Genomic DNA, 57130 nt, shown 5'->3' with positions numbered 1-57130 from the left:
ACCTGCTCGGCGCCGACCACCACGGCTACATCAACCGGCTCAAGGCCATCGCCGCCGCGGCTGGAGACGATCCCGAGAAAAACATTGAGGTGCTGATCGGCCAGCTGGTGTCCGTCAACGGGGCCAAGCTCTCCAAGCGCGCCGGCAACATCATCGAGCTCAAGGACCTGATTGACTGGCTGGGTAAGGACGCCGTCCGCTACTCGCTGGCCCGTTTCCCGGCCGACTCCCCCCTGACACTGGACCCGGAGCTGCTGAAGAAGCACAGCAACGAAAACCCCGTGTTCTACGTCCAGTACGCGCACGCCCGTTCGCGTGGGGCAGCCCGCAATGCCGTTGATGCGGGAGTGGAACGCCGTGTGGACGGCAAAGACAGCTTCGACGCCTCCCTCCTGGACCACGCCACGGAGAACGAGCTGCTCTCGTACCTGGGCAGCTACCCTTCAATCGTGGCCAAGGCCGCAGAACTGCGTGAACCACACCGCGTGGCCCGGCACCTGGAACTGATCGCCGGCGCCTACCACCGCTGGTACGACGCCTGCCGCATTGCTCCCATGGGCGACGAGCCAGTGACCGACATCAACCGCACCAGGCTGTGGCTCAACGATGCCACCAGCCAGGTGCTGGCCAACGGCCTTGACCTGCTTGGCGTTTCCGCGCCGGAACGGATGTGAGCACCATGCCAGTAACTGCCAACACTGCCGCATCCCCGCTGGCGCCCGAATGGCTGTCCGTCCCCGCAGACCTCAATGCGCTCCAGGAACCGCTGTGGGCAGGCAACGTGGAACGCGACGACGCCGGCTCCCTCGCCGTTGGCGGCCTCACCGTCCAGGCACTGAAAGAGCAGTTCGGCACGCCCCTCTTCGTCATGGACGAGGCGGACTTCCGTGCACGAGCGCGCGCCTTCAAAGATTCCTTTGACGCCGCTTTTGCTGACATTTGCGGCGGCGTGGACGTCTACTACGCCGGAAAATCCTTCCTCTGCACTGCCGTTGTGAAGTGGGTGGAGGAGGAAGGGCTGCGCCTGGATACCGCCTCCGGCGGAGAGCTGGCCGTGGCCGCGCGCGCCGGCATCGCGGGGGAGCGGGTGGCGCTTCACGGCAACAACAAGTCCGACGGCGAGATCATCCGTGCGCTGGACATGGGCCTGGGACGCATCGTTGTGGACAGCCTGGACGAGCTGGTCCGCGTGGGAGATATCGCGCAGGCGCGCGGCAGGCAGGCCAGGGTCATGCTGCGGCTCACCCCTGGCGTTCATGCCCACACCCATGAGTTCATCGCCACCGCCCATGAGGACCAGAAGTTCGGCTTGTCCATGGCGGCGGACACTACCGACCAGGCGGGCCTCTCCGCCGCGGAGGAGGCAGTGGCCGCAGCTTCGGCCCACCCCGGCATCGAACTCCTGGGCCTGCACTGCCACATCGGCTCGCAAATCTTCGAACCCGACGGCTTTGCCATGGCCGCCGAGAAACTGCTGCGGTTCCTCGCCGCCATGCAGGAAAAGTACTCCATCACCATGCCGGAGCTGGATCTCGGCGGCGGTTACGGCATCGCCTACACGCCGGTAGATACCCCCCGCCCCGCAGCCGAGATCGCGACGGCAATGGCCGCCGTCGTGCGTTCCACCTGCGCCGAACTGGGTATCGAGTCGCCGCGCATCTCCATCGAACCCGGCCGCGCCATCGTGGGCAGCACCACCTTTACCCTGTATGAAGTGGGCACGCTCAAGACGGTGCGTGTCGACGCTCCTGCCGCTTCCGGTGCAGGTGAGGACGGTAACAACGTTACGTATCCGCGCCGCTATGTGTCGGTGGACGGCGGCATGAGCGACAACGCCCGTCCGGTGCTCTATGACGCCGATTACTCGGCGATTCTGGCATCGCGTACCTCCGCAGCGGCACCGCAACTGTCCCGCGTAGTGGGCAAACATTGCGAGAGCGGCGACATAGTTGTTAGAGATGTATATCTGCCCGAGGACGTGGCAGCCGGTGATCTGCTTGCTGTACCGGGAACCGGCGCCTACTGCTGGGCCCTTTCAAGCAACTACAACTATCTGGCCCGGCCGGGCGTTGTCGCGGTGCGCGACGGATCTGCCCGGCTGATTGTCCGCGGGGAAACCGAAGAAGATCTGCTGAACCGCGACATGGGAGCCTGAAGTGACGGAATTGCGAACCCTGAAAGTGGCCCTGCTGGGCTGTGGCAACGTTGGGGCCCAGGTTGCGCGGATCCTTCTTGAGGACGCCGATGCCCTTGCCGCCCGCACCGGAGCCCGCCTGCAGCTCAGCGGCATCGCCGTGCGCAATCTGGACAGCAAGCGGGATGTTGAGCTGCCGCAGGACCTGTTCACCACGGACGCCGAAACCCTGGTCAAGGGTGCCGACCTGGTGATCGAGCTGATGGGCGGGATCGAACCTGCCCGGACGCTCATCCTGTCCGCGCTGAGCAACGGCGCCTGCGTTGTCACCGGCAACAAGGCCCTGCTGGCCCAGGACGGCCCCACCCTGTATGAGGAGGCGGACAAGGCCGGCGTCCAGCTCTCCTACGAGGCCGCCGTTGCCGGCGCCATCCCCATCCTGCGGCCCATCCGCGACAGCCTGTCCGGTGACCGGATCACCCGGGTGCTCGGCATCGTCAACGGCACCACGAACTTCATCCTGGACCAGATGGATTCAACGGGCGCCCAGTTCGCCGACGCCCTCGCTGAAGCCCAGCGCCTGGGCTACGCCGAAGCGGACCCCACCGCCGACGTAGAAGGCCACGACGCCGCCGCAAAGGCCGCCATCCTGGCCACGCTGTCCTTCCACACCCGGTTCGCCCTGGAAAACGTCCACTGCGAAGGCATCACCAAAGTCAGTGCCGCGGACATCGCCGCGGCCAAGGACGCCGGCTTCGTGATCAAGCTCCTCGCCATCGCCGAGAAACTGACTGATGCCGACGGCGGCGAGGGAGTGTCCGTCCGCGTCCACCCCACGCTCCTGCCGCGCGAACACCCGCTCGCCGCGGTCCGGGGCGCCTTCAATGCCGTCTTCATCGAGGCCGAAAACGCCGGCGAGCTGATGTTCTACGGCCAGGGCGCGGGCGGCACCCCGACGGCGTCTGCCGTGCTTGGCGACCTCGTCTCCGCAGCGCGGCGCCTGGTCCTCGGCGGACCCCAGCGCACCGAGACCACCACCGGCCACGTGCCGGCGCTGCCCATCGAGGCAGCGGTCACCAGCTACTACATTGGCCTCGACGTTGCCGACCAGCCCGGCGTCCTGGCCAGGATCGCGCAGTTGTTTGCCGAAAACGGTGTGTCGATCGAAATCATGCGGCAGACCATCCACCGCGACACGGAATCCAACGTGGAATCCGCCGAGCTCCGGATCGTCACCCACCGCGCGTCCGAGGCCGCCCTTGCGGCCACCGTCGAGGCCGTGAAAGGCCTGGACGTGATTAATTCAGTTACATCCGTTCTGCGGGTAGAAGGAGTCTAAGTGGCTCACCAATGGCGCGGCGTTATCCGCGAATACGCTGACCGTTTGCCCGTGACGGAATCCACCCGGGTCATCACCCTGGGCGAGGGCGGCACCCCGCTGGTGCACGCACAGAAGCTGTCCGAACTCACCGGTTGCGAGGTCTACCTCAAGGTGGAGGGCATGAACCCCACCGGCTCCTTCAAGGACCGCGGCATGACCATGGCCATGACGGCAGCGGTAGAGGCCGGAGCAAAAGCAGTTGTGTGCGCTTCCACCGGCAACACCTCCGCCTCCGCGGCTGCTTACGCCACTGCGGCCGGCCTGAGATGCGCCGTCCTGGTGCCCGAAGGCAAGATCTCCATGGGCAAGCTCAGCCAGGCCATCGCCCACGGCGCCACGCTGCTGCAGGTGGACGGCAACTTCGACAACTGCCTGGACATCGCCCGCAAGCTCGGCGAAGCCTACCCGGTGTTCCTGGTGAACTCGGTCAACCCCGCCCGTATCCAGGGCCAAAAGACGGGTGCCTTCGAAATCGTTGATGCGCTGGGCGATGCCCCGGACATCCACGTGCTGCCTGTGGGGAACGCCGGCAACATCACCGCGTACTGGAAGGGCTACAAGGAGTACTCGGCTCCGTTCGAGTCGGCCACCGCCGGCACGCTTCCCGCCGTCGCCACCAGGACCCCCATGATGTGGGGCTTCCAGGCAGCAGGCGCTGCGCCGTTCGTTGCGGGCCACCCCATCACCGAGCCGGACACCATCGCTACTGCCATCCGGATCGGCAACCCCGCCTCCTGGGACGGTGCCATCGGCGCCCGTGACGAGTCCGGCGGGCTCATCGGTTCTGTCACCGACGAGGAAATCCTGAACGCCCACCGCTGGCTGTCCTCCCGCGAAGGCGTGTTCGTGGAGCCCGGCTCCGCTGCCGGCGTCGCAGGCCTGCTGAAGAAGCACGCCGCGGGCGAGGTGCCCGCGGGGAAGACCATCGTCATCACCGTCACCGGCCACGGCCTCAAGGACCCGCAGTGGGCCCTGCGCACCGAAGACGGAAGCGACGTACAGCCCGTCAAGGTGCCCAACGACGTCGTGACCGTTGCTGCTGAACTGGGACTGGAAGAAAAATAACCTTGGACACCACCTCGCAGGCCGCCGTCGGACTGCAACTCATCGAGGCCGGCCAGCGCGTCACCGTCCGGGTTCCGGCCACCACGGCCAACCTTGGTCCCGGTTACGACAGCCTGGGCCTGGCCCTGGCGCTGCACGATACCCTGACCGTGGAAAGCCTCGACACGGACGAACTCCTGTTCGACCTCCGCGGCGAAGGTGCTGGAACACTGCCCCGCGATGCCAGCCACCTGGTAATCAGGGCAATGGACGCGGCCTTCGAACGGCTGGGGTTCCGCCACGGCGGCCTCAAGGTGACCGCCGAAAACGTCAATCCGCACGGGCGGGGCCTCGGTTCGTCCGCGTCCGCCGTGGTTGCCGCCGTGTCTGCGGCCAACGCCATGGTCCCTGCCGAAAGCCGGCGCGGACAGGACTGGATCCTCCAGCTCACCAGCGAGATGGAAGGGCATCCGGACAACGTCGCACCCGCTATATTCGGCGGACTGGCGCTCTCATGGCAGGACAGTGACCAGTACAGCAGCACCAGTGCCACCGTTGCCGGATCGGTGATCCCCATCGTGGCCGTTCCGGACTTCGAACTCTCCACCGAGGCGGCCCGGGCGTTGCTCCCGGCATCCGTAGGACACCACGCCGCAGCCATGAACTCCGGCCGCGCGGCGCTGCTGATCCACGCCCTGACGCAAAAGCCGGAATTCCTGCTGGCAGGGACCGAAGACTACCTGCACCAGAGCTACCGGGCGGAGGCCATGCGGCCCAGCGCCGCATTGATCGCAGCCCTGCGCGCCGCCGGCCACGCTGCGGTGGTATCCGGTGCCGGGCCCACAGTCCTGGTCCTTGCAAACGGTGAAGCCGAAGCCGCCGAGGCGCTCGGGTTCATCGAGGCATTTACGGCCGCCAACACGCCGGACGTAGCCTGGCGGGTGCTGAAGCTGGCAGTGGACGTTGAAGGTGCTAAGGTGGACTTGCACCGGCGGTAATTCCGCCTATCTGATCTGCTCCTGCATTCAGTTGCTATTTGATCTCCTACTGCGAATGCATTCCGGTGCCGCCTGCTTGGTCTGACGCAGGAACCTGCAGCATCCAACTGCCCCTGAAAGCGTCAGCCCGGCGTTTCTCCTTGGGCGGAGCGCAAGGCGAATCAGTATCCGGCCCTGCTGGCCGAAATCCAACCGGCAAGGCCGAAACCCCGGCTGCAGATCTGAACTGCAGCCCAGATCAAATCATCGCGTCCAGCTCCCAGTCTGGACGCCGTCGAGGGGGAAGGATCCTTCGTGACCGAAACCACTGAGCTGTCACCAGCTGTGGAACTATCTTCAGCCGCCGAATCACCGGCAGCACCCGCCAAGAGCAGCGGCCTGGCCGGCCTGAAGCTCGCCCAGTTGCAGGCGCTTGCCAGCCAGTTGGGGATTTCCGGCGGTTCCCGCATGCGCAAGGGAGACCTGGTTTCGGCCATCTCCGCCCATCGCGCCGGCACCCCCACCACCAAGGCCCCGGCCAAGACAGCCGAAAAGGCTGTCGAGAGCGTGGTGGCTCCCGCAGCTTCCGCTCCTGCGGCCGCGCCGGAGGCTGCCGAAGCACCTGCCGCCGAGGGAACCCGTGCCCGCCGCGGCCGCAGCCGCCGCGCCGTCAGCGATGGCGTTGTTGCCCCGGCCGCGCCCGAAGCCACTGCTGAGGCTCCTGCAGCCCCTGCCGTGGCCGAAGCGGCTGCCGCACCGGAAGCAGAAGAAGCACCTGAGCGCCGCCAGCCGCGCACCCGCAACCGCCGCCGCGGCGAAGCAGCCGCTACGGTGCAGGAAGCCCCTGCCGAGGCTCCTGCCGAGCAGCCCGCTCCGGATCAGGCAGCCGCTGAACAGCGCTCCACTGAACAGCGCTCCACTGAACAGCGCTCCACTGAACAGCGCTCTGAGGCGCCTGCCGCTGACACCGCCGAGGCCGGGCAGCGCACGGACCGCCGCGAAGGCCGCACCCGCGGTGGCCGGGATACCGCAGGACGCGACTCGGACAGCGGCCGCGACAACGCCGGCAGCCGCGAGGCCGGCCAGCGCGAAGGTGCACGCGACAACCGCCGCGACGACAGCGACGACTCTGACGGCGGCAGCCGCAGGAACCGCCGCAACCGCCGCGACCGGAACGACCGCACTGACCGCTCCGGACAGGACCGTGACGGCAATTCCCGCAACGAGCGCTTCCGCGACCGCAACGACCGCCGCCGCGGACGCGCCCAGGGACCGGACGTCGACGACGTCGAGGTCACCGAGGATGACGTCCTGCTGCCGGTCGCCGGCATCCTGGACGTCCTGGAGAACTACGCCTTCATCCGCACCTCCGGCTACTTGCCGGGCCCCAACGACGTCTACGTCTCCCTGGCTCAGGTCAAGAAGTACAACCTCCGCAAGGGCGACGCCGTCGTCGGTGCCATCCGCGCACCCCGTGACGGTGAAGACCGCAGCCAGCAGTCCAACCGCCAGAAGTTCAACGCCCTGGTCCGCGTCACCTCCGTCAACGGCAAAACCTCCGAGGAACTCAAGGACCGCGTCGAGTTCGCCAAGCTGGTACCGCTGTACCCGTCCGAGCGCCTCCGCCTCGAGACCGACCCCAAGAAGATCGGCCCCCGCGTCATCGACCTGGTTGCCCCGATCGGCAAGGGCCAGCGCGGCCTGATCGTCTCCCCGCCGAAGGCCGGCAAGACGCTCATCCTGCAGTCCATCGCCAACGCCATCACCACCAACAACCCTGAGGTGCACCTCATGATGGTGCTCGTTGACGAACGCCCCGAAGAAGTCACGGACATGCAGCGCACCGTCAAGGGCGAGGTCATCGCCTCCACCTTTGACCGTCCCGCCGACGACCACACCACCGTGGCCGAACTCTCCATCGAACGCGCCAAGCGCCTGGTGGAAATGGGTATGGACGTGGTGGTCCTTCTGGACTCGATGACCCGCCTGGGCCGCGCCTACAACCTGGCAGCACCGGCCTCCGGCCGCATCCTGTCCGGTGGTGTGGACTCCGCAGCCCTGTACCCGCCCAAGCGCTTCTTCGGCGCCGCCCGCAACATCGAAAACGGCGGCTCGCTCACAATCCTGGCGACTGCACTCGTGGAGACCGGGTCCAAGATGGACGAGGTCATCTTCGAAGAGTTCAAGGGCACGGGCAACATGGAACTCCGCCTGTCCCGCCAGTTGGCCGACAAGCGCATCTTCCCCGCTGTGGACGTCAACGCGTCCGGCACCCGCCGCGAGGAGAACCTGCTCTCGGCCGAGGAAGTCAAGATCATGTGGAAGCTGCGCCGCGTCCTTTCCGGACTCGAGACGCAGCAGAGCCTTGAACTGCTCACCAACAAGATCCGGGAAACCCAAAGCAACGTTGAGTTCCTGATGCAGGTCCAGAAGACGACGCTTGGCGCAAAGTCGGATAACGACAAGTAGCTGAGTTCAGGGGCGGGGTGCGGATGCCTCGCGTGGTTCGCCGCGCGGGTTTTCCGCCCCCGCCCCTTCGCGTGGTGGCCATGTCCTGACGGACTTGGCCACCACGCTTCGGCAGGCCCGATGCCACTCCCGGGGCGGAGAACCCGCGCGTCGGGCGCCCGGCTTACCTTGTGCCCTGCTGGCTTGGGAAGGATTTCCCGTGCCTGACTAAACTTGGTGCAGAACGAAAGGTTTTGAAGAATGTTTGAGTCCGTACAGGGCCTGCTTGATGAGCATGATTCCATCCAGGCGCAGCTGGGGGATCCTGCTGTTTATGCTGACCAGCGGCTTGCCCGTAAGCTGGGGCGGCGGTCGGCTCAGCTCAATGGCATTGTCGAGGCCTACCACCGTTGGGAGGCGATCCGGGATGATCTGGCTGCTGCCAAGGAAATGGCTTCCGAGGATCCCGAGTTCGCTGCCGAGGTGCCCGAACTGGAGGCTTCGCTGGAGGCGGCGGCCGCGAATCTTCGCCGGCTGCTCATTCCGCGGGATCCCGACGATGCCCGCAACGTAATCCTCGAGGTCAAGGGCGGTGAAGGCGGCGATGAGGCCGCATTGTTCGCCGGCGACCTCCTGCGCATGTACACCCGCTACGCCGAGTCCCGCGGCTGGAAGACTGAAATCATCTCGGCAACTGAGTCGGACCTCGGCGGGTACAAGGACGTCCAGGTGGCCGTCAAGGGCAACTCGAACGACCCCGCCGAAGGCGTGTATGCCCGGCTCAAGTTCGAAGGCGGCGTGCACCGGGTGCAGCGTGTTCCCGTGACCGAATCACAGGGACGCATCCACACCTCCGCCGCCGGTGTCCTGGTCCTGCCGGAAGTCGATGAGCCCGAAGAGCTCGAAATCAACCAGAACGACCTCAAGATCGACGTGTACCGCTCGTCCGGTCCCGGCGGGCAGTCGGTCAACACCACGGACTCTGCTGTCCGCATCACCCACCTGCCCACGGGCATTGTGGTGGCCATGCAGAACGAAAAGTCGCAGCTGCAGAACCGTGAAGCCGGCATGCGTGTCCTCCGCGCCCGCATCCTGGCCCACCAGCAGGAACAGATCGACGCCGCCAACTCCGAGCAGCGGAAGTCCCAGATCCGCACCATGGACCGCTCGGAGCGCATCCGCACCTACAACTATCCGGAAAACCGCATCGCGGACCACCGGACGGGCTACAAGGCCTACAACCTGGACCAGGTCATGAACGGCGACCTTGAGCCCGTCATCCAATCCGCCATCGAGATGGACGAACAGGCGCGCCTGGACGCCCTGAACGACTAGTTCCTGCCAGCATGACCATTGGGCCGGGCCAGTCCCTCGCGGCAGCAGTCAGCGAGGCAACTGCCATCCTTCGCGACGCCGGCGTCCCCAGCCCCCGCGTTGATGCCGAACTGCTGGCTGACCACCTCCTGAAGGTGGGCCTGGGCCGGCTGCGCGCAATGATGCTGGGCGACGCGCCGGCTCCGGACGGGTACGCCGAACTGGTGGAGGAGCGGGCCGGCCGGGTCCCGCTGCAGCACATCACCGGCGTTGCGCATTTCCGTTACCTTGAACTTGCGGTGGGGCCCGGCGTGTTCATTCCCCGGCCCGAAACGGAGTCTGTGGTCCAGCTGGTCATCGACCGTGTCCACGGGATGTCGTCGCCCCGAATCGTCGACCTCGGGACGGGGTCCGGTGCCATCGCCGGTTCGATCGCCCATGAGGTTCCCACCGCAGAGGTGCATGCGGTCGAATTCAGCGCGCTTGCACATGCCTGGGCGGCAAAGAATTTGGCGCCCCTGGGCGTCCACCTTGTGCAGGGGGACCTGCGTACTGCACTGCCGGAACTTAACGGAACGTTCGACGTCGTGGTTTCCAACCCGCCATACATCCCCGCTGAGGCCATTCCCAACGAGCCCGAAGTGGCGCTTCACGACCCGCCTGAGGCGCTGTACGGCGGGGGAGCGGACGGCATGGAACTTCCGACGGCGGCAGCGGCCTCGGCCGCCCGGCTGCTGCGGCCCGGCGGCTACTTCGTCATGGAGCACGCGGAGGTCCAGGCCGGCTGGATTGCCGCCATGATGGGCCGCGCGGGCAAATGGCGTGGGATCACCACCCACCATGACCTGAACAACAAGGAGCGCGCCACCAGCGCCGTGCTCGCGGACCCGGACCATTCGGAATGAAAGAATAGGCCAGTGACCACAACCTATGACTGCACCGTTGACGATCAGCGCGCCCAGGGGCTCGAACATGCCCAGCGCGCCATCGGCGAAAAAAAGTGCGTGGTGCTTCCCACGGACACTGTGTACGGCATCGCGGCCGATGCCTTCTCGCCGCAGGCCGTCACCATGCTGCTGGTATCCAAGGGGCGCAGCCGCACCATGCCGCCGCCCGTGCTGATCCCGCGGATCAATGCCCTGGACGGGCTGGCAACCGACGTTTCCGCGGACGCCCGGAAGCTTGCCGAGGCTTTCTGGCCCGGCGGCCTCACCCTGATCCTGCATGCCCAGCCGTCCCTGGATTGGGACCTCGGTGAAACCAAGGGGACCGTTGCGTTGCGGATGCCGGCCGACGACATCGCCCAGGAACTGCTGACCCTCACCGGGCCGCTGGCCGTCTCCTCCGCCAACCGCACCGGCCATGCTCCGGCCCAGACTGCGGCCGCTGCCCGGGAACAACTGGCCGACTCCGTCGAGGTCTACCTGGAAGGCGGCTTCCGTCCGGCCGAGGGTGAAGCGGCAGTTGCCTCGACCATTGTGGACGCCACCGGACCGAGGCTCCGTGTGGTCCGCAACGGCGCCATCAGCCTGGACCAGCTCCGGGAACACGTCCCCGGCGTGCTGGGACTGGGAGAGATTCCCATGGCGGAGGAGGAACCGGCGGCAGAGGAACCCGCCGTGGACCTGCCCGTCCAGAACCTGCCCGTCCAGGACCTGCCTGCTCCCGCCGGCTCCTCTGCCGTAGCACCTGCCGGTGGCGCTTCCCAGCCCCAGGGCCCGGCCGCCTCGGACCAGAGCCCGCAGCCTTGATGACGCTGGAACGCCAGCAGATCCCCTTCCTGGAGGTTGATGCAACCCCGCTGCGGGTCCCCGAGCTGGTGGAGGAGCTGAGCCGTTACATCCAGGACGGATCCACGCGGACCGTCCTTGGCCACAACCTGCACAGCGTCACCCTGACGCTGTCCGACGACGGCTTCCGGGCCCTGTACAAGCGCAGCGACGTGGTGCTCCTGGACGGCGCCCCGGTGCTGTGGCTGTGGGGGAGGACCGGCAACGCAGAGGGCCCGGTCATGGACTACCGCCTGGGTTCCACCGACTGGCTCCCCGCGCTGGACCAGGTGCGGGGACTGGAACGGATTGCCGTCGTGGGAGCCGGCGCGGAAGCAAACGCCGGCGCGGCAGCGAAACTTCGGTCGATCGTTCCCGGCGCGCACGTGGCGGGTTTTCCGGGGGAGAACTGGAACCCGGGCCTTGAAGACGCTGCGGTCGAATGGCTGCACCGTGAACAGCCGCAGCTGGTCCTGTTGGGCCTCGGCATGCCCTTGCAGGAGGAAGTCCTGCAGCGTCGGCTGGATTCCCTGCCTCCCGCTGTCTACTGTGCGGTGGGCGGCGCCATCGAGCAGCTTGCCGGAGTCCAGAAGCTCGCCCCCCGCTGGCTTGGCCGCCTGGGCCTGGAATGGGCCTGGCGCCTGCTCCTGCACCCGCGCCGCGTGGCCTACCGTGTCTTCGGCGAACCGTGGGTCCTGCTCTGGCTCCTGGCAGGCAGGCGCCTGCGGGGCCGGAAGTAGGCCCTTCCAGGCGGAACGTCCGGGGTTAGAACTTCTGGTCCTCCAGCGGGGCGAAACCCTTGCCCCGAAGGCCTTTGCTGAACGATGAGGCCCAGCCCAGGAACCCTGCGAGGTCCCGCCGCTGGAGGAAGTAACCCGCGTAGCCGCCTACGTCCGCCACCAGGGAGCGGACACGGAAGTAGCGGCGGATCAGGTAACCGCGGTTCCGGTAGTAGTAGTACCGCTTGAAAGCCGTCTCGGGAACGATGACGTGCCAGCGGGCGCCATAGACATGCTGGGTTTCGGAGAAAGCGTGCGGATGCGTAATCGCCGTAGTTGTCACGGTCCCGAACCGGATTCCGGCTTTCCGCAGGCGGATGGTGAAATCGACCTCGTCGCCGCGGATGAACAGGCGTATGTCCGGCAGGCCCACCTTGAAGAAGACATCGGAACGGATCAGCGCGCCGTTGAAGAAGTGCCCGTCGTTGGGCAGGAACCCCAGCTTCTCAACCTCGGCCCTGCTGTGGGTGACTTTTCCGTCCAGGCGGAAGAAGAAGGACAGCCGGTCCGGGTGGCCGGGCGCTGTCACCAGCGGGACCACCGCCTCAAGGTCGCGTGCCTCTGCCTCCCGCAGCAGGGTGGCGAGGCACGCCGGATCGGCCGGCTCGGCGTCGTCGTCCATCATCCAGATCCATTTCGCGCCGCTGGCCACAGCCTTGAGCGCCGCCAGCGCGAAACCTCCCGCTCCGCCCAGGTTGGCCTCGGACCTGACGTAGTCCACATTGCCGTGCCGGGCGGCAACCTCACGGGCCGGCTCTGTTCCGCTGTCAACCAGGCAGATTGTGTCCACCGCCGCAGTCTGGGCGTTGATCGAATCCAGCAGCACCGCCAGTTCCTTCGGGCGGTTGAAGGTGACTGCGGCAACTGCGATGCGGGGGGTCATGAAGGGTCCTTTCAGCATGGCTGTCAGGGATTTCCCCGCTCGTAATGCGCCCGTGTGGCGCGAAGCCATGAAGCCGGTGGCGCTAGTATCTTTGACTAGAGTCCACTGTAATACAGCCCTGTAAGGCACTGCGTATAAGGCAATACGTACTGCCTGCTGCGCGCTCGGCGACGGAGAAGTTTCATTTATCGAAGAACAGATTCCCTGCCAGTGAGCCCACCCGCCGGGGTCCAGCTGCCAAAGCTGCCCTGCTGCATCCCCTCCACAGTTGAAACGGCCGATACCCCATGATCATGTACCTGCTCATGGGCCTCACGGCTGCCATCGTGTCCTACTGCGCCACCTGGGGCGCCCGGGTGGTGGGCCACCGCCTGGAACTGCACCTGCCCATCCGCAGCCGCGACATGCATTCAACACCCGTCTCGCGGCTGGGGGGAGTTGCCATCTTCCTCGGCGTGATGGTGGCGCTGATTGTTGCGAGCCAGTCCTTCTTCGTCAAGGACATCTACCGGAACAACTTCTCGCCTTGGGGCGTCCTTGCCGGCGCCGCAGTGATCGTCCTGGTGGGCGTGGCCGACGACCTGCTGGACATCCGGTGGTGGGTCAAACTGATCGGCCAGAGCGCCGCCGCCCTGACTGTCGCCGTCTGGGGTGTCCAGATGACCATCGTGCCCTGGGTGCCGGACCCCATCTACCTGGAAAACGAAACAATCCGCGTGGTGCTGACAGCCGGGCTGATCGTCACAACGATGAACGCTTTCAACTTCATCGACGGCCTGGACGGACTGGCCGCCGGCGTGGCCATCATCGGCGGCACGGCGTTCTTCTTCACGGCGTACTGGGTCCACCGGAACGCCATACTCCTGGACTACTCGGACCTTGCGACCCTGATCACCGCAGTCCTGGTGGGAAGCTGCCTGGGCTTCCTGCCGCACAACTGGTTTCCATCGAAAATCTTCATGGGGGACTCCGGAGCCATGCTGATCGGGCTGCTCATGGCCTCGGCGGGTGTGGTCTCAACCGGCCAGATCACCAGCGGTCTCTATGACCGGGCCAACGGTATCTCCACCGTGATTCCCATCCTGCTGCCGTTCGCCGTCCTGTTCCTTCCGCTGCTGGACCTGGGCCTGGCGGTGGTCCGCAGGACCGCCCGCGGCCGGTCGCCGTGGTCGGCAGACCGGGGCCACTTGCACCACAAGCTTCTGGACATCGGCTACTCGCACCGCACGGCAGTGATCCTGATGTACCTCTGGACCGGCGTCCTGTCCTTCGGGGGACTGGCCTTTGCCATCTTCCCGTGGCAAATCGTCCTTGCTGTGGACCTCTTCGCGACGCTGGTCATGGGCCTCGTCACCGCGTGGCCGTACCTCGCGCGCCGTAACGAGGAGACTCCGGCGTAACGCGGGTGCGGAAACATTTCTATCTCATGTAGAATTTAGGGGCAGCCAAAGCTGCCCCTCCACCCCGCCTTTTGGTTTACTGCCTCTTGGTACCGACGATTGGGATCGCATGACCTCCAACGCCGAGTCCGGACCTGCGTCCGGCAAAGGACACGTTGGTGCTTCGGGTCCCACCCGGTCCCTCTGGCTTCATCTCCTGAAGCTCGGTTCCGCCGCCGCGGCAGCAGGACTGGTGCTGTGCGCCGGGGCCGCTGCGCTGCTGGACGGCACCAACGGTGCTGTTTCCGGCGTGCTGGGCGGACTGCTGGTGATGCTGTTCTTTGGAATCAGCCTCCTGGTGGGCCATTTCGTGGGACGCAGCAATCCTTCCGGAGCCATCGGCGTGTTCGTGGCAACGTACTTCATCAAGGTGGTGGGCTTCGCCGCCGTCCTGTTTGTGGTCGGCGCCCCGCAATGGCTGCATGGCCGCTGGTTCGTCGCAGGTGCTGTGACAGCCGTCGTTCTCTGGCAGGCTGCCGAAATCCATGGTTTCAGCAGAGCCCGGCTGCAGATCTACAACGATCCAGAACCTAAGGAGGCCTCCGATGCGTGACCCGAAGAAGTCCGGAAAAACCTCCCGCGTTAACCCCGCATCCGGCGGTTCCGCCCCCGGTGTATCGGGCGACAACTCCGACGGCGGATACAACGCCGGAATGGCCGTCTTTAGCTACATCATTGGCGGAATCATCGTCTGGAGTTTGATAGGGTGGGGACTGGATTATCTGTGGGGAACGCGCTGGATTGTGCTCGCAGGCGCTCTGCTTGGAGCCGTCGGAGGTTTTTACCTTTCCCACATGCATGGCCTCACCAGTTCTCGCAAAAATGCTGGGGAGCGTCCTGCTGCCAGCGGGCCGTCCACGGACGGCGACACTAATGCCAAATAATTTCACAGGGGGAACAGCAGGCCGTCAGGCTGCCGGTCCCCGCCCAACGCCCAATGATGGACACTGCAGAGAGGAAACGCGTTGATCGCGCTTGCGCTCCCGGCCCAAGATTCAGGAGAGTTCGCTCCTCCTGGTATTAACGAAATGCATTTGCCGGCAATCCTGCCGTGGGGTGCCGCAGAAGGATTCTCCAAGCAGATGCTGCTGGTCCTCCTCTCTGTCGCCATTATCGCCACCTTCTTCGTGCTGGCCGCACGCAAGCAGCAGCTGGTACCCGGCAAGCTCCAGTTCGCCGGCGAAGCCGCCTACGGCTTTGTCCGCAACGGAATCGCCAAGGACATCATCGGCGGCAGGGACTTCATCAAGTACGTCCCGCTGCTGTTCAGCCTCTTCTTCTTCATCCTGGTGAACAACATCTACGGCGCCATCCCGCTGATCCAGCTCCCCACGTTCTCGCACGTCGGCGGCGCTTACGTGCTGGCCGGCCTCGTCTACTTCACCTGGATCGCCATCGGCGTCAAGAAGAACGGCCTGCGCTACTTCAAGCTGGCCACCGTGCCGTCCGGCGTTCCGTGGTTCATCCTTCCGATCGTGATCCCGATCGAGATCATCTCCAACTTCCTGGTCCGGCCCGTCACGCACAGCCTCCGTCTGTTCGCCACGATGCTCGCAGGACACCTCATCGTGATGATTGCCGGCTCCGGCATCGAATACCTGGTCATGCAGGAGAACATCCTGCTCAAGGGAACCTCGGTCCTGGTCCTGGCAGGCGCGATCGCCATGTACATGCTCGAGGCCCTGATCATGGTCCTGCAGGCCTACGTCTTTACCCTGCTGACCGCGATCTACATCGAAGGCGCGCTGCACGCCGACAGCCACTAGGCACTGCCGCCGGCCCAACGCCGGCAGGCACACACAGACTTCCCCTTCGCGGGGATGAAGCAACCCAAACAACCTGCCACAGAGTGGCATCTTGAAAGGAAGAAAAATGGAAGGCAATCTCAACCTCGTAGGTTACGGTCTGTCCGCAATCGGCGGTGGTATCGGTGTGGGCCTCGTATTCGCTGCTTACATCAATGGCGTTGCTCGCCAGCCGGAAGCACAGCGCGTGCTGCAGCCGATCGCATTCCTCGGCCTTGCGCTGACCGAAGCCCTCGCCATCCTCGGCCTGGTCTTCGCCTTCGTTCTCTAGTCCTGGAACGAAGCGAACTTACAGAACCGAGTAGAAAAGGACGGGTGAAAAATGAATCAGCTGATCATCTCAGCCGCCACTGAGGGCGAAGTCAACCCCCTGGTTCCCAACGTCTGGGAAATGGGCGTTGTCCTCGTGGGCTTTGCCATCCTCATGTTCATCGTGGTCAAGTTCGTTGTCCCGATGTTCGAAAAGACCTTCGCCGAGCGTGCCGAGGCCATCGAAGGCGGCATTGCAAAGGCTGAAAAGGCCCAGGCTGAGGCGTCTGCTGCACTCGAAGAGTACAAGCAGCAGCTGACCGACGCCCGCGCCGAAGCCAACCGCATCCGTGAGGAAGCCCGCGCAGAAGGTGCCCAGATCCTCGCGGATCTCAAGGAGAAGGCAGCTGCAGAGTCTGCCCGCATCACCGCGCAGGCCCACGCACAGATCGAATCCGAGCGCCAGGCGGCTGTTGTGTCGCTGCGCTCTGAGGTGGGCACCCTGGCCACCACCCTTGCCGGCCGCATCGTTGGCGAATCGCTCAACGACGATGAGCGCGCAGCACGGGTCGTGGACCGTTTCCTGGCAGATCTGGAGACCCAGAACGCAGGTGCAGCTAAGTAATGGCAGGCGTATCGAGCGAATCGCTGGCAACAGCCCTGGCCGCGTTGGAAGCCAAGCTTCCCACCGCGTCGCTGCAGCTGGCAACGGAACTCTTCGGAATCCTGGGAATGGTGGACAGCTCGGCTGGCTTGCGCCGCGCCCTGACTGACCCGTCCCGCTCCGGTGACGAAAAGTCGGCGCTGGTCAGGCAGCTGGTTGGCGGAAAAGTCTCCGCTGATGCTGCAGAGATCGCGGGCGAATTGGCCAGTTCACGCTGGGCATCGGCGCGCGACATCGGCGATGCACTCGAGACTCTTGCCGCAACGGTGGTCATCTCCGTTGCTGAAAACAAGTCGGCCGTTTCTGCCTCCGGAATCACTGGCCTGGAAGAACTGGAGAACGATCTGTTCTCCTTCAACCAGGCTGTTGCCTCCAGCCACGAGGTACAACGTGCTCTGTCCGAACCACAGGCCAGTGCAGCCGCCAAGGCTGCCCTTGCCGCGAAGCTGGTCCCCGGCGCCAGTGAGGAAGCAAAAGTCCTCATTACGCAGGCCGTCTCCCAGCCCCGCGGCATCAAGCCCACCCGGCTTGTGGAACGGTTCGCCGAGCTGGCGGCCAAACGGCAGCAGCGCTGGATTGCAACGGTCAGCGTGACCCGTCCTTTGACGCAGACGCAGCTGGAACGCCTTCGGGCGGGCCTGAATGCCCTGTATGGGCGGGAACTGAAGATCAACGTCAATGTTGATCCAGCACTCATTGGCGGAATCCGCGTCCAGGTGGGTGACGAAGTGCTCGACGCTTCGGTCATCACCAGGCTGGGCGAGCTGCAACGCCAGCTGGCCGGCTAGCCGGACAAGCACAACCAAACTGATAGAAACCCCGGTCACCTTACGGTGATCACAAAACAGGAGAGCAGGGACTGCAGATGGCCGAATTGACCATCAACGCCGACGACGTCCGTATTGCGCTGAACGAGTTCGCGGCGTCCTACGAACCCGGAAACGCAGAGCGCGTAGAGGTCGGCCGCGTAACCACCGCTAGTGACGGCATCGCCCGTGTTGAGGGCCTCCCCTCGGTCATGGCGAATGAGCTGCTGCGCTTCGAGGACGGGACCCTGGGCCTCGCCCAGAACCTCGACGTCCGTGAGATCGGCGTCATCGTCCTCGGCGACTTCACCGGCATCGAAGAAGGCCAGGAAGTCCACCGCACCGGACAGGTTCTGTCCGTGCCCGTGGGCGACGCCTTCCTCGGCCGCGTAGTGGACCCGCTGGGCGTGCCCATCGATGACCTCGGCGAGATCAAGGCCGAGACCACCCGTGCCCTGGAGCTCCAGGCTCCCGGTGTCACCCAGCGCAAGTCGGTGCACGAGCCGATGCAGACCGGACTCAAGGCAATCGACGCCATGATTCCGATCGGCCGCGGCCAGCGCCAGCTGATCATTGGTGACCGCCAGACCGGCAAGTCCGCCATCGCGATCGACACCATCATCAACCAGAAGGCGAACTGGGCTTCCGGCGATGTGACGAAGCAGGTTCGCTGCATCTACGTGGCAATCGGCCAGAAGGCGTCCACCATCGCCGCCATCCGCCAGACCCTTGAGGACAACGGCGCGCTGGAGTACACCACCATCGTGGCGTCCCCTGCTTCCGACCCCGCAGGCTTCAAGTACCTGGCACCGTACGCCGGCTCGGCCATCGGCCAGCACTGGATGTACGGCGGCAAGCACGTCCTCATCGTGTTCGATGACCTGTCCAAGCAGGCCGAGGCCTACCGTGCAGTGTCACTGCTGCTGCGCCGCCCGCCGGGACGCGAAGCCTACCCGGGCGACGTCTTCTACCTGCACTCCCGCCTGCTGGAACGCTGCGCGAAGCTGTCCGACGAACTGGGTGCCGGCTCCATGACGGGCCTGCCGCTGATCGAGACCAAGGCGAACGACGTTTCCGCCTACATCCCGACCAACGTCATCTCCATCACCGACGGCCAGATCTTCCTCCAGTCTGACCTCTTCAACGCCAACCAGCGTCCCGCTGTTGACGTGGGTGTCTCCGTGTCCCGCGTGGGCGGTGCCGCACAGGTCAAGTCGATGAAGAAGGTCTCCGGCACCTTGAAGCTGGACCTGGCCCAGTACCGCGACATGCAGGCATTCGCCATGTTCGCCTCGGACCTGGACGCCGCATCCCGCCAGCAGCTGACCCGTGGTGCCCGCCTGATGGAACTGCTCAAGCAGGGCCAGTACTCGCCGTTCCCGGTCGAGAACCAGGTTGTCTCCATCTGGGCCGGAACCAACGGTTACCTGGATGACGTTCCGGTTGAGGACATCAGCCGCTTCGAACGCGACTTCCTGGACCACCTGGGCCGAAAGTCCTCGATCCTCACCACGCTGGCCCAGACCAACGTGCTGGACGACGACACCGTTGCAGCTCTGAAGTCCGCAATTGTGGACTTCAAGAAGGGCTTCTTCGGTGAAGGCGACAACCACCTGGTGGGCGCCGGCCACGAGGAACACGACGCCATCTCCGAGGGCGACGTTGACCAGGAAAAGATCGTCAAGCAGAAGCGCTAGTTCCGCTCACCGAGTGTGCCGGGCCTCAGGGTCCGGCACACCCGGTTTACGGAATGTTAGGAAAGGATAAGTATGGGAGCCCAGATCCGGGTCTACCGCCAGAAGATCAGCTCGACCACGTCGATGCGCAAGATCTTCAAGGCGATGGAACTGATCGCTACCTCGCGCATCGGTAAGGCCCGGGCGCGCGTAGCAGCTTCACTGCCTTACGCGAACGCGATCACGCGCGCCGTTTCTGCTGTCGCAAGCCAAAGCGAAATCGACCACCCGCTGACCACCGAGCCGGAGCAGATCCGCCGTGCCGCAGTCCTGGTAATTACCTCGGACCGTGGCCTTGCAGGATCCTACTCCGCCAGTGTCCTCAAGCAGGCGGAAGGTCTCAACGAGCTTCTCCACGCTGAAGGCAAGGAAGTCAAAACCTACCTCGTGGGCCGGAAGGCACAGGCCTACTTCGACTTCAGGAACCGCCAGTACGCGCGGGTCTGGACCGGAGGAACCGACGCGCCCGAGTTCGGCACCGCCCGTGAAATCGGCGACGCGCTGCTGGCCGATTTCGCCGCAGACTTCGAGGACGGTGGCGTGGACGAGATCCACGTCGTCTACACGCGCTTCAAGTCGATGGTGAGCCAGGAACCCACGGTCATCCGGCTGCTGCCCCTGGAGGTAGTGGAAGAGGAAGCCGCCTCCGAGTCGGACCTGCTGCCGCTGTACGAATTTGAGCCGGAGACGGAGCGGGTTCTTGACGCACTGTTGCCGCGTTACATCGAATCGCGCCTGTTCGCAGCCATGCTGCAGGCCGCGGCGTCCGAACTGGCTGCCCGCCAGCGCGCGATGAAGTCGGCAGGGGACAACGCCACGGACCTGATCAAGAAGTACACGCGTCTGCGCAACACGGCCCGCCAGGCCGAGATTACGCAGGAGCTCTCCGAGATTGTTGCCGGCGCCGACGCCCTTGCGTCGTAACCCGGCCACGGTTCCGCTGAACCTGCACCACCACAGATAAACTTAACCCCACGCCATCTACTGAGTGAAGTGAGAGAGATGACTGCCACTGCTACCGAAAACGTAGCCGCAACGACCGGTGCCACCGGCCGCATTGCGCGCGTCATCGGCCCGGTTGTCGACGTCGAATTCCCGGCTGACGCAATCCCGTCGATCTATAACGCACTCACCACCGAGATTACTCTCAACGGTGAGACCAAGACCATCACGTTCGAGACGTCCCAGCACCTGGGTGACAACCTCGTCCGCGCCATCTCCCTGCAGGCAACCGACGGCCTGGTCCGCGGCACGTCCGTGGTGGACAGCGGCGCACCGATCTCCGTGCCCGTCGGCGACGGCGTCAAGGGCCACATCTTCAACGTCCTGGGCCAGCCCCTGGATGTTGCCGAGTCGGAATTGGAAATCAGCGAACGCTGGCCCATCCACCGCAAGGCTCCTTCCTTCGCCTCGCTTGAAGGCCAGACCGAAATGCTGGAAACCGGCATCAAGGTGATTGACCTTCTCACCCCGTACATCAAGGGTGGAAAGATCGGCCTCTTCGGCGGCGCCGGCGTGGGCAAGACCGTCCTGATCCAGGAAATGATCACCCGTGTTGCCCGCAACTTCGGTGGTACCTCGGTATTCGCCGGTGTTGGTGAGCGTACCCGTGAAGGTAACGACCTCTGGGTCGAAATGGAAGAGGCCGGCGTTCTGAAGGACACCGCCCTTGTGTTCGGCCAGATGGACGAGCCGCCGGGAACGCGTCTGCGCGTGGCCCTGTCCGCCCTGACCATGGCGGAATACTTCCGCGATGTCCAGAAGCAGGACGTGCTGCTCTTCATCGACAATATCTTCCGCTTCACCCAGGCCGGCTCCGAGGTTTCCACGCTTCTGGGCCGTATGCCGTCCGCCGTGGGCTACCAGCCCAACCTGGCTGATGAGATGGGCCTCCTGCAGGAGCGCATTACCTCCACCAAGGGCCACTCCATCACCTCGATGCAGGCCATCTACGTTCCCGCAGATGACTACACCGACCCGGCGCCGGCAACCACCTTCGCCCACCTCGACGCGACCACGGAACTTTCCCGTGAAATCGCATCCCGTGGTCTTTACCCGGCTGTTGACCCGCTGACGTCCACTTCCCGAATCCTGGATCCCCAGTACATCGGCCAGGACCACTACAACACGGCTGTCCGTGTCAAGCAGATCCTGCAGAAGAACAAGGAACTCCAGGACATCATCGCCATCCTCGGCGTTGACGAACTGTCGGAAGAGGACAAGATCGTCGTGTCCCGTGCACGCCGCATCCAGCAGTTCCTGTCACAGAACACCTACACCGCCAAGCAGTTCACCGGCGTCGAGGGCTCCACGGTTTCCATCAAGGACACTGTTGAAGGCTTCGCAGCCATCTGCGACGGCGAGCTCGACCACATCGCAGAGCAGGCGTTCTTCAACGTCGGCGGCCTCGATGACGTTGAGCGCCAGTGGGCCAAGATCCAGGAACAGACCAAGTAACATGGCTGAGCTACAGGTTGAGATTGTCGCAGCGGACCACTTCGTGTGGTCCGGAGCGGCCAAGATGGTCAAGGCCCGCACCAGCGATGGTGAAATCGGAATCCTGCCCGGCCACTCGCCCCTGCTGGCGATCCTGGCCGAAGGTGAGCTGGCCATCCAGCCGGTGTCCGGTGACCGTATCGCAGTAGCTGTCGACGGCGGGTTCTTCTCCGTGGACAACAACCGCGTGGTTATTGTTGCTGACAACGCCCACCTGGGTGAGTCGGCTACCGCTGGGATTCGCTAGCATCACCTTGATGGACGCATCTAGTCTTCCGTTCATCGCACTGGCAACCGCTTTTGGATTGCTGATCTTTGCACTGTGCCTTTCGGGGGTACGCCGCTTCAACCTGCGGCGTGCCCTCGGCACGGTGGACGCCTCCATCTGCATGGCTGGAAACAGCTGGCAGATGGGGGTTTGTCGTTATCAGGACAACGACCTTGAGTGGTTTCGGCTGCTCTCGCTTAGCGTCCGGCCCAAACACAAGTTCAAGCGGCACTCGCTTGAACTCCTGGGCCGCCGCAACCCGACCGAAGCCGAGGCCGTCAAGGTCCAGCCCGACGTCGTCATTGTTGAACTCCGGTACGAAGGGCAGGACCTCCGCCTCGCCATGAAGTTCGACGCCTACACGGGCCTCTCATCATGGCTGGAGGCCGGCCCGGTCATCGGCGTGGGGACCTGGCGCTAGCCGTCGTGGACTGGATTTTCGAGGTCCGGCTCACGGACGGCCCCCTGTACTGGGCGGCCCTCGTCCTGGGGGCTGCCGGAGCCGTCTACCTCCTGCTCCCGCCTTCGCCAGCGCATGCCGGACGCCGCTGGATTTTCCGCATCATCGCCGCTTCCGCCGCCGCATTTGCCCTGGTGGCCACAGTGCACTGGGCCCTCATCAACGTCTTCACGGTGTTCCCGGAGAACATTCCGGATGCTGTCCTGCTTTGGGTGGTTCCCGCTGTCGTCGCCGTGCTGCTGGGGCTGATGCGCCTTCCGCGCAGCACTTGGCCCCGCCGTGGAACTGCCCTTGTGGCAGCACTCCTGGTCGTGGCGCTGTCCTCGGTCCAGATCAACGCCTACTTCGGGCTGCACCGGACAGTGAGCGACCTGCTGGGCACAGCCCTGTCCCGGATTCCCCCACTTGAAGCAGGGCTCACGCGCCAGCCCGGCCAGCTCGACGGCGTCTCCCTCGACGGCTGGACTCCGCAGGGCGAACTGCCCGCCGGGGGAGCCATGCGCAGGGCGTCGATCCCGGGCACCCTTTCGGGGATGAACGCGCGGGAAGCGTACATCTACCTGCCGCCTGCCTACTTTGCCCCCAACCGGCCGGCGCTTCCGGTCCTGGTATTGATCGCCGGCCAGCCGGGAGGCCCTGCTGACTGGCTGACCGGCGGTGCCATCCAGGGGCACATGGACACCTATGCGGCGGCACATGGCGGGGTTGCTCCAGTTGTGGTGATTCCCGACCCCAACGGTTCCCAATCCGCCAATACCATGTGCATGGACAGCCGGATTGCCCGTGCTGACACCTACCTGGCCAAAGACGTCGCGGGATGGATCAGCTCCACCCTTACGGTGGACACCAACCACAGCCGCTGGGCAACCGGCGGCTTCTCGTTCGGCGGCACCTGCGCGGTGCAGCTGGCCACGAGGCATCCTGAGCTGTTTCCGGCGGCGCTGGCGTTCTCTGCGGAGGCCGAGCCGGCCATCGCCAAGGAACGGCAGAAGACCATCGACGCTTCCTTCCCCGGCGACCCCGAGGCCTTCGACCGGCAAACGCCCCTGGCCATCATGAAGCAGGAGCGGTTCGAGGGCAGCGGCCTGTACCTGACGGCAGGACAGGACGATCCAGAGTTCGTGGGCTATCTGCGGACACTGGCAGCGGCGGCAGAAAACGCCGGGTTCACGGTAAGGGCCTACGAGGTGGAACACACCGGCCACTCCTGGGACACCTCGTCGCGGCGGATTGAGGATGCCCTGGATTTCCTCGCGGACAGATGGGGGCTGCCGCTGTGAGCACTGACAGTCAGGTCCGCACCGCGGCGTTGGCCTGGGAGACCGTGATCCGCCCGGCGCTGGGCCGCGGTGCAGCCGAGCTGCGGTCCGTGCCGTTCAGCCTGGCTGTCCTTGCGGTGTTCCTCGGTGCCGGTGCCGTGACCGGCAGCTACCTGGCCGGGCCACCGGAACACCTGCTGGAGCTGGCCGGCGTCAGCGGCCCGGGACTCCGTGCCGGCCGATGGTGGTCGCTCTTCACAAGCCTCTTTTTCGCCACCAACCCCCTGGCCTATCTGGCAGCGTCACTGATGATCATCGTGCTGCTGGGGCTTGCCGAGCGCAAACTCGGGTCCCGGGTGGCGGCGGGCCTGCTCTTCGGCGGCCAGTTCGCTGCTGTCACGCTGTTCCTTCTGATCACCCAGCTCGCAGTGTATGCCGGCGACGGATGGCTGGACCGGATGGCGGACGACGTCCTTATCGGACCCTACGGTCCCGTTCTCGCAGCAGGGCTGGCCGGCAGTGCACGCCTGCCGGTCCTCTGGCAACGGCGGCTCAGGACGGCCGTGATCTCCGTATCCCTCCTGCTGGTCCTGTACGTGGGGCATGCCGAAACCGTCATCGGCCTCCTGGGCGCCCTTCTCGGGCTGCTGGCGGGGTGGTGGATCCAGGGCGACCAGGGCCAGCTGCACCGGCACCGTTCAACAGGGCGTGAGGCCCGGAACCTCCTGGCCCTGACTGTTGCCGTTTTCGCCGTCGGACCAATCCTTACCGGGATCGCCCGCGCCCCCACAGGGCCGCTGGCGCTCCTGCGGGACGTAGTGCTGAATCCGATGCCCACCCTCAGCCAGCTCGCCTTCAATTGCGGGGCAACCGTTGAGGCCTCCTGCCTGGAAGCGGGGCGGGCAGGTTTCGCCGGCCCGTTCGGGCTGGCCCTCGCCGTGGTGCCGGTACTCCTGTTGCTCATCTGTGCCGACGGCATGCGCCGCGGCCGAAGGCTGGCGCTGAATATCGCCATTGCCATCCAGCTGGCCGTTACTGCGCTGGCGGCCGTTTACCTCGCGCTCTTTGCGCTGGTCCCCTCACGTCCGCAAGGACCGCAGGCGGCACCCATGGGCTCGGCTTTCGCGCACGTGCTGCCGCTCGTCGTCGTACCCCTCCTGCTGGCCGTGGTCCTCTGGCTCAACCGGCGGCAGTTCAGGGTGCAGACGCTCCCCGCCGCCCGGCGCACCCTCGCGGTGGTGGTGGTCGGCTCCTGGGGCCTGCTGGCAACCGCCTACGCCGCCGCCTGGTTATGGTCCGGCGGGCTGGAGCGGGACGGTGGGTTGCTGGGACTCTTCGCCGAGTTGGCCCGACAGTATGTCCCGGTTCCCATTCCGCAGCACTACCACCGTGTGTTTGCGGACCGGAACAGCGTGGAAGCTGTTCTCTTCGCGTATTCGGGTCCGGTCTTCTGGGTGATTGCGCTCGTGGCGGTGTGGTGGGTGCTGGTCGGCGGCCACCACGGCCATGATTCCGGCCGGCAGGACCGGTCCCGGGCCCGGGAACTGCTGCACAGGGGCGGCGGTCCACTGTCATGGATGGCGCTCTGGGAACCCAACACGTACTGGTTCAGCCCCGACGGGCAGGGAGCCATGGCCTACCAGCAGCACGGCAGTGTGGCATTGACCCTTGGCGGCGCTTTCGGGCCACGCCAGGCCCAGCAGCCGGTCACCGAGGGGTTCCTGGCATACTGCCGCAGCCAGGCACTGATTCCCGCACTGTACTCCTGCGATGATGCCCTGTGGCCCGTGCTGCAGGAGCGCGGGTTTGCCAGGGTGCCCGTCGCGCAGGAGACGCGGCTGGCCATCAGGGAACTGGAGTTCAAGGGCAAGGAATGGCAGAACGTCCGGACGGCGTTGAACAGGGCGGCGAAGCTGGGGGTGGAAGCGGTGTGGGGCCCCTACCACTCGCTGCCGGCGTCCCTGCGGTCAAAGCTGAACGAGGTTTCGGAGGAATGGGCCGCCAATAAATCGGTTCCGGAGATGGGCTTCACGCTGGGCGGGGTGGACGAACTCGATGACGACGAAGTCCTGTGCTGCCTTGCGGTGGACGGGAACGGCGCGGTCCATGGCGTGACCAGTTGGCTTCCGGTGTACGACGACGGGAAGCTGGTCAGCAGGACGCTGGACGTCATGCGCAGGGGCACCGAAGGATTTCCCGGCGTCATGGAGTTCCTGATTGCCTCCGCGGTGCTGGAGCTGCGCGGCTCGGCGGAAGTGATCTCGCTGTCAGGTTCGCCGCTGGCCAGCCACGGCGGCACCCAGGACAGCGCAGCGAACCAGGACAGTGCTGAGAACCTGGTCCGCATACTCGACCTGGTGGGGCATGCACTTGAACCGGTGTACGGCTTCCGGTCCTTGGCAGCGTTCAAGTCCCGGTTCAAGCCGGAATACCGCGCGCTGTATCTGTACTACCAGGACCCGCTGCACCTGCCGGCGATCGGCCGGGCCCTGACCCGTGCATACCTGCCCGGGCTTTCCCTGCCGCAGGGCGCGCGCCTGGTCCGCAAATTGGTCAAGTAATGGCATTTGCGCGATAGCCGAAAGAGCTGCAGCAAAGATGCCGGATAAGATCCGGGAACCGGCAATTGAAACAAAAATGATCCCCGGCAGAAATACCGGGGATCATTTGTCGCTGCGGGCCGTGGAAGCGGCCGTGCGGCGGGGGACTAGACCAGCGTGACGCCGGTAGCCTGGGGGCCCTTGGCGCCCTGGCCGATCTCGAACTGAACACGCTGGTTCTCGTCGAGGGTCTTGAAGCCGTTGGTCTGGATTTCCGAGTAGTGAACGAAGACATCACCGTCGGAGTCATCCGGGGTAATGAAGCCGAAGCCCTTTTCAGCGTTGAACCACTTGACGGTTCCCTGTGCCATTTATTTCTCCTCATTGTGGAACTTTTTAAGATCGGCACACCTCGTACCGGCCTTGGTCACTCCGCGAGAAGAATCCTGAATTCCGGCCCCGATAAAAGGTCCGGCGTTGCAGGAGCTTCGCGCTCGCAACATGTCTTGCGAGCATGAAAAACACCTACACAAAGACTGAGATAAGAATTTCATGCCTCTTCGCGCGGGTCAACGGTTTTGACGGGGAAACGGTCAAAATTTAGGTAAAGAACGGGTTAAATGCCTCGTCAGAGGCCTGTTTCATTACTCTGCCGTGGTGCAGCGCTCAGAAAAGGCGCGATTCGCTGTCGTCCACGCCGCGCATGGCGTCGTAGTCAAGGGTGATGCAGTCAATGCCGCGGTCGGTCGCCAGCACCTTTGCCTGCGGCTTGATCTGCTGGGCTGCAAAGATTCCGCGCACGGGCGCCAGCAGCGGGTCGCGGTTGAGCAGTTCCAGGTATCGGGTGAGCTGCTCCACGCCGTCAATATCGCCCCGGCGTTTGAGCTCGATGGCCACTGTGCCGCCGTCGGCGTCGCGCGCCAGGATGTCCACCGGTCCGATGGCCGTGAAGTACTCACGGCGGATCAGGGAATAGCCGGTGCCGAGCGTTTCGATCTGTTCAGCAAGGAGCCGCTGGAGATCGGCCTCCACGCCGTCCTTGATCAGGCCCGGATCAACCCCGAGGTCGTGGGATGTTTCGCTTAGCTTTTCATGGATATTGATGATGAGCCGGTCGTCGGTTTTCGCTGACTGGACGGTCCATTGCTCCACCACTCCCAGCTCAAGATCCACATCCTCGGGAGAGGAGACCCGGAGGGTGGCCGGCGGGCTCATCCAGTTGAGCGGCTTGTAGGACCCGCCGTCCGAATGGACCAGCACTGAGCCGTCCGCCTTGACCAGGAGGAGCCTGGTGGCGAGGGGGAGATGGGCCTTCAGCCGGCCAACATAATCAACGGAGCATCGGGCTATGACAAGTCGCACGCCCTACAGACTATCGCGTGCCGCCCCGCCGGCCGGTCCCGACGGCGGGCGGCCGGCCCGTTTCACCCGCGCGGCGGGTGTTCCCGGCTGGGGCAGAATGGATGCATGCCGCGTTCGAACCGTCCCCGCCGTCCTGTTTCAGGAAAGGCCGCTGGCTCCGCAAGAAAGGGCGCCGGGAAAAAGGGAAGCGGTGACGTTCCCGAGCTTGACCTGGAACGTGCCCGGGCCGGTATTGCGCGGCGGGAAAGTGCGCCGGACGGGGAATGGATGGTCCGCACCATGACGGCAAAAAACGCTGAGAAGACGTACATCTGCCCGGAATGCTCCACCGCCGTGCTGCCGGGGGTGGCGCACCTGGTGGTGTGGAAGGACGACCACCTCTTCGGCGCCGCGGCCGGGCTGGCGGAGCGGCGGCACTGGCACACCAACTGCTGGATGTCGCGCAGTTACCGCTACCGCTGACCGCATGGGCGGAAGAACCCCTTCTGTCGCTAAGCTGGCAGGCATGACTTTTGATCCGGCGTCGTACGAATTCACCCCGGCCCGGGGCCCCGTTCCCATCCGTGCCGCCACCGTCCTGCCTGCCCGGCGCGAAAACGTGGAGCTGCAGACGGACGACGGCCACACCCTGGTGGGCGAACTGGCATTGCCCGAATCGGGGCCTGTCCGCGCGACGCTGATTACCCTGCACCCCTTGCCTACGCACGGCGGCTTCATGGACTCGCATGTGTACCGCAAGGCCTCCTACCGTCTGCCGGCCCTGGCCGGCATCGCGGTGCTCCGCTTTAACACCCGTGGCACCGCCTCCCCGCGCGGAACCAGCACCGGCGCCTTCGAGGAGGGCATCGGCGAGCGGTACGACGTCGAGGCGGCGGTCCGCTTCGCCGTCGAACGCGGACTGCCCAACCGGTGGCTGGTGGGCTGGTCCTTCGGCACCGAGCTGGCTCTGATGTACGGCGCGGTGGAGCCGGTTGCGTCGCAAGTGGAGGGTGCTGTACTGCTGTCCCCGCCGCTGCACCGGGCCACGGACAAGCACCTGCAGCAGTGGGCCGAGTCGGGCAAGCCGCTCACCGTCCTGGTCCCCGAGCACGATGACTTCCTCCAGCCGGCCGAGGCGGCCGCACGGTTCAGCCTGGTGCCGCAGGCGCGCGTAGTGGGCGTTGACGGCGCGAAGCACCTGTGGGTGGGGGAGAAGTACGCCGCCCGGGTCCTCAACGAAATCGTGGACGATGTCACTGAAGCGGGTTCCGGTGCGGCCGGGCTGCCCACCGAGTGGGACGGCCCGGCAGCTACCGCTTCCGCATAGGCCGCTGCCGGGTTCAGTGCTGGTCCTGCCGGACGATGTAGATCTCCCTGATCAGCAGCAGGACGGCGGCCGCCGTGGGGATGGCGATCAGGGCGCCGAGGATCCCCAGCAGGCTGCCGCCCGCAATCACGGAAATAACCGCCACCGCGCCGGGCACCGCCACGGCCTTCTGCATGATGCGCGGTGAGATGAAGTAGGCCTCGAACTGCAGGTAGGCGAAGTAGCAGATGCCGTAGATGGCGGCGGTCTGCCAGCCCTCCGTCAGGGAGACAAGCAGCACCACAATCCCGGCAATCATTCCGCCCACCAGCGGGATGAAGGCGAGCAGGGCAACCACGAAGGCCAGCAGCAGGGCGAACGGAATGCCCACGATGGACATCACGATGAAGGCGAACGTGGCGTTAAGGATTGCCACGCACGCCTGTCCGATCACGTAGTTTCCCACTGAGCGGGTGATTTCCTCGGACAGTGCCTCCACCCGGTTGCGGCGGGAGCGCGGCGCCAGCCGGTACCCCCATTTCTTCATGGCCGGCAGGGCTGCCAGGAAGTACAGGCTCAGCACCAGGACGATCAGGGTGCCGAACAGGCCGTTGGCAATCGTGGAGCCGAAGCCCACCACGCCGCCGAAGATTCCGCCCACCGCGGCGGGGTCGTTGACGAACTTGTCCAGCTCCTCCGCGACGCGGTCCCGGACGCCGAACTGGTCGTCAAGGCTGCGGAAGAACTCGGAGTCGATGAAGTCCCGGATCCACACCGGCGCCTGCTCCACGATTTCGGTCACCTGGCCCACGATGGTGGGGATAAGCGTGGCGAAGAAGCCGACGACGGCGCTCACCAGGACAGTCACGGAGACCAGGATTCCTGCCGGACGGGGAATCTTTCGGTTCTCCAGCCAGCCAACCACCGGTTCAAGGCCAAGGGCGATGAACAGGGCTGCCACGATCCACAACAGCAGCTGGGTGGTGTTCGAGCCGATCCAGTAGACCAGCAGGGCAAGGCCGACGCCCACGGTGCCCATGAAGCCCATGTAAAGGGGATGCTGCGGCGACATCCTGGGGCCCGGCCGGCCGAACTGCGGGCGCAACTCGCTGTCCCGCTCCAGGTCAGCCTCCTGCTGGTCTTCCTGGACGTACTCCGGCGGCATCTCGAACCGGAGCCTCGGCTGGGCCCCCGGCAGCGGCTGGCGAAGCCGGCGGGCCACCAGGCCAAGGGCTGCCGCGGCAGAGCTTTTCCGGCCGCCACCCGAAGGTCCCGGCGGCACGGCTGCCGGGGGCTGCTTGCCCCCTGGATTCTCGGATGCGGCGGAAGACTCGTCCGTCTTGTCAGTCACTGGTTTTGGGTGCCTGTTCCGTGCGTGGCACCGCGTCGGCGGGCCGGTGTGATGATCATCGCAAACACTATCAGCCGCCTTGTCAACAGCTGCGAAGGAGCATGTTCCCGGGCATGCTGCCGGGCTTTGCAGCAGGGCCGATCAGGGTCCCTGGTAACAAAACGGTTACTATGGGAGGCAAACCCCCGCTGATGATAGGTGTTCCCTTGCGTTTAAAGACTGCAGTCGCACTCGTGCTGCTCGGCCTCCTGACACTTTTGGCCGGCATCGGCCAGAGAACCATCTGGGCCCCTTCCGAGACCTTCACGGCCACCGCGCCCGCGGATGCTGCGGAAGCGCCGCTGACCGTCATTGACCAGAACCTGCGGACCCTTCACGGTGGTACCGTCAAGATCGCCATCGAAGGCGACGGAAACTTCCTGCTCGCCGCCGGGCGGCCGGATGACGTGGACGCCTGGGTGGGCCAAACCGCGCACAACACCATCAGCGGTGTTTCTGAGGACGGGAAGTCCCTGCAGGTTGAACACGCCGACGGCGAAGCCACCGGCCCCAACCCGGCCGGATCGGACCTTTGGGTTTCCACTGAGAACGCCAGCGGTGAACTGGAGTACTCCTGGACACCTCCGGCTGACGGTGACTGGACCCTCCTGCTGGCGTCCGACGGAACCAAGGCCGCCCCGGCCTCCATCTCAATGACGTTCCCGAATGACACGTCCACTCCCTGGGCCATTCCGCTGATGGTGCTGGGATCCCTGCTGATCCTCGGTGGCATCGTGCTGGCACTGCTGTCCGCCCGCAAGCGCAACGGCGAAAGCGACGGCCCGGGCAGCGGCTTCGCACAGCGGGCCCGGGCCCGGAACCAGGCCCGCGCCGAAACCAAGGCCTCGTCGCGCGCCGGCATGGTGGCGGCCGGCATCACCGCAGCAGTCCTGGCAGGTTCCGGTACGGCCGCGTACGCGGCCACCCCTGCCCCTGAGTCCACGGGCACGGTTTCCGCTCCCGCTGCCCAGGACGCTGGACAGCCGGTCCTGCTTGATGCACAGTTCCGCCGGATCCTGGAACAGGTTTCCAGCGCCGTGGACGCGGGCGATGCAGCCAAGGACGCGGCCCAGCTGGCCGAGCGCGTAGGTGGCACGGAGCTGGAGGTGCGCACCCAGAACTACAAGATCCGTTCCCAGGTGGCCTCCTACGAGCCCAGGATGCCGGTGCGGTCCACCAAACTGCTCACCACGGTTGTCACCAGCGACCGCGAGTGGCCCCGCTCCGTCCTGGCCGTGACGCAGGGTGACGGCAACGTGGTGCCGCAGCTGCTGACCCTGGTCCAGCCGTCGCCGCGGGAAAACTACAAGCTGGTGGAAACCACTCCGCTCCAGCCGGGAGCCACGTTCCCCACCATCAGCCGCGGGGGCACGGACACGCTTGCCCCTGGCGACAAGACCGGCCTCCTGTACAGCGGTGAAGAAGCCCTCTCGGGCCTCGCCGACCGCCTCACCACCCCTGAATCCCCCTTCAAGGACAAGCTTGTTGAGGGCGAATCCTCGCCCTATATCGCTGACACGCTGTCCTACCAGGCCGAGGTGGTCAAGGCCGGGGAGAACGGAAACTTCTCCTTCACCCACAAGGTGGTTCCGGAGAGCACCGTGGTGTTCCGCACCGAGGATGGCGGGGCGCTGGTCCTGGGCCGGATCAACTTTGGTTTCGAAGGCACCCCGAAGGCTGCCGGTGACAAGCTCACCATCGGCGATGACGCAGCAGCCCTGGCGGGCGGCAAGGAAACCACCACCGGCATGGTGCTCAACTTCGCCGAGTCCATGGCCGTTTACGTTCCGCCTGCAGGTTCGACCGATCCCATGAAGCTCATCGCGGCAACCCGCGGCCTGGTAGGGGCCAGCTTCAAGTAGCCCCGTTACCGCAGTACTTCCGGCAGCGGCCGGAGTGGCTAAAGTGGAAAGCATGAGTTCGCCTGCTTCCCGCCCAGTCCCTCCAGCCGCTGCCAGCCTGCTTAACCTGCGCGGCGCCGTCGACCTGTCCACCCTGAAGCAGCGCCCGGCCGCGCCCGCAGGAACCGGGGCGTCCGCTGGCGCTGGCGTGCCCGCAAACGGCGGGCACGAGGAAACGCAGGCCGGGGGAACTGGCGGACCGGAGTTGAGGGTCAACGTCACCGAGGCCAACTTCCAGCAGCTCGTGGAACTGTCCGCGCAGGTCCCGGTTGTCTTCGCACTGTGGGCCCCGTATTCGCCGGAATCGAGCGGGATGCTCCAGACACTGGACAGCGTGGTGAAAAGCTACGGCGGACGGCTGGTCCTGGGTGCCGCAGACATCGACGCTTTCCCGCAGCTCGCCCAGGCGTTCCAGGTGCAGGCGGTTCCCACCGCGGTCGCTGTCCTCAAGGGGCAGCCTGTGCCGCTTTTCCAGGGCAGTGCGGAGGAGCAGCAGGTGCGTGCCCTCTTTGATGAGCTGTTGAAGGTGGCTGCCGCCAACGGCGTCACCGGCAGCCTCAACGCCGGCGCCGGTGAGGAACCGGAGCCCGCACCGCTTCCGCCGCTGCACCAGGCCGCGTTCGACGCCATCGAGGCCGGCGACTTCGAAGCTGCCGCCGACGCCTACCGGCAGGCACTTAAGGAGATGCCGTCCGATTACGACGCCAAGGCCGGACTTGCCCAGGTGGAGCTCATGGCAAGGCTGCAGCCGTTGTCCGCCCAGGACGGGGAGTCCATCCGTGCCCTCGCCGCCAACGAACCGGACAACCTGGAGGCCCAGCTGGGCGTCGCTGACCTGGACATTGCCGGCGGCCATGTGGACGACGGGCTGAACCGTCTGGTGGCATTCATCGGCAGGAACTTCGGCCCGGAGCGGGAGACCGCACGGGTGCGCCTGCTGGAGCTCTTCGACGTGGTGGGCGCATCCGACGAACGCGTTTCCAAGGCACGCCAGGCCCTGGCGAGGGTCCTCTTCTAGTGCCGGCGCTGTTCGAGCCGCTGAAGCTCCGCTCCCTGGAGCTCCAGCACCGCGGCTGGCTGTCACCGATGTGCCAGTACAGCTGCGACCCCGACGCCGCCCCCGGGGTTCCGGACGACTGGCACCTCATGCACCTGGGTTCCTTCGCCGCCGGCGGCGCCGCGCTGCTCCTCACGGAAGCGGCCGCGGTGAGTGCAGAGGGACGGATCAGCCCCCGCGACGCCGGGCTCTACAACGACACCCAGGCGGAGGCCTGGCAGCGGATTACCGCTTTCGTGCACCGCCACGGGGCGGCCGGTGCCAAGATCGGGGTGCAGCTGGCACACGCCGGACGGAAGGCCTCCACCTGGTGGCCGTTCTCCGGCAGGCACGGCACGGTGGCAGCATCCGACGGCGGCTGGAGCACGGTGGGGCCGTCAGCAGTGGCGTATGACGGTTATGCGGCTCCTGCTGAAATGACGGCGGAACAGATCCACGCGGTCATCTCCGACTTTTCTGCGGCGGCGGTCCGCGCGGTGGAAGCAGGGTTCGACACGGTGGAGATCCACGGGGCCCACGGCTACCTGCTGCACCAGTTCCAAAGCAGGCTGACCAATCTGCGCAGCGACGAATGGGGCGGGGACGAGGCCGGCCGCAACCGGCTGATGCTCGCCGTCGTCGACGCGGTTCGAAACGCGATTCCTGACTCGATGCCGCTGCTCCTGAGGATTTCCGCCACCGACTGGGCCGAGGGCGGAATCGACCTGCCAGCCTCCGTCCGCCTGGCCCGGCAGGCTGCGGAGCGCGGCGTGGACCTGATCGACGTGTCCAGCGGGGGAGCAGTGGCGCACCAAAAAATCACCCCCGGTCCCGGATACCAGACCGGGTTTTCCGCCGCCATCCGCAACGAGGCGGGCATTCCCACTGGAACGGTGGGCCTGCTGACCTCTGCCGGGCAGGCAGAGCACGCCATCGCCACCGGGCAGGCTGACGCCGTGCTCATTGCCAGGGCCGCGCTCCGCGATCCGCACTGGTGGCAGCGTGCCGCTTTCGAACTGGGTCACGACATCGGCTGGGTGCCCCAGTATGAGCGGGCGCTGCCGCGGCGCAGCTTCTGAAGGGACCAGCAGTGACCGCACGCGATTCCGACTCGATGGACCGGCAGCTGGAAGCCAAGATCCTTGAGCTTCTGGCTGGCAGGTCCCCGTCGTCCACTATTTGTCCGTCAGATGCGGCACGTGCGGTGGGCGGCGAAAACTGGCGTGACCTCATGGAGCCGGCCCGGCGCGCCGCACGGCGGCTGGTCGGTGCGGGCAAGGTGGTGATCACCCAGGGCGGCTCGGTGGTTGATCCCACGACGGCCAGGGGACCGATCCGCATCCGAAAGGTGCGGTAGGAACCGCCGGTACCCGGGCCTGCGCCGGGTGCTCTGCCGTACGCCTTTCTTGCTACTCCTCCCGGAGGACCCCGCAGCCCGGGGCAGGGGGCTAGTCTGGCTTCATGACCGCCCAGCAACCCGATCCCGCAGGCCCGCAGCTGCATGCTCCCCATGCCGGCGCACCCGCCTCGTCTCCAGCTTCCGGCACCGTCCCGGCCCTGTCCATCCGCGGCCTTGCCAAACGGTTCGGCCAGAAGATCGCGGTGGACGGCATCAGCCTGGATGTTCCGTCCGGTTCCTTCTTCGGCATCGTGGGACCCAACGGCGCGGGCAAGACCACCACGTTGTCCATGGCTACCGGGCTCCTGCGGCCGGACTTCGGCACCGCGGTAGTTCACGGCGTCGACGTCTGGGCCCACCCGCTGGAAGCCAAGAAGCTGATGGGCATCCTGCCCGACGGAGTGAAGCTGTTCGACAGGCTGACCGGCGAGCAGCTGATCACCTACGCGGGGCTGCTGCGCGGCATGGACAGGGACGTGGTGGCCGCCCGGGTAGGAGAGCTGCTGGAAGCCATGGACCTGGCCCAGGATGCCGGAACCCTGGTAGTGGACTACTCCGCCGGGATGACCAAGAAAATCGCGCTTGCCTCCGCACTGATCCACGCGCCGCGGCTCCTCGTCCTTGATGAACCCTTCGAAGCGGTGGATCCCGTGTCGGCAGCCAACATCCGCTCCATCCTGGACAGCTACGTGGCATCCGGCGGTACCGTGATGGTCTCAAGCCATGTGATGGACCTGGTCCAGCGCATGTGCGACCATGTGGCCGTGGTGGCGGGCGGCCGGCTGCTGGCTGCCGGGACGGTGGACCAGGTCCGCGCCGGGGCCTCTCTGGAAGACCGGTTCGTCCAGCTGGTGGGCGGCCGCAGCCGCACGGAAGGGCTGGAATGGTTGCGCACCTTCTAAGGCTGAAACTGACACTGCTCCGCAACGGGCTCCGCCGCAGCCCGTGGCAATTGGTGGGCCTGGCTTTTGCTGCGCTGTACGCCCTGGGCCTCATCGCCACGCTGGTGGTGGTACTGGTCCTGCTGCGCACTGCCGACCCCGAGATTGCCCAGACAGCAGTGGTGCTGGGCGGCTCCGCGGCTGTCCTGGGCTGGGGGATCATTCCGGTGGTTGCATCAGCCACGGACATGACCCTGGACCCGGCCCGGTTCACCACGTTCGCCATTCCCATGAAGCAGATGCTGGCAGGACTGGCACTTGGCGGGCTGATCGGCATCCCGGGCCTGGCCACTGCGCTGGTGGCCCTGTCCACAGTGGTGACCTGGTTCCGCGGACTGCTGCCCGTGCTTGGTGCACTGGTGGGAGCAGCGCTGGGCGTCATGACTTGCGTCGTGCTGGCCAAGGTTGTGACCACGGCAACCGCAAGCCTTGCAGCATCCCGCCGCTTCAAGGACATCAGCGCCATAGCCTTCATGGTGCCGCTCGTCCTCCTGGGGCCGATTATCGCGAGCGTCAGCCAGGGCATAGCCAACTCAACCGGTTTCCTGCCTGGTTTCGCCCGCACATTGTCCTGGACCCCGCTCGGCGCACCGTGGTCCCTGGGCGGAGACCTCCATACAGGCCTGTTCGGTCAGGCCGCCGTGAAGTTCCTGGTGTCCCTGGCCGCGCTCGGTGCCCTGGCCTGGTGCTGGAAGCTCCTGCTGGAACGGGCGCTCGTCACGCCGCCGTACGCCGGCAGCAGCAAGCGCAGGGGCAGCCGGCTGGGGCTGCTGGGGCTCCTGCCGCCGGTCCCCGCGGGCGCCGTCATGGCAAGGTCGCTCACCTACTGGGTCCGCGACCCGCGCTATTCGGGATCCCTGGTGGTCATCCCGCTGCTGCCCGTCGTCCTGGTCTTCCAGGGAGCCCAGACCGGAGACTACTTCAGCCTGGCCTTCCTGGCGCCGATTTCGGCCTTCATCATTGCCTGGTCCATCTCCGCCGATGTGTCCTACGACAACACCGCGTTCGCGCTGCACCTGGCAACGGGCGTTTCGGGCGTGGCGGACCGGCTGGGCCGCGCCCTGGCCTGCATGTCGTTCGCCCTGCCGGTAGTGGTCGTCTTCGCCGTGGGGCATTCGGCGTTCACCGGCGATTGGACCGGCTTGCCAGGCCAGCTGGGGCTGAGCCTGGGCATCCTCTTCACCGGTCTGGGGCTGGCCTCCGTGGTCTCCGCCCGCTACACGGTGGCGGTTCCGCTGCCTGGGGACAGCCCCTTCAAGAAGCCGCCAGGCAACGTTGGGCAGACCCTCGCCGTCCAGTTCGGCGGGATGCTGGTCCTCCTGGTCCTGGTCCTGCCCGAGACAGCCCTGGTGATCGCGCAGTTGGTGACGGGAGACAGCCTCTTCGGCTGGATCAACCTCGCGGTGGGCACCGCGTTGGGCCTTGCGCTGTTTGTGGCGGGCGTGCGGCTGGGCGGAAAATGGCTTGATGCGCGCGGTCCGGAACTCCTGGCCCAGTTGGCTGTGAACCGGTAACGGCAGGCTGAACGGCGGAAGGGAACAGCATGGAAGTAGTCATCCTTGGCGGCAGCAGGCAGATCGGAAAGCTGGCGGCGGATGCCGTAGAGGATCTGCTCCGGCGGAAGCCCGACGCGGTGCTGGGCCTTGCCACCGGGTCCTCGCCGCTGCCGGTCTATGGCGAACTCGCGGACCGGCACGGGCAGGGCCTGGACTTCAGCCAGGCCTCTGCGTTCACCCTGGACGAATATGTGGGCCTGCCCGCCGGCCACCCCGAGTCGTACCGTGAGGTGATCCGGCGGGAATTCACGGACCGGGTTAATATCGCTCCGGAGAATGTCCATGGCCCCGATGGTGCAGCCGATGACATCCCTGCTGCATGCCAGAGCTATGAGGAGGCCATCCGGGCGGCCGGCGGCGTCGACCTGCAGCTCCTCGGAGTGGGTACCGATGGCCACATCGCCTTCAACGAGCCCGGTTCCTCCTTTGCCTCGCGCACCCGGATCAAGAGCCTGATCGAGCAGACACGCCGGGACAACGCCCGTTTCTTCAACAGCCTGGCCGAGGTCCCGCACCACGTCCTCACCCAGGGACTGGGGACCATCATGGAGGCACGGCATGTGATCGTGCTCGCCACCGGAGCCCAGAAAGCCCAGGCTGTGCGCGACTTCGTCGAGGGGCCGGTCTCAGCCATTTGCCCGGCGTCGGTCCTGCAGTTTCATCCGCACGCCACCATCCTGGTGGACGAGGCCGCGGCTTCGGCGCTCAAGCTCGCGGATTTTTACCGGCACACTTATGACAACAAGCCGGCATGGCAAGGCCTGTGACCGGCGAAACGCACGGCCGGAAGGCTGCACAAACGTCCGACGGCGGCCGGTGCAGGGTAGGGGTGTCCCGCCGCAAAGCGACCGCCCGCCGTCGGACGACCGGTCATCGGAACGGCTAAGATGGTTGGCATGACTAGCACGACGGACCCTCTCGAAAACGACCCGATGCGTGAGCTTTCCGGGGCTGGAACGTCCACAGCCACCATTGAGCGCGAAGAACTGCGCGAGGAGCTGGAGCCGGGCGACCGGGAGCGCTTTGCGCACTATGTGCGCAAGGAAAAGATCATGGAGTCTGCGATGACCGGCGAGCCCGTTATCGCGTTGTGCGGCAAGGTCTGGACGCCGGGCCGGGATCCAAAGAAGTTCCCGGTGTGCCCCACGTGCAAAGAGGTCTACGACGGCCTGCGCCCGGGCAACGACGGCGGCAAGGGTCCCGGAGGGGACCCGGGCAACAACAAATAGTGACGGAAACTCTCTTTGGCGGCCCCACCCTGCCTCCGGCTTATCCGGAACGCGCAGCCTGGGGAACCGCCCCGAAACTCCGTGCCTGGCAGCAGGAAGCCCTTGACCTCTATCTGCGGAACAGCCCCCGCGATTTCCTGGCGGTGGCAACCCCGGGTGCCGGTAAGACCACGTTCGCACTGCGGATAGCGTCAACGCTGATCGATTCCGGCGCCGTCAACCGCGTGACCGTCGTGGCGCCAACGGACCACCTTAAGCGGCAGTGGGCCGACGCGGCAGCACGGGTGGGCATCGCCATCGACCCCAACTTCAAGAACTCCGACGGCCAGCACGGCCGCGGGTTCATCGGCGTTGCCGTCACCTATGCGCAGGTGGCCAGCAAGCCCCTGCTGCACCGCGCCAAAACCGAAGCGGCACGCACCCTGGTGATCCTGGACGAGATCCACCACGGCGGCGAGGCCCTGTCCTGGGGTGACGGCCTCCGCGAGGCCTTCGACCCGGCGGTGCGACGGTTGTCCCTGACAGGCACCCCGTTCCGCTCGGACACCTCGCCCATTCCCTTCGTCGAGTACGCCGAGGACAGGGACGGCATCCGCCGTTCCAAAGCCGACTACACCTACGGCTACGGCAACGCGCTGCGGGACCACGTGGTCCGGCCGGTGATCTTCATGGCCTACTCCGGCCAGATGCGGTGGCGCACCAGCGCCGGCGAGGAGATGGCAGCATCTCTGGGCGAGGCTGCCGTCACCAAGGACATCACGTCACAGGCCTGGCGGACTGCGCTGAACCCTGCGGGCGAGTGGATCCCCGCCGTCCTGGCGGGTGCGGACAAGCGGCTGACCGAGGTCCGCCGCACCGTGCCCGACGCCGGCGGCCTGGTCATCGCCACCGACCACGAGGACGCCCGTGCCTATGCAGGCCAGCTGAAGAAGATCACGGGGGAGTCACCCACCGTCATCCTTTCCGACGACGCCAAGGCCTCGAGCAAGATCGAGGAGTTCTCGGCGGGAGACACGCGCTGGATGGTAGCGGTCCGTATGGTGTCCGAAGGCGTGGACGTTCCGCGGCTGTCCGTGGGCGTCTACGCCACGTCCACCTCTACCCCTTTGTTCTTCGCCCAGGCTGTTGGCCGCTTCGTGCGTGCCCGCAAAAGGGGTGAAACGGCGTCGGTCTTCCTGCCCTCGGTGCCGCAGCTGATGGCCCTGGCCAACTCGATGGAGGCGGAACGGGACCACGCACTGGACCGTCCGGAGAAGGAGGACGGCGACGGCCTCTTCAACCCCGAGGACTCGCTCATGGCCGAGGCTAACCGGGAGGATAAGGCCTCGGACAGCCTCACCAAGGGCAAGTTCGAGGCGCTGGACTCGCAGGCCTCTTTTGACCGCGTGCTTTTCGACGGCGGCGAGTTCGGCACGGGCGGCGAGGTAGGATCCGACGACGAACTGGACTTCCTTGGCATCCCCGGACTGCTGGACGCGGAGCAGGTGGGCACCCTCCTGCGCCAGCGCCAGCATGAGCAGCTGAACCGGAAGAACAGGAAGTCACCGGCAGCAGCTGAAAGCGCCCCGGCAGTACCGGACCACCGGATGCTCATGGACCTGCGGAACGAGCTGGCCAAGAACGTGGCCGCGTGGTCCGCGCGGACCGGCACGCCGCACGGCGTGGTGCACACCAAGCTGCGGACCGTGTGTGGCGGCCCCGCCGTGGCACAGGCCAACGAGGAACAGCTTCAGGCGCGGCTCCGCAAACTCCAGGACTGGTTCGTCGGCCGCAAGTAGCGGCTGCCCTCCGGGGTTGGCACGGCCCCTCGGGGCCGGTCAACCGGGGACGCAACTGCTAGGCCACGTCCACCCCGCCGAGCTCCATCTCGGCGACAGCCTCCTCGAGGTCTTCGGCTATGCCGGCGGTCAGGGACCGGATCACGGTGACGGAGTAGCCTGCCTGGACGGCGTCCAGGGACGTGGCCCGGACGCAATAGTCGGTGGCGATGCCAACCACCACCACGTCCTCGACGTCGTGGCTCTGCAGCCAGTCATCCAGGCCGATCGCGTCCTCGTCCGGCGCGAACCTGCTTGCGTCCCCGCCGGGCTGGCGCTCCCCGGTAGGGACAGCATCCTCGGGGGCAAGGAGCCCCTCGAAGCCGGAATACGCGGCTGCGTACTGGCCCTTCTGGAAGTAAGCCTGGATGTACTCGGTGTCCAGGTCAGGATGGAGTTCGGCGCCGCGGGTGCCCGCCACGCAGTGCGGCGGCCAGCTGTCCTTGAAATCGGGAAAATCCGAGAAGTGGTCACCCGGATCGATGTGCCAGTCCTGCGTGGCTACGATGTGGTCGAACTCGTTGTGGTGGGCATCCACGTAGTCGCTGATGGCGCCGGCCACCGCCGCGCCGCCCTTGACGGCGAGGGAACCGCCTTCACAGAAGTCGTTCTGGACATCGACGATGATCAGCGCACGGGACATCAGTTCTCCTCATACAGGGTGGGGATGGCAGCCTCGCCGCGCTGGAGGCGGTTGACCACTGGCGGCAGCTCGGCCATGGAGTCGGCGTGGCGCTGGCGGGCACGGAGCACGCCTTCATGCCCCGTCCACCCCGGGACCAGTTCGCCGTTCTTCATGAATTGGTGCAGCAGCGGACGGTCATTGCCGTCATCCTCCGGCCGGTGCCCCACGCCAACAATTTCGGCAGTGGCAATGCCGTGCTCGTTCAGCTTCCGCAACGCGTACTTGCGCCCGCCCACGCTGGCCTTGTTCTTGGCGGCCTTGGCCACTGAGACAAAGTTTCCGTCGTCGTCCGTCCGGCTCACTAGCTTGTAGACCATGCTGGCCGTGGGCGCACCGGAGCCGGTGACAAGGGACGTGCCAACGCCGTAGGAATCCACGGGGGCGGACTGGAGGGCTGCAATCGCATACTCGTCCAGGTCGGAGGTGACCACAATCTTGGTGTCCTCGTTGCCGAGGCCGTCCAGGAGTTGGCGCACCCACTGGGCCTGGTCCACCAGGTCGCCGGAGTCCAGCCGGACGGCGCCCAAGCGCGGACCCGCCAGGTCAACGGCCGTGCGGACGGCCGTTTCGACGTCGTACGTGTCCACCAGGAGGGACGTGCCCTCCCCGAGCGCCGCGATCTGGGCCTCGAAGGCGTCCTGCTCGCTGTCGTGCAGCAGGGTGAAGGAATGTGCCGCGGTACCCACGGTCTTGATGCCGTAACGGACGCCGGCTTCCAGGTTGGAGGTACTGTCGAAGCCTGCGATGACGGCGGCACGGGCGGCCGACGCAGCCGCTTCCTCGTGCGTGCGACGGGAGCCCATTTCTATGCACGGGCGGCCGTGGGCGGCGCTGACCATCCGGGACGCGGCGGAGGCGATGGCGCTGTCATGGTTGAGGACGGACAGGATGTAGGTCTCCAGCATGCACGCCTCGGCGAACGTCCCCTCCACGATCAGGATGGGGGAGTTGGGGAAGTATGCCTCACCTTCGGCGTAGCCCCAGATATCACCGGAAAAGCGGTAGGACGACAGGTATTCCAGCGTTTGGTCGTTGACCACGTTTGTGCGGGCCAAAAAGTCCAGTTCTGCCGGGCCGAAACGGAAGTTGGCCAAGCCTTCCAGGAGCCGGCCGGTTCCTGCCACGATCCCGTACCGGCGGCCGTCGGGCAGCCGCCGGGCGAAGGCCTCGAACACAGACTTGCGGTGCGCGGCTCCGGAATGGAGTGACGCCTGAAGCATGGTCAGCTCGTAGTGGTCGGTATAAAAAGACGTGCGGGGATGGTCCCAGCCGGCAGTGGTACTCACGAAAGTCACTCTAGTCCCCACCGGCTCCCACGTCTCGCTTCGCTTCGCCGCGGGGCCCTCGCCGGCGCGGGCCCACCCACCGGCTCCCACGTCTCGCTTCGCTTCGCCGCGGGGCCCTCGCCGGCGCGGGCCCATCCTCCCCATAGAATGGACAGATGACCTTAAGCGTTGCGCTCGGCCCTGATACGCAGGAGGGCACCCGGACGGGAACAGCGGAGGCCACAGACTCCCTGACCGCCCCGGACATCCCCTGGAACCTGGTGATCTGGAACGATCCCGTCAACCTCATGAGCTATGTCAGCTACGTTTTCCAAAGCTACTTCGGCTACTCCGAGAGCAAGGCGAACAAACTCATGATGGAGGTCCACAAGAAGGGCCGTTCCATCGTTGCGCACGGGAGCAAGGAACAGGTGGAACGGCACGCGGTGGCCATGCACGGCTTCGGGCTGTGGGCCACGGTGGAAAAGGCCAGCGGCGGTCCAGGTGGCAACGCCGGGAAGTCCGGCGGACCGGGCCAGGGCAAGGGGAAACGTGGCTAAGGCATTCAAATACGGGCTCAAGGGCATCACCGGCTACCTGGAACCCGCTGAGCGGGAGCTTCTGCGCAGCCTGATCGACGACGTCATCTCCATGCTTCAGCCGGAGGAGCGGGCGGGCCAGGATCCGCTGGCGGCGCTGATCGGCCTGGACATGGACGTTGCCGAACCGGCCGACCGCGCCGTCAGGCGTCTCCTCCCCAATGTCATGAAGGACGACGGCGCCGCGTCCCTGGAGTTCCGCCAGCTCACCGAGCGTTCGCTGCGGGAGACGAAGATCGGCGCCTTGCGTGCGGCCGCGCTTGATCTGGACAAGGACGAGATTGTGCTGACGCCCGAGGGGGCGAAACACTGGTCCATGGCACTGAACGACGTCCGCCTGGTCCTGGCCGAGCGGCTGGACATCCGGGACGAGGAGGACGCCGAGCACGTCCACCTGATGCAGGACTGGTCCCAGGCGGAGGACGTGGAGAGCTACCTGGCCTTGGTCTACAACTTCGCCACCTGGCTGCAGGAATCATTGGTCCAGGCGATGCTGCAGTCGCTGGAAACGGGCCGTTGAGGAGTGCGCGCCGCCTGGCAGGGGCCCGGTGTGACAAAGTAGACATGAGTCACAGGCCACAAGATGATGGCTGACGCATCGGGGAGCACCTATCCTCGAATAATCATGACAACAGCCTCGAGCATGGATCCGCCAGCGGCAGCCGGTCAGGATTCCGAAGCGGACGGCCTGCAGGCCGCCGCCCTGGAAACACGCCCCATCGGCGTTTTCGATTCCGGTGTAGGGGGCCTTACCGTGGCCCGCTCCATCATCGACCAGCTTCCCAACGAGTCCATTCTCTATGTGGGGGACACAGCCCACGGACCGTACGGGCCCTTGCCCATCGCGGAAGTCCGGGCCAACGCCCTGGGCGTGATGGACGAACTGGTGGACTCCGGCGTCAAGCTGCTGACCATCGCCTGCAACTCGGCGTCGGCCGCGGTGCTGCGGGACGCCCGCGAACGGTACACGGCCAAGTACGGCATCCCCGTCATCGAGGTTATCCAGCCGGCCGTCCGCCGCGCGGTGGCCGCCACCCGCACCGGGCGGGTGGGCGTCATCGGGACGTCCGCCACCGTCGGATCGCGGGCTTACGAGGACACGTTCGCGGCTGCCCCGGACCTCGCCATCACCTCGGTAGCCTGCCCTGAATTCGTCAGCTACGTGGAAGCGGGCATCACCACCGGCCCTGCCCTGCTGGCCGTCGCCGAGGAATACCTGGCGCCGTTGAAGGCCGCGGAAGTGGACACTGTGGTGCTCGGCTGTACCCACTACCCGCTACTGACCGGTGTCATCTCCTACGTCATGGGTGCCGACGTGACCCTGGTGTCCAGCGCCGAAGAAACTGCCAAGGACGTGTACCGTGCCCTGGCCACGCACCACCTGCAGCGCACGGCCGGGACACCGCCCGAGCACCACTTCGTGGCAACGGGCGACGCCGGGCAGTTCGAGGCGCTGGCCCGCAGGTTCCTGGGCCCGGAGGTGCTGTCCGTCCGCCACGTGGACCACGTGGCCGCGCAATACCCCACTGGAAGCCTGGCGCGAATCACCCCTGAAATGATCGCCGCCGCGCAAAGCGCCGGCAACCGCCCACGGATCTCCAACTTCGTGGACCGCGGTCTCGCCGAGGCAGGCCGTGCCGGAGGTTCCGCCCAGTGAAGCTGACCATCGTGGGCTGCACCGGCTCGTTCCCGGGACCCGGCTCGCCGGCGTCGTGCTACCTTTTGACCGCCACTGACGGGCAGCGGACCTGGAAGGTGGTGATGGACCTGGGCAGCGGCGCGCTGGGCGCCATCCAGCGGTACACCGACCTTGAAGACATCGACGCGATTTTCCTCACCCACCTGCACCCCGACCATTGCATGGACCTGTGCGGCCTGCACGTCGCCATCCGCTGGAAGCCGGGCGGCTGGGGGCGCGGCCGGATCCCGGTCTGGGGGCCGGCAGCCACTGCCGACAGGATGGCCACCGCGTACGGCCTGGACCTTGACCCGGGCATGCACGGGGAATTCGACTTCACCAACTGGACCGAACGCGAACCCGTGACGGTGGGCCCGTTCACCGTGACGCCCTTCGCCGTCAACCATCCCATCGAGGAGGCGTATGCCCTCCGGGTGGAGGTGGTGGAGCCGGACAAGGACGGCAACAGTGTTGCGCGCACCCTGACGTATTCCGGTGACACTGATTCCTGTGCGGGGCTCGAGGAGGCGGCCAAGGACGCGGACCTGTTCCTGTGCGAGGCTGCCTTCGAGGAGGGCCGCGACAACGGCATCAAGGATGTCCACCTGACGGGCAAGCGTGCGGGGGAGGCTGCCGCGGCGGCCGGCGCCCGGCGGCTCCTGCTGACGCACATTCCGGTGTGGACGTCACAGACCACCGTGATGGCCGAGGCCCGTCCGGTGTTCGGCGGGGACGTGGCGGTGGCGGTTGCCGGAGTGCACTACACCATCTGATGCCGCTGCCGGGTTGGAAGGCGGGAACCGCCGTCGCCGGCGGCAGTGGATAAGCTAAAGGCATGACTTCTGAAGCAACTGCAGTGCCCATCGTGCGCGCCGACGGCCGTGCCCCGGACCAGCTCCGGCCCATCAGCATCACCCGCGGATGGTCCAACCAGGCTGAGGGTTCGGCGTTGATCGAATTCGGCAACACCAGGGTCCTGTGCACCGCCTCCCTGACGGCCGGCGTTCCCCGCTGGCTGAAGGGGGAAGGCAGGGGCTGGGTCACGGCCGAGTACGCCATGCTGCCGCGTGCAACTAACACCCGCTCCGACCGGGAGTCCGTCAAAGGCAAGATCGGCGGCCGCACGCACGAAATTTCGCGGCTCATCGGGCGGTCCCTGCGCTCCATCATCGACACCAAGGCGCTGGGCGAAAACACCATTGTGCTGGACTGCGACGTCCTCCAGGCCGACGGCGGGACGCGCACGGCCGCCATTACCGGCGCCTACGTGGCACTTGCCGATTCCATCCGTTTCGCCCGCGACAACAAGCTCATCGCAAAGAACGCCCAACCGCTGATAGACACCATCGCAGCCGTCTCCGTGGGCATCATCGACGGCGTGCCCATGCTGGATCTGCCCTACGTCGAGGACGTCCGCGCCGAAACCGACATGAACGTGGTGGTCACGGGTTCCGGCAAGTTCGTTGAAGTGCAGGGCACCGCGGAAGGCGCGCCCTTCGACCGGGAAGAGCTGGACAAACTCCTTGACCTTGCCCTGCTGGGCACTGCCCAGCTCGCCGCCATCCAGCGCGAAACCCTGGCAGACACCCTGTGAGCGCGGCCGGCGGATCCCCCCGGCTGGTCCTCGCCACGCGCAACTTGGGCAAACTCCGCGAACTGCGTGAGTTGCTGCGGGGCCAGGTTCCGGGGCTCGACGTCGACACGCAGGTGGTGGATGCGGCGGCGGCGGGTGCCCCGGACGTCGTCGAGACAGGCGTGACGTTCGCCGAGAACTCGCTGCTCAAGGCCCGGGCCGTTGCCGAGGCCACCGGTCTGGTGGCCATCGCCGACGACTCCGGACTGGCTGTCGACGTGATGGGCGGGGCTCCCGGCATCTTTTCCGCCCGGTGGTCCGGCAGCCACGGCGACGACGCGGCCAACCTGGCGCTCCTGCTGAACCAGCTTTCCGACGTTCCGGACCAGCACCGCGGCGCGGCGTTCGTCTGCGCGGCAGCCCTTGCCGTGCCCGCCGCCGACGGCGTGCCCGGCCGTGAAGTGGTGGAGTACGGACAGCTGGAGGGCGTCCTGCTCCGCGAGCCCCGGGGCGCGGGCGGTTTCGGCTACGATCCCGTGCTGCAGCCGGTCGGGGAGCAGCGCAGCTGCGCGGAACTCTCGGCCGAGGAAAAGAACGCCATCAGCCACCGGGGCAAGGCGTTCCGGGCGCTCCTGCCGTCGATCGTGGAAGCGCTGCACGCGGCGGATTCCTGACGCCCCCTCGCGAAAATAAAAAAGGCGCGCTTCCCGGTGAATCGGGAAGCGCGCCTTTTGTCCGTCCGGGCATGCGGTCCTAGCGGAGGCGCGGCGTCTTCTGCTCGTCCTCGGGAGCGTGTTCCTCAATGAACTCATCCACCGGGTCCGTGCCGTAGGCAGCGGCCTGGCGCTTGGCGGACAGGCCTCGGAGGACCTCCACGCCGATAGGCAGGACAGAGACCAGCACGATGAGGATGAAGATGATGTCCAGGTTGTCGCGGACCCAGGGGATGCGGTCGCCCAGGAGGTAACCCAGCAGGGTGACGCCGCCACCCCAGAGCACCGCGCCGATGACGTTGTAGAGGAAGAACTTTTTCCGGCTCATCTGCGCCACGCCCACGATCACCGGGACGAACGTGCGGATAATGGGCACGAACCGGGCCAGGATGAGTGCCTTGCCGCCGTGCTTTTCGAAGAATGCGTGCGCGTTTTCAACGTTCTCGCGCTTGAACAGCCGGGAATTCGGCTTGTTGAAGATGGCAGGGCCGGCCTTGGAGCCGATCAGGTACCCGGTCTGGTTGCCCACGATGGCGGAAAGGATGATGAGCAGGGCGAACAGCCACACGTTGAACTTGATGGTGTCCGTGGCCACCAGCAGGCCCGCGGTGAACAGCATGGAATCGCCGGGCAGGAAGAAGCCCACCAGCAGGCCGGTTTCCGCGAAAACGATGCCGCAGACAAGCAGGACCACCCACGGGGCCAGGGCAGGGTCGGCCAGGAAGATCTGGGGGTTCAGCCAGTCGGGCAGGAAGGAGGCCAGCCGCGGCTGGACCGGTCCTGCCCCGCCGAGCATGGACACAGCGAAGTCGTTCATCAGAGGAAAGTTCACCACTCAAGGGTACTTGAAGGGTCCGGCCCGCTTTCGGCGGTAAGGTGGGGGCCGTGGGTTTGGACTTTACTGCGATCGACTTCGAGACGGCGAACGGTTTCAGGGGGTCTCCTTGCGCAGTGGGGCTTACAAAGGTCCGGGGCGGACGGATTGTGGACGAGGTCTCGTGGCTGATGCGGCCGCCGCGAAACCATGACCACTTTGATTACCGCAACGTCCGGATCCACGGCATCAGCGCTGCAGACGTTGCGGGCCGGCCGCGCTTCGGCGAGCTTTTCGCCGAAATCGGCGCCTTCATCGGTGACGACGTGCTGGCCGCCCACAACGCGGCATTTGATCTGGGAGTGATTCGCTCCGCCCTGGAGGTTTCCGGGCTTCCCGGCCCGGCCTATGACTATGTCTGCACCGTGATGCTGTCCCGGCGGTGCTATTCGCTGGTCTCCAATTCGCTGCCGTTTGCCGCCGAGGAAGCCGGCGTGCCGCTGGTCAAGCACCACGATGCTGCCGAGGACGCCCGGGCCTGCGCCGGGATTCTCATGGACATCGCCCGCCGCAACAACGCCAACAGCCTCGCTGAGCTCTACCTCTCGCTGGGCCTGGTGATGCCGCGCCAGCAGGCCTTCGATCCGGCGGTGGACGCGCTCTCCAAGCCCAGCCTGGCCGCCGTCGCGGGCCCGTCCCCTTCCAGCGCGACAGGAAACGGTGCGGAGCTGGTCCGGCCCTTCCGGTCCGGCTGGCCGGAGGAAGGCATCAACCCGGAACCCAATCCCGACGCCGGGCCGGGCCATCCGCTGTACGGGCAGACCGTCGTCTTTACCGGCCAGCTGTCCATCGGGCGCCCAGAGGCCAAAGTGCGGTCCGCCGGCGTGGGGGCCCGGACCGAAAGCCGCGTGACCGGACGCACCACCGTCCTGGTGGTGGGTGACGGCTTTGTGGCGTCGGACCTCCGCTCGGGCAGGCTGACCGGCAAGGCGCGCCGGGTCCTGGAGCTCCACGAACGTGGCCAGGCTATCGAAGTCCTGTCCGAGGGCGAATTCCTGCAGATGGTGGGAAGCTTCGCTGAACCGGCGACCGCATGAAGCGGCCCCTCTGAAAAGTTCACCTGGCGCAACAAACCTTCCCTGCGTGCCGGTTCCGCTTCTAGCCTTGCCCTATGTCAGTCTTTGCCTTCCCCAATCCCGTCAACGAGTATGCTGCGCGCGTGACGGCGGGCCTGGTTGTGCTGCTGGCACTCGCCACCGCCGCGACCGGCTCCGGATGGGGATTGCTGGCCATCGCGGCAGGATTCTGGCTGCGGGTGCTGTTCGGCCCGCGGGTCTCGCCTCTTGCCCTGCTGTCGGTGAAAGTCATCACGCCCCGGCTGGGCAAGGTGAAGCCCGTCCCGGGCCCGCCCAAGCGTTTTGCCCAGGGGATGGGAGCCGTCGTTTCCACCGCCGCCCTGATCCTGTTCATCGCCAGTGCCCAGCCTGCAGCGTGGGCGGTACTGGGGATCCTGATTGTCGCGGCCTCGCTGGAAGCCTTCCTGGGCCTGTGCCTGGGCTGTGTGATCTTCGGATTCCTTCAGCGCCGCGGGCTGATCCCGGCGGAAGTCTGCGAGGCCTGCAACAACATCAGCCTTCGCCGGTTGTGACCCGCACCAGGAGGTCCGCCATGCCACGGATGACCTCCGGCGCCTCGAGCGCGTCAAGCCAGTCACCGGGCAGGCAGTCCTCTCCGTAGTACGCCCCCAGGATGTTGCCGGCCACCGAGCCGGTGGAGTCGCTGTCGCCGCTGTGATTGACGGCAACGGCAATGGCCTCCCGGAAATGCCGGACCGGAGGGGTGTCCGTACCCGCGGCGGAATCAGTCGGGACGGTGGCCAGCACCGCGTAAAGGGCGACGGCGAGCGCCTCCTCAGCCACCCAGCCCTCGCCCAGTTCCTGCACCAGTTCTTCCGGCGGCACGATGCCTTTGTCCGCCAGGCGGAGTGCTGCCTCCAGGCGCTCCGGCAGTTCGGGGGCCACGTCCGTGATGTTGGCGGCATGGGCGGTTACTCCGGCGGCGGCCTCCGCCAGGCCCTCGCCCGCGGCCAGCCGGTGGATCAGGAGGCTGAAGATTCCGGCGCTCTGCCGGGCAGATGGATGGCCGTGCGTCAGGGAGGCGGCATCGGCACTCAGTTTGTACACGGCGTCGGGCGTGATGTGCGGGACCAGCCCGAAAGGTGCCGAGCGCATCACCGTGCCGCAACCCTTGGACTCCGGATTGACGGGGCGCACGGAGGTGCCCATCTCGCCCGTTGCCAGGCCGGAGATGCAGGCCTTTCCCGGATGCCGGCGCTGGTGGAGCACCGCATTCCCGTCGATCCATCGGGGCTGGGGCACGGGTGCCGAAGCGGGGGCGGTTTCGCCCTGGGTGGCGAGCCACCGGAGGTAGGCCAGCCACAGGCAGGCGTTGACGTCCGCGCCGACGCCGGAGTTTGCCCACTCCAGCGCTTCCACCAGTCCGTCGACGGTGTACAGCGTCATTTGGGTATCGTCCGAGAAATGGCTGTCGCCGGACAGGGCGGCGAAGCCGGTCAGCCCGTCCGCTCCAAAGCGGCGCCGGATCTCGTCCATCCCGTCGAACTCCACCGCGAAGCCCAGCGAATCACCCAGTGCGCCGCCCAGCAGGGAACCGTGGATACGCGACGTCAGGGTGGGCGCGGGCGCGCCGGTTTCGATGCTCATGCAATAAATTTACCGTGGCGCCGGCCCGTGTCCGGCCGGCGCCCCCACCCCGGCACCGTCCAGCTAACCTCCAGCCTGGACTGGAATAATGCTCGGGTTGCCCGGCGACAGTACCCGCATGAACACCTACCTGAAGGTTCCTCCATGAGCACCCCTGTTCCAGCCAAACCCGACGCCCCGCACAGCGGCCAGGAAACCGTCCGGCCCGGCCTGACGCCCAGGCTGGCTGCCGAGGGGTTCGGCAGCCTGTTCGTCGCCGTCGCCGGCCTGGGGGTGCCGCTCTTCAGCATCCCGCAGTCGAGCCCGCTGCCCGCCGCGCTCGCTGCCGGATTGGCGGTAACCGCCGCGATGCTCGCCGTCGGCCACGTTTCGGGCGGCCAAATCAACCCTGCGATTACCCTTGGGCACCTCCTGGCCGGACGCATCCGTGCCGGAGCTGCCGCCGCCTATGTTGCGGCCCAGCTGGCCGGAGCGGTGCTGGGTGCGCTGGCACTTTTTGCGGTCCTGCGGACGCTTCCCGGCATTGCAGACAGCCGGACGGCATTCGATACCGTCACGGCCGGCTTCGGTGAGCATTCCATCGTCCAGGCCCCACTGGCCGCGGCGCTGCTGCTGGAGGTGCTGGGTGCTGCCATCATCGTCTCCGTCTTCCTGGGTGCGGCTGCCCGGGACCGGAGCAGCGGGGCCGCTGCAGCCGTCGCCGTGGGACTGACCTTCGCTGCCCTGCTGCAGCTGGGACAGGCGGTGGGCAACCTGCCTTTCAACCCTGCACGGGCAACCGCTTCCGCAATTTTTAGCTCCGGCTGGGCGTTGGAACAGCTCTGGGTGTTCCTGGCGGCGCCGCTGGCGGGTGCCGCGGTCGCCGGACTGCTGTTCCGCAGCTTCCGGGCGGTTGCCTCTGCAGATGCTGGCACAGACGCTTCCGGGGATGCTGGCGCAGCCCGTGCACCGGGGGCGGAACCCCGGTCCGACGGGTCTGGCGGGTCCGACGGCGACGGCGACGGCGTGCCCCCGGCCGCCTTGGCCGCGGGTCCGGACAGCACACGGACGGACAGCGCCGGTGGCGCCACGGAGGCGCAGGAGTTTTTCGAGGGCAAGCGCGGCTGAATCGATCGTCAGTGAGCCGACGGGGCCGGCCCGGCGTGAACGGCTACTACGGGCCGATGGTGTTCGCACCAGCCTGAATCCTGCACCCGGACTCAACGGATTGAAGTCGCGGGTGTGCCCCTGGAGCCTATGGATCAGAGCCTGGTCTGCCGGTGCGCCGCGTTCGGTGACGCAAACTGTCAGTGGCTCCCGATAGCTTAGAAGTATGCGGTTACTACACACATCGGACTGGCACCTGGGCCGCTCCTTCCACGGCGTGGGCATGCTGGAGGCCCAGCGGGGCGTTATTGACCAGCTCGTGGAGGCGGTTTCGCAGCACCATGTGGATGTCGTCCTGATTGCCGGGGACGTCTACGACCGCGCCCTGCCGGGCGTGGATGTCGTTCACCTGCTGGACGACGCACTTGTCCGGCTTACATCGGCCGGGGCCAAGGTGGTCCTGACCAGCGGCAACCATGACTCCGCCATCCGGCTGGGCTTTGCCGCCCGGCTGCTGGAGCGCGGCGGCGTGCACCTCCGCACCCGGGTGGAGAACCTGGACCAGCCGCTGCTGCTGCCGCTCGGCCACGGCCGGGCCGGGAAGGAAGCGGTGCTGGCCATCTATGGCATCCCGTGGCTTGAGCCGCGGCTTGTCGCCGGTCAACTGGGCGTGGAGACCGCGAGCCATTTCGACGTCACCCGGGCGGCCACCAGGCTGATCCGGGAGGACATCGGGCGACGTGCAACCGACTCCGTGGTCCATTCGGTGGTCCTGGCCCACACGTTCGCCAGCGGCGGCATCAGCTCGGACAGTGAACGCGACCTCAGCATCGGGGGCGTGGGCGCGGTGCCGCTGGACCTCTTCGAGGGCTTCAGCTACACGGCGCTCGGCCACCTCCACGGCCGTCAGTCATTGTCGCCCGAGGTGCGGTATTCCGGATCCCCGCTTGCCTACTCCTTCTCTGAGGCCCGGCACCGGAAAGGGGCGTGGCTGGTGGACCTTGGCGCAGACGGGGTCACCGGAGTGGAAGAGGTGCAGTTTGAAGCGCCCCGGGCCCTGGCGGTACTGCGGGGTCCGCTGCAGGACCTCCTGGAGTCGCCGGAGCACCACTGGGCGGAAACCGCCTACTGCCAAATCACGTTGACGGACGCAGAGCGGCCGGCCCGGGCCATGGACCGGCTGCGGGCAAGGTTTCCGGACACCCTGGTGCTGAACTTCGATCCCCAGGGTGGACCCGCCGCGAGGGCCGCCACCTACCGCAGCAGGCTCGCCGAGGCGCCGGACGACCTCGCCGTGTGCTGCGGGTTCCTGGAGCATGTGCGTGGCCGCGTCCCGGACGACGCCGAGAAAGCGGCGCTTGCCGCCGCCCTTGAGAACGTCCGCCTGCTGGAGGGCTCGCGATGAGAATCCATCACCTCCGCATTTCAGCATTCGGCCCCTTTGCAGGCACCGAAGACATAGACTTCGACCGGCTGAGCGGCCACGGCCTTTTCCTCCTCAATGGTCCCACGGGCGCCGGAAAGACCAGCGTCCTGGACGCCATCTGCTTCGCCTTGTACGGTTCCGTTCCCGGCGCCCGCCAGGACGGCAAACGGCTCCGCAGCGATCACGCACAACCGGGCCAGGAACCTGCCGTCACCTGTGAATTCTCTGCCCAGGGGCGGCGGTTCGAAGTGACACGGTCGCCTGCCTGGGAAAAGCCCAGCGCGCGGGGCAAAAACGGCTTCACCACCCAGCAGGCCAAAACCCTCCTGCGTGAGCACGTGGACGGCGCATGGGTGGAAAAGTCAGCCCGGAACGATGAAGCCGGAGCCGAAATAATGGCGCTGCTCGGAATGGACCGGGAACAGTTCACCCGCGTGGTGATGCTTCCGCAGGGCGACTTCGCCGCGTTCCTGCGGTCCAAGGCTGCGGACCGGCTGGAGTTGCTGCAGAAACTGTTCGGCACCCAGCGTTTTGAATCGCTGGAACAGGAACTTTCCCGGCAGGCCCAGGACGCCCGGGACAAAGTCTCCGCTTTGGCCGGCCGGCTCGATCTGCTGGCAGCGCGGGCAGAGTCTGAAACGGCTGCCCTGGAGCTGGACGCCACATGCACCCCGCCCACGGCGAACGTCGCTGGGCGGCTGGAAGGGTTGCAGGCCGCCGTCGGGGAACGCCTGCGCGAACTGACGGATTTGGCCAGGGCCGCCGAATCCGAAAGCACCGCGCAAACGCAAGCCGTGGAGGAGGAAAATGCGCGGATGGAGCGCCGCCGCAGGCTCGAGGCTGCCGCCTCCCGCCGGAAAGCCGTGCAGGAAGCTGCGCCGCTGCTCGAAAGCCTGACCCTGCGCCTGGAGCGGCACCGCCAGGCGGCGGTCCTGGACGGACACCTGAAGAACGTGGACACGGCCGAGGACAGGGTCCGGAGCGCCGCCGGCGCCGCAGAGTCTGCAGTCACGTTGCTCAGGCTGGCCGCGGACCGTGACAGTGAGCTTGCACAGCTGGATCTCGGTTTGGCTGAAGAGTTTGGACTGGACGGTGCCGGGCGGGACGGTGACGGGATGGCCGGCGCCGAAGTGGCCGCGGCTCGTGCGCCGGGGGCCGGAGCGGGCTGTTCCCGCTCTGCCGCCGGGGAGCTGGCCAGGCTCCGCTCGCTCCTGGCCGTCGTCGAGGCGAGGTTGCCCGATGAGGACAGGCTGCAGGCCCTACGGAAACGGCACAGTGCACTGGCCGTGAAGCAGCAGGATTTGGCCACGGGCATTGCCGACCTCGGCCGCCGCGTGGCATCACTCCAGGACGAACGGGACCGCCTCGCCGGGGGCCTGGAGCAGTTGGTGCAGCATGCGGGAACCGCCGCGCTTCGCAGCAAGGAAGCGATGGCTGCAACGGAGCTGCTGGACGTTGTCCGACGGCACACTGTCGCGGTTGCAGCCCGCGAAGCAGTGAAGCTTCGGTATGACGCCTCCAGGGAGAACCAGCTGGAGGCAAAACGCCGATGGCTTGACCTTCGCGAAGAGCGGCTGGCCAATGCTGCCGCGGAACTGGCCGCCCAGCTGACGCAGGGTGATCCGTGCCCCGTCTGCGGCAGCGGCGACCATCCCGCACCCGCTGCTGCCGGGTCCGGAGGTCCGGGCCTCGCCCAGGCGGAAGAAGCAGCCCACGCCGTCCATGAAGCCGCCGAAGCCGCGTTCACGCTGCTCAGTAGCGAACTTGCGGCGGCGAACCAGCAGGTGGCCGTCCTCGCGGGCCAAGGCGGGGAAACACCCGAATCCGAAGCCCTCAACGGTGCGGAAGGAGCCCGCGCCGCTGCCGCCCAGGCCGAAGCAGCTGCCAAGGAACTGGCGGCGGTCAGGTTGCGGCTGGACGTCCTGGATGCAGACCTCGCCGCAGCACTTGCGGCAAAGGCAGCGATGGAAGCAGAAATTGCCAAGGCGAATGGCTCCCTGACAGACCTGTCCGAGCAATCGGCCTCCCTGGACCAGTCACTGTCCGGGTTGCGCGGCGGGCACCGGAGCTTGCCGCGCCGGCTGCGGTCGCTGGAGGACGCGGTTGCAGTGCTGGACAAGGCCGTGGAAGCCCAGGCACAGCTGGAGCGTGCCCGGGCGCAGGCCTCCGACGCGCGGGAACAGCTGGATCTGGCACTGCCGGCGGCAGGATTCGCCACTGCCGGCGAAGCCAGACAGCAGTTGCTTCCCACCGCCCAGGCAGCCGCCCTCGAGGACGAGGTACGCGCCGCCCAGGACGAGGCAGCCCGGGTGGCCGAACTTTTTGAGTCAGAGGATATTGTGCTCGCGCTTGAGGAACAGTCCGCCGGATTCACGGCGGACGAGCACCGCTTCGCTGCCCTGCGGGAGGCCGCCGCCGCTGCCCGGCAGCAGGCGCGGGACGCCCATCTTGCCGCCGGCCTGGCGGGCCGGTGCCAGGAATCACTGGCCGCCATCAGCGCGGAGTATGAAGCCCTGTCCGCATCCGCCCGGGAACCGGCCGAGCGGGCACAGATGCTGGCAGGGCTGGCTGATGCTGCCGCAGGCCGGGGAGAGAACACCTACCGGATGAGCCTCAACAGCTACGTCCTCGCCGCGCGGCTTGAGCAGGTCGCCCTCGCTGCCTCCGAACGCCTGGTGGCAATGAGCGATGGCCGCTATCTGCTGCAGCACACCGACGCGAAGGCGGCCAGGGGCGCCAAGTCCGGACTGGGCCTGGAAGTCGTGGACCAATGGACGGGGTACCGCCGCGACACCTCCACCCTCTCCGGTGGCGAATCGTTCATGGCTTCCCTGTCTCTGGCACTCGGCCTCGCCGACGTTGTGCAGCAGGAATCGGGCGGCGTGGAGATTGAGACGCTGTTCGTGGACGAGGGGTTCGGGAGCCTGGACGAGCAATCGCTGGAACAGGTCATGGACGCTTTGGAGGGACTGCGGGACGGCGGGCGCGTGGTGGGACTCGTCAGCCACGTCGGAGAGATGAAGCAGCGGATCGGCACCCAGCTTCAGGTGCTGAAGGGGCGCACCGGGTCCACGCTGCGCATTTCCGAGGCGCTCGACGTGGTGGCCTGATTCGTCACCCGGACCGAGGCGGCGCCCTGGAGAACATCCCAATGGGCGCTATAATTTTACAGTTACCGGGTTGCGCGCATCGGGAGGAGGGACGATGCGCACGAACTGAACGAGCCCGGAATGACATCACCCTCCTCCCCTTCCACTGCCCGCGATTCCGCCGCTGGCCATGACTCCACCTGGCCTGGTCCCGCCCGGCCGGACGGCAATGTCCCGGACCCGGCAGCCGGCGTCGCCCAGACGGCCGCCGCTTCAGCCAAGGCACCGCAGGGACGGTTTGCCCGGCTCTCCCACCTGGCTGGCCGCAGCTTCATCGCCGTTGGCCTCTTTGCGCGGTTGCCGCTGGCAATGCTCACGGTCGGCACGCTCACCATGGTCACCTCCGTCAGCGGGTCCTATGCCGCGGGCGGGACCGCGGCCGGCGCGGTCGGCATCGGCTCCGCGCTTGGTGCTCCGGTGCTGGGCGCCCTGGCCGACAGGCGGGGGCAGCGGCCGGTGCTGATAGCAGCTGCGGTCATCAACACCGCAGCCGTGGTGGCGTTGATCCTCGTCGCCGCAAGCCTTGGCCGGTCCGGCGGTTTCCACGCCGCAATCCTGGCGGCCGCCTTCGCCGCCGGGGCCAGTTGCCCGCAGGTTGGCCCGCTGGCACGGGTACGCTGGATGGCCCTGACCCTGCAGGGGCCCGCGCCGGCAAACAAGCGGGACCTGGATACCGCGCTCTCCTACGAAAGCACCGCCGACGAGGTGACGTTTGTCCTGGGACCGGCGCTGGTGGGAATCCTTGCCAGCCTGCTGGCGCCGTGGCTTCCGCTCGCGCTGGCTGCGGCAATGACCATCACCCTGGTTCCGGCATTTGCCGCGCACCCCACCCACCGCTCCGTGCAGCCCAGTCCGAAGCGGGCAAAGGGACAGCCAGCCAGCAGGCGTGAGGGCAGAATCCCGGCGGCAGTGATCCTGCCCGTGTCAGCGATGGTCTGCATGGGAACGTTCTTCGGCTCAACGCAGGCCGCGCTGAGTTCCTTCTCGGCCGGCCTGGCAGGTTCTGAAATCGCCGGGCTGCTGTATGCCGTCATGGGCCTGAGCTCTGCCGC

Annotated in this window: 55 protein-coding genes (2 of these 55 only partly in view); 47 read left to right on the top strand and 8 right to left on the bottom strand. The window is 66.4% G+C overall.

The window, feature by feature from the left end:
* From argS to AC5RUU_RS14170, 10 genes are all read left to right on the top strand, one after another.
* Positions 1-674: the 3' end of an arginine--tRNA ligase gene (argS, locus tag AC5RUU_RS14215; RefSeq protein WP_493975842.1), read on the top strand. Its footprint begins 991 nt before the window's first position; only the last 674 of its 1665 coding nucleotides appear in the window; the start codon falls outside the window, past its left edge; its stop codon occupies positions 672-674.
* Positions 675-679: 5 nt separating this feature from the next.
* Positions 680-2155 (top strand): diaminopimelate decarboxylase, encoded by a 1476-nt coding sequence (gene lysA, locus AC5RUU_RS14210; RefSeq protein WP_493975841.1) that lies wholly within the window; start codon positions 680-682, stop codon positions 2153-2155.
* 1 nt (position 2156) lies between these two features.
* Positions 2157-3473 carry a homoserine dehydrogenase gene (locus tag AC5RUU_RS14205; RefSeq protein WP_493975840.1) on the top strand — a complete coding sequence of 439 codons (1317 nt, stop codon included), beginning with the start codon at positions 2157-2159 and terminating at the stop codon, positions 3471-3473.
* Entirely contained in the window at positions 3474-4580 is a 1107-nt protein-coding gene (gene thrC, locus AC5RUU_RS14200; protein ID WP_493975839.1) for a threonine synthase, read from the top strand.
* A gap of 2 nt (positions 4581-4582) precedes the next feature.
* Positions 4583-5557, top strand: a complete 975-nt coding sequence (gene thrB / locus AC5RUU_RS14195) for a homoserine kinase (RefSeq protein WP_493975838.1) — start codon at positions 4583-4585, stop codon at positions 5555-5557.
* 294 nt (positions 5558-5851) lie between these two features.
* Positions 5852-8005 (top strand): transcription termination factor Rho, encoded by a 2154-nt coding sequence (gene rho / locus AC5RUU_RS14190; RefSeq protein ID WP_493975837.1) that lies wholly within the window; start codon positions 5852-5854, stop codon positions 8003-8005.
* A gap of 240 nt (positions 8006-8245) precedes the next feature.
* Positions 8246-9319, top strand: coding sequence for a peptide chain release factor 1 (prfA, locus tag AC5RUU_RS14185; RefSeq protein ID WP_493975836.1), 1074 nt, complete (start codon positions 8246-8248; stop codon positions 9317-9319).
* Positions 9320-9330: 11 nt separating this feature from the next.
* Entirely contained in the window at positions 9331-10203 is an 873-nt protein-coding gene (gene prmC, locus AC5RUU_RS14180; RefSeq protein ID WP_493975835.1) for a peptide chain release factor N(5)-glutamine methyltransferase, read from the top strand.
* A 12-nt stretch (positions 10204-10215) separates the two neighbouring features.
* Complete coding sequence (locus AC5RUU_RS14175; protein WP_493975834.1) at positions 10216-11049, top strand: L-threonylcarbamoyladenylate synthase; 834 nt, start codon at positions 10216-10218, stop codon at positions 11047-11049.
* Complete coding sequence (locus AC5RUU_RS14170) at positions 11049-11807, top strand: WecB/TagA/CpsF family glycosyltransferase (RefSeq protein ID WP_493975833.1); 759 nt, start codon at positions 11049-11051, stop codon at positions 11805-11807. The genes AC5RUU_RS14175 and AC5RUU_RS14170 overlap by 1 nt, the downstream gene beginning before the upstream one ends.
* A gap of 25 nt (positions 11808-11832) precedes the next feature.
* Here the strand turns inward: AC5RUU_RS14170 and AC5RUU_RS14165 are convergent, their stop codons facing one another.
* A complete protein-coding gene (locus tag AC5RUU_RS14165; protein WP_493975832.1) occupies positions 11833-12729 on the bottom strand; it encodes a glycosyltransferase in 897 nt (298 codons plus the stop codon).
* A 287-nt stretch (positions 12730-13016) separates the two neighbouring features.
* On the opposite strand from AC5RUU_RS14165, the gene AC5RUU_RS14160 reads away from it, so the two are divergent.
* The 14 genes from AC5RUU_RS14160 to AC5RUU_RS14095 all read left to right on the top strand — a co-directional run bounded on the left by AC5RUU_RS14160 (position 13017) and on the right by AC5RUU_RS14095 (position 26472).
* The gene (locus tag AC5RUU_RS14160; protein ID WP_493975831.1) at positions 13017-14129 is read left to right on the top strand and encodes an MraY family glycosyltransferase; all 1113 of its coding nucleotides are present in this window, start codon (positions 13017-13019) and stop codon (positions 14127-14129) included.
* A 109-nt stretch (positions 14130-14238) separates the two neighbouring features.
* Positions 14239-14721: a Cg1360 family ATP-synthase-associated protein gene (locus AC5RUU_RS14155; RefSeq protein ID WP_493975830.1), complete on the top strand. Its 483-nt coding sequence runs from the start codon at positions 14239-14241 to the stop codon at positions 14719-14721.
* Entirely contained in the window at positions 14714-15052 is a 339-nt protein-coding gene (locus AC5RUU_RS14150) for an AtpZ/AtpI family protein (RefSeq protein WP_493975829.1), read from the top strand. The genes AC5RUU_RS14155 and AC5RUU_RS14150 overlap by 8 nt, the downstream gene beginning before the upstream one ends.
* An 81-nt stretch (positions 15053-15133) precedes the next feature.
* Positions 15134-15934 (top strand): F0F1 ATP synthase subunit A, encoded by an 801-nt coding sequence (gene atpB, locus AC5RUU_RS14145; protein WP_035751787.1) that lies wholly within the window; start codon positions 15134-15136, stop codon positions 15932-15934.
* Positions 15935-16040: 106 nt separating this feature from the next.
* Positions 16041-16244 carry an ATP synthase F0 subunit C gene (gene atpE, locus AC5RUU_RS14140; protein WP_009356484.1) on the top strand — a complete coding sequence of 68 codons (204 nt, stop codon included), beginning with the start codon at positions 16041-16043 and terminating at the stop codon, positions 16242-16244.
* 51 nt (positions 16245-16295) lie between these two features.
* On the top strand, positions 16296-16847 hold the full coding sequence (locus AC5RUU_RS14135) for a F0F1 ATP synthase subunit B (RefSeq protein ID WP_050054630.1): 552 nt from the start codon (positions 16296-16298) through the stop codon (positions 16845-16847).
* Positions 16847-17674: a F0F1 ATP synthase subunit delta gene (locus AC5RUU_RS14130; RefSeq protein ID WP_493975828.1), complete on the top strand. Its 828-nt coding sequence runs from the start codon at positions 16847-16849 to the stop codon at positions 17672-17674. The genes AC5RUU_RS14135 and AC5RUU_RS14130 overlap by 1 nt, the downstream gene beginning before the upstream one ends.
* 77 nt (positions 17675-17751) lie before the next feature.
* Complete coding sequence (gene atpA / locus AC5RUU_RS14125; RefSeq protein WP_493975827.1) at positions 17752-19389, top strand: F0F1 ATP synthase subunit alpha; 1638 nt, start codon at positions 17752-17754, stop codon at positions 19387-19389.
* Positions 19390-19461: 72 nt separating this feature from the next.
* Positions 19462-20352 carry a F0F1 ATP synthase subunit gamma gene (locus tag AC5RUU_RS14120; protein WP_493975826.1) on the top strand — a complete coding sequence of 297 codons (891 nt, stop codon included), beginning with the start codon at positions 19462-19464 and terminating at the stop codon, positions 20350-20352.
* Positions 20353-20430: 78 nt separating this feature from the next.
* On the top strand, positions 20431-21885 hold the full coding sequence (atpD, locus tag AC5RUU_RS14115; RefSeq protein WP_493975825.1) for a F0F1 ATP synthase subunit beta: 1455 nt from the start codon (positions 20431-20433) through the stop codon (positions 21883-21885).
* A gap of 1 nt (position 21886) precedes the next feature.
* Positions 21887-22171, top strand: coding sequence for a F0F1 ATP synthase subunit epsilon (locus AC5RUU_RS14110; RefSeq protein ID WP_493975824.1), 285 nt, complete (start codon positions 21887-21889; stop codon positions 22169-22171).
* A gap of 10 nt (positions 22172-22181) precedes the next feature.
* The gene (locus tag AC5RUU_RS14105) at positions 22182-22613 is read left to right on the top strand and encodes a DUF2550 domain-containing protein (RefSeq protein WP_493975823.1); all 432 of its coding nucleotides are present in this window, start codon (positions 22182-22184) and stop codon (positions 22611-22613) included.
* Positions 22614-22618: 5 nt separating this feature from the next.
* On the top strand, positions 22619-23932 hold the full coding sequence (locus AC5RUU_RS14100; RefSeq protein ID WP_493975822.1) for an alpha/beta hydrolase: 1314 nt from the start codon (positions 22619-22621) through the stop codon (positions 23930-23932).
* Complete coding sequence (locus AC5RUU_RS14095) at positions 23914-26472, top strand: bifunctional lysylphosphatidylglycerol flippase/synthetase MprF (protein ID WP_493975821.1); 2559 nt, start codon at positions 23914-23916, stop codon at positions 26470-26472. Before AC5RUU_RS14100 ends, AC5RUU_RS14095 begins: the two co-directional genes overlap by 19 nt.
* A 146-nt stretch (positions 26473-26618) precedes the next feature.
* On the opposite strand, the gene AC5RUU_RS14090 is transcribed toward AC5RUU_RS14095, so the two are convergent.
* A complete protein-coding gene (locus tag AC5RUU_RS14090) occupies positions 26619-26822 on the bottom strand; it encodes a cold-shock protein (protein WP_133346276.1) in 204 nt (67 codons plus the stop codon).
* Between the two features lie 295 nt (positions 26823-27117).
* On the bottom strand, positions 27118-27813 hold the full coding sequence (nucS, locus tag AC5RUU_RS14085; protein ID WP_493975820.1) for an endonuclease NucS: 696 nt from the start codon (positions 27811-27813) through the stop codon (positions 27118-27120).
* A 105-nt stretch (positions 27814-27918) separates the two neighbouring features.
* Between nucS and AC5RUU_RS14080 the strand changes: the two genes are divergently transcribed.
* Complete coding sequence (locus tag AC5RUU_RS14080) at positions 27919-28275, top strand: Rv1322 family protein (protein WP_493975819.1); 357 nt, start codon at positions 27919-27921, stop codon at positions 28273-28275.
* A 43-nt stretch (positions 28276-28318) separates the two neighbouring features.
* The gene (locus AC5RUU_RS14075; RefSeq protein WP_493975818.1) at positions 28319-29119 is read left to right on the top strand and encodes an alpha/beta hydrolase; all 801 of its coding nucleotides are present in this window, start codon (positions 28319-28321) and stop codon (positions 29117-29119) included.
* Between the two features lie 13 nt (positions 29120-29132).
* Here the strand turns inward: AC5RUU_RS14075 and AC5RUU_RS14070 are convergent, their stop codons facing one another.
* Complete coding sequence (locus AC5RUU_RS14070) at positions 29133-30449, bottom strand: AI-2E family transporter (protein ID WP_493975817.1); 1317 nt, start codon at positions 30447-30449, stop codon at positions 29133-29135.
* A gap of 191 nt (positions 30450-30640) precedes the next feature.
* On the opposite strand from AC5RUU_RS14070, the gene AC5RUU_RS14065 reads away from it, so the two are divergent.
* The 9 genes from AC5RUU_RS14065 (at position 30641) to AC5RUU_RS14025 (ending at position 40328) form a co-directional block, all read left to right on the top strand.
* The gene (locus AC5RUU_RS14065) at positions 30641-32350 is read left to right on the top strand and encodes a DUF8094 domain-containing protein (RefSeq protein ID WP_493975924.1); all 1710 of its coding nucleotides are present in this window, start codon (positions 30641-30643) and stop codon (positions 32348-32350) included.
* A gap of 52 nt (positions 32351-32402) precedes the next feature.
* Complete coding sequence (locus AC5RUU_RS14060; RefSeq protein ID WP_493975816.1) at positions 32403-33407, top strand: co-chaperone YbbN; 1005 nt, start codon at positions 32403-32405, stop codon at positions 33405-33407.
* Positions 33407-34504, top strand: coding sequence for an NADH:flavin oxidoreductase/NADH oxidase (locus AC5RUU_RS14055; RefSeq protein WP_493975815.1), 1098 nt, complete (start codon positions 33407-33409; stop codon positions 34502-34504). The genes AC5RUU_RS14060 and AC5RUU_RS14055 overlap by 1 nt, the downstream gene beginning before the upstream one ends.
* 11 nt (positions 34505-34515) lie before the next feature.
* On the top strand, positions 34516-34782 hold the full coding sequence (locus AC5RUU_RS14050; protein ID WP_493975814.1) for a DUF3253 domain-containing protein: 267 nt from the start codon (positions 34516-34518) through the stop codon (positions 34780-34782).
* A gap of 104 nt (positions 34783-34886) precedes the next feature.
* Positions 34887-35726, top strand: a complete 840-nt coding sequence (locus AC5RUU_RS14045) for an ABC transporter ATP-binding protein (protein ID WP_493975813.1) — start codon at positions 34887-34889, stop codon at positions 35724-35726.
* Complete coding sequence (locus AC5RUU_RS14040) at positions 35708-37279, top strand: transporter (protein ID WP_493975812.1); 1572 nt, start codon at positions 35708-35710, stop codon at positions 37277-37279. The genes AC5RUU_RS14045 and AC5RUU_RS14040 overlap by 19 nt, the downstream gene beginning before the upstream one ends.
* 29 nt (positions 37280-37308) lie before the next feature.
* Entirely contained in the window at positions 37309-38088 is a 780-nt protein-coding gene (gene nagB, locus AC5RUU_RS14035; RefSeq protein WP_493975811.1) for a glucosamine-6-phosphate deaminase, read from the top strand.
* 120 nt (positions 38089-38208) lie between these two features.
* A complete protein-coding gene (locus AC5RUU_RS14030; RefSeq protein ID WP_493975810.1) occupies positions 38209-38550 on the top strand; it encodes a DUF3039 domain-containing protein in 342 nt (113 codons plus the stop codon).
* Positions 38550-40328, top strand: a complete 1779-nt coding sequence (locus AC5RUU_RS14025; RefSeq protein ID WP_493975809.1) for a DEAD/DEAH box helicase — start codon at positions 38550-38552, stop codon at positions 40326-40328. The genes AC5RUU_RS14030 and AC5RUU_RS14025 overlap by 1 nt, the downstream gene beginning before the upstream one ends.
* Before the next feature lie 58 nt (positions 40329-40386).
* Here the strand turns inward: AC5RUU_RS14025 and AC5RUU_RS14020 are convergent, their stop codons facing one another.
* Both AC5RUU_RS14020 and AC5RUU_RS14015 read right to left on the bottom strand, forming a co-directional pair.
* The gene (locus AC5RUU_RS14020; RefSeq protein WP_493975808.1) at positions 40387-41010 is read right to left on the bottom strand and encodes an isochorismatase family protein; all 624 of its coding nucleotides are present in this window, start codon (positions 41008-41010) and stop codon (positions 40387-40389) included.
* Complete coding sequence (locus AC5RUU_RS14015) at positions 41010-42338, bottom strand: nicotinate phosphoribosyltransferase (RefSeq protein WP_493975807.1); 1329 nt, start codon at positions 42336-42338, stop codon at positions 41010-41012. The genes AC5RUU_RS14020 and AC5RUU_RS14015 overlap by 1 nt, the downstream gene beginning before the upstream one ends.
* A 155-nt stretch (positions 42339-42493) precedes the next feature.
* Here AC5RUU_RS14015 and clpS point away from each other — a divergent pair, with 155 nt between their 5' ends.
* The 6 genes from clpS to rdgB all read left to right on the top strand — a co-directional run bounded on the left by clpS (position 42494) and on the right by rdgB (position 46841).
* On the top strand, positions 42494-42877 hold the full coding sequence (gene clpS / locus AC5RUU_RS14010) for an ATP-dependent Clp protease adapter ClpS (protein ID WP_493975806.1): 384 nt from the start codon (positions 42494-42496) through the stop codon (positions 42875-42877).
* On the top strand, positions 42870-43436 hold the full coding sequence (locus AC5RUU_RS14005; RefSeq protein ID WP_493975805.1) for a DUF2017 domain-containing protein: 567 nt from the start codon (positions 42870-42872) through the stop codon (positions 43434-43436). The genes clpS and AC5RUU_RS14005 overlap by 8 nt, the downstream gene beginning before the upstream one ends.
* Positions 43437-43559: 123 nt before the next feature.
* Positions 43560-44573 carry a glutamate racemase gene (gene murI / locus AC5RUU_RS14000; RefSeq protein WP_493975923.1) on the top strand — a complete coding sequence of 338 codons (1014 nt, stop codon included), beginning with the start codon at positions 43560-43562 and terminating at the stop codon, positions 44571-44573.
* Positions 44570-45367 carry an MBL fold metallo-hydrolase gene (locus AC5RUU_RS13995; RefSeq protein WP_493975804.1) on the top strand — a complete coding sequence of 266 codons (798 nt, stop codon included), beginning with the start codon at positions 44570-44572 and terminating at the stop codon, positions 45365-45367. Before murI ends, AC5RUU_RS13995 begins: the two co-directional genes overlap by 4 nt.
* 62 nt (positions 45368-45429) lie before the next feature.
* Positions 45430-46188 carry a ribonuclease PH gene (gene rph / locus AC5RUU_RS13990; RefSeq protein ID WP_493975803.1) on the top strand — a complete coding sequence of 253 codons (759 nt, stop codon included), beginning with the start codon at positions 45430-45432 and terminating at the stop codon, positions 46186-46188.
* The gene (rdgB, locus tag AC5RUU_RS13985; protein WP_493975802.1) at positions 46185-46841 is read left to right on the top strand and encodes an RdgB/HAM1 family non-canonical purine NTP pyrophosphatase; all 657 of its coding nucleotides are present in this window, start codon (positions 46185-46187) and stop codon (positions 46839-46841) included. Before rph ends, rdgB begins: the two co-directional genes overlap by 4 nt.
* Before the next feature lie 79 nt (positions 46842-46920).
* On the opposite strand, the gene AC5RUU_RS13980 is transcribed toward rdgB, so the two are convergent.
* Positions 46921-47697, bottom strand: coding sequence for a DedA family protein (locus AC5RUU_RS13980; RefSeq protein ID WP_493975922.1), 777 nt, complete (start codon positions 47695-47697; stop codon positions 46921-46923).
* 68 nt (positions 47698-47765) lie between these two features.
* Between AC5RUU_RS13980 and AC5RUU_RS13975 the strand changes: the two genes are divergently transcribed.
* Both AC5RUU_RS13975 and AC5RUU_RS13970 read left to right on the top strand, forming a co-directional pair.
* The gene (locus AC5RUU_RS13975; protein WP_493975801.1) at positions 47766-48791 is read left to right on the top strand and encodes a 3'-5' exonuclease; all 1026 of its coding nucleotides are present in this window, start codon (positions 47766-47768) and stop codon (positions 48789-48791) included.
* Positions 48792-48865: 74 nt separating this feature from the next.
* Positions 48866-49342 carry a DUF4395 domain-containing protein gene (locus AC5RUU_RS13970; RefSeq protein ID WP_493975800.1) on the top strand — a complete coding sequence of 159 codons (477 nt, stop codon included), beginning with the start codon at positions 48866-48868 and terminating at the stop codon, positions 49340-49342.
* Here AC5RUU_RS13970 and AC5RUU_RS13965 read toward each other — a convergent pair.
* On the bottom strand, positions 49323-50417 hold the full coding sequence (locus AC5RUU_RS13965; protein ID WP_493975799.1) for an ADP-ribosylglycohydrolase family protein: 1095 nt from the start codon (positions 50415-50417) through the stop codon (positions 49323-49325). The genes AC5RUU_RS13970 and AC5RUU_RS13965 overlap by 20 nt on opposite strands.
* Before the next feature lie 144 nt (positions 50418-50561).
* Here AC5RUU_RS13965 and AC5RUU_RS13960 point away from each other — a divergent pair, with 144 nt between their 5' ends.
* The 4 genes from AC5RUU_RS13960 to AC5RUU_RS13945 form a co-directional block, all read left to right on the top strand.
* Complete coding sequence (locus tag AC5RUU_RS13960; RefSeq protein WP_493975798.1) at positions 50562-51524, top strand: aquaporin; 963 nt, start codon at positions 50562-50564, stop codon at positions 51522-51524.
* 205 nt (positions 51525-51729) lie between these two features.
* The gene (locus AC5RUU_RS13955) at positions 51730-52908 is read left to right on the top strand and encodes an exonuclease SbcCD subunit D (RefSeq protein ID WP_493975797.1); all 1179 of its coding nucleotides are present in this window, start codon (positions 51730-51732) and stop codon (positions 52906-52908) included.
* Positions 52905-56039, top strand: a complete 3135-nt coding sequence (locus AC5RUU_RS13950; protein ID WP_493975796.1) for an AAA family ATPase — start codon at positions 52905-52907, stop codon at positions 56037-56039. Before AC5RUU_RS13955 ends, AC5RUU_RS13950 begins: the two co-directional genes overlap by 4 nt.
* Before the next feature lie 120 nt (positions 56040-56159).
* Positions 56160-57130: the 5' portion of an MFS transporter gene (locus tag AC5RUU_RS13945; RefSeq protein WP_493975795.1), read on the top strand. 409 nt of this gene lie beyond the right edge of the window; the window shows 971 of its 1380 coding nt (coding positions 1-971); its start codon is at positions 56160-56162; the stop codon falls past the right edge of the window.

This window comes from Arthrobacter sp. K4-10C (assembly GCF_059090085.1).
Note: the sequence above shows the minus strand (reverse complement) of the source record. Positions and strands in the feature narration are given on the sequence as shown.

Excerpts from the sequence above, each read along its gene's own strand:
- lysA (WP_493975841.1), top strand. The coding sequence starts at position 680 with ATGCCAGTAACTGCCAACACTGCCGCATCCCCGCTGGCGCCCGAATGG.
- prfA (WP_493975836.1), top strand. The coding sequence starts at position 8,246 with ATGTTTGAGTCCGTACAGGGCCTGCTTGATGAGCATGATTCCATCCAG.
- prmC (WP_493975835.1), top strand. The coding sequence starts at position 9,331 with ATGACCATTGGGCCGGGCCAGTCCCTCGCGGCAGCAGTCAGCGAGGCA.
- AC5RUU_RS14170 (WP_493975833.1), top strand. The coding sequence starts at position 11,049 with ATGACGCTGGAACGCCAGCAGATCCCCTTCCTGGAGGTTGATGCAACC.
- AC5RUU_RS14165 (WP_493975832.1), bottom strand. The coding sequence starts at position 12,729 with ATGACCCCCCGCATCGCAGTTGCCGCAGTCACCTTCAACCGCCCGAAG.
- AC5RUU_RS14160 (WP_493975831.1), top strand. The coding sequence starts at position 13,017 with ATGATCATGTACCTGCTCATGGGCCTCACGGCTGCCATCGTGTCCTAC.
- AC5RUU_RS14155 (WP_493975830.1), top strand. The coding sequence starts at position 14,239 with ATGACCTCCAACGCCGAGTCCGGACCTGCGTCCGGCAAAGGACACGTT.
- AC5RUU_RS14150 (WP_493975829.1), top strand. The coding sequence starts at position 14,714 with ATGCGTGACCCGAAGAAGTCCGGAAAAACCTCCCGCGTTAACCCCGCA.
- atpE (WP_009356484.1), top strand. The coding sequence starts at position 16,041 with ATGGAAGGCAATCTCAACCTCGTAGGTTACGGTCTGTCCGCAATCGGC.
- AC5RUU_RS14135 (WP_050054630.1), top strand. The coding sequence starts at position 16,296 with ATGAATCAGCTGATCATCTCAGCCGCCACTGAGGGCGAAGTCAACCCC.
- AC5RUU_RS14130 (WP_493975828.1), top strand. The coding sequence starts at position 16,847 with ATGGCAGGCGTATCGAGCGAATCGCTGGCAACAGCCCTGGCCGCGTTG.
- atpA (WP_493975827.1), top strand. The coding sequence starts at position 17,752 with ATGGCCGAATTGACCATCAACGCCGACGACGTCCGTATTGCGCTGAAC.
- AC5RUU_RS14120 (WP_493975826.1), top strand. The coding sequence starts at position 19,462 with ATGGGAGCCCAGATCCGGGTCTACCGCCAGAAGATCAGCTCGACCACG.
- atpD (WP_493975825.1), top strand. The coding sequence starts at position 20,431 with ATGACTGCCACTGCTACCGAAAACGTAGCCGCAACGACCGGTGCCACC.
- AC5RUU_RS14110 (WP_493975824.1), top strand. The coding sequence starts at position 21,887 with ATGGCTGAGCTACAGGTTGAGATTGTCGCAGCGGACCACTTCGTGTGG.
- AC5RUU_RS14105 (WP_493975823.1), top strand. The coding sequence starts at position 22,182 with ATGGACGCATCTAGTCTTCCGTTCATCGCACTGGCAACCGCTTTTGGA.
- AC5RUU_RS14095 (WP_493975821.1), top strand. The coding sequence starts at position 23,914 with ATGGGGGCTGCCGCTGTGAGCACTGACAGTCAGGTCCGCACCGCGGCG.
- AC5RUU_RS14090 (WP_133346276.1), bottom strand. The coding sequence starts at position 26,822 with ATGGCACAGGGAACCGTCAAGTGGTTCAACGCTGAAAAGGGCTTCGGC.
- AC5RUU_RS14080 (WP_493975819.1), top strand. The coding sequence starts at position 27,919 with ATGCCGCGTTCGAACCGTCCCCGCCGTCCTGTTTCAGGAAAGGCCGCT.
- AC5RUU_RS14075 (WP_493975818.1), top strand. The coding sequence starts at position 28,319 with ATGACTTTTGATCCGGCGTCGTACGAATTCACCCCGGCCCGGGGCCCC.
- AC5RUU_RS14065 (WP_493975924.1), top strand. The coding sequence starts at position 30,641 with ATGATAGGTGTTCCCTTGCGTTTAAAGACTGCAGTCGCACTCGTGCTG.
- AC5RUU_RS14060 (WP_493975816.1), top strand. The coding sequence starts at position 32,403 with ATGAGTTCGCCTGCTTCCCGCCCAGTCCCTCCAGCCGCTGCCAGCCTG.
- AC5RUU_RS14045 (WP_493975813.1), top strand. The coding sequence starts at position 34,887 with ATGACCGCCCAGCAACCCGATCCCGCAGGCCCGCAGCTGCATGCTCCC.
- AC5RUU_RS14040 (WP_493975812.1), top strand. The coding sequence starts at position 35,708 with ATGGTTGCGCACCTTCTAAGGCTGAAACTGACACTGCTCCGCAACGGG.
- nagB (WP_493975811.1), top strand. The coding sequence starts at position 37,309 with ATGGAAGTAGTCATCCTTGGCGGCAGCAGGCAGATCGGAAAGCTGGCG.
- AC5RUU_RS14030 (WP_493975810.1), top strand. The coding sequence starts at position 38,209 with ATGGTTGGCATGACTAGCACGACGGACCCTCTCGAAAACGACCCGATG.
- AC5RUU_RS14020 (WP_493975808.1), bottom strand. The coding sequence starts at position 41,010 with ATGTCCCGTGCGCTGATCATCGTCGATGTCCAGAACGACTTCTGTGAA.
- clpS (WP_493975806.1), top strand. The coding sequence starts at position 42,494 with ATGACCTTAAGCGTTGCGCTCGGCCCTGATACGCAGGAGGGCACCCGG.
- murI (WP_493975923.1), top strand. The coding sequence starts at position 43,560 with ATGGATCCGCCAGCGGCAGCCGGTCAGGATTCCGAAGCGGACGGCCTG.
- rph (WP_493975803.1), top strand. The coding sequence starts at position 45,430 with ATGACTTCTGAAGCAACTGCAGTGCCCATCGTGCGCGCCGACGGCCGT.
- AC5RUU_RS13980 (WP_493975922.1), bottom strand. The coding sequence starts at position 47,697 with ATGAACGACTTCGCTGTGTCCATGCTCGGCGGGGCAGGACCGGTCCAG.
- AC5RUU_RS13970 (WP_493975800.1), top strand. The coding sequence starts at position 48,866 with ATGTCAGTCTTTGCCTTCCCCAATCCCGTCAACGAGTATGCTGCGCGC.
- AC5RUU_RS13965 (WP_493975799.1), bottom strand. The coding sequence starts at position 50,417 with ATGAGCATCGAAACCGGCGCGCCCGCGCCCACCCTGACGTCGCGTATC.
- AC5RUU_RS13960 (WP_493975798.1), top strand. The coding sequence starts at position 50,562 with ATGAGCACCCCTGTTCCAGCCAAACCCGACGCCCCGCACAGCGGCCAG.
- AC5RUU_RS13955 (WP_493975797.1), top strand. The coding sequence starts at position 51,730 with ATGCGGTTACTACACACATCGGACTGGCACCTGGGCCGCTCCTTCCAC.
- AC5RUU_RS13950 (WP_493975796.1), top strand. The coding sequence starts at position 52,905 with ATGAGAATCCATCACCTCCGCATTTCAGCATTCGGCCCCTTTGCAGGC.